At 63.7% G+C, this 44,838-nt stretch carries 44 protein-coding genes; 19 read left to right on the top strand and 25 right to left on the bottom strand.

All coding sequences use genetic code 11. From position 1 onward, the window contains the following. Positions 1 to 26: 26 nt before the first annotated feature. Together C2U70_RS02160 and C2U70_RS02165 are read right to left on the bottom strand one after the other, a co-directional pair. On the bottom strand, positions 27 to 848 hold the full coding sequence (locus C2U70_RS02160; RefSeq protein WP_140976255.1) for a quinoprotein dehydrogenase-associated SoxYZ-like carrier: 822 nt from the start codon (positions 846 to 848) through the stop codon (positions 27 to 29). 47 nt (positions 849 to 895) lie between these two features. Continuing rightward, entirely contained in the window at positions 896 to 1,681 is a 786-nt protein-coding gene (locus C2U70_RS02165) for a quinoprotein relay system zinc metallohydrolase 2 (protein ID WP_433960658.1), read from the bottom strand. A gap of 268 nt (positions 1,682 to 1,949) precedes the next feature. Here C2U70_RS02165 and C2U70_RS02170 point away from each other — a divergent pair, with 268 nt between their 5' ends. Together C2U70_RS02170 and C2U70_RS02175 are read left to right on the top strand one after the other, a co-directional pair. Further along, entirely contained in the window at positions 1,950 to 2,834 is an 885-nt protein-coding gene (locus C2U70_RS02170; RefSeq protein ID WP_140976219.1) for a substrate-binding domain-containing protein, read from the top strand. Between the two features lie 10 nt (positions 2,835 to 2,844). Continuing rightward, positions 2,845 to 3,399 (top strand): PQQ-dependent catabolism-associated CXXCW motif protein, encoded by a 555-nt coding sequence (locus C2U70_RS02175; RefSeq protein ID WP_140976220.1) that lies wholly within the window; start codon positions 2,845 to 2,847, stop codon positions 3,397 to 3,399. A gap of 2 nt (positions 3,400 to 3,401) precedes the next feature. On the opposite strand, the gene C2U70_RS02180 is transcribed toward C2U70_RS02175, so the two are convergent. From C2U70_RS02180 to C2U70_RS02205, 6 genes are all read right to left on the bottom strand, one after another. After that, the gene (locus C2U70_RS02180) at positions 3,402 to 3,707 is read right to left on the bottom strand and encodes a copper-binding protein (RefSeq protein WP_140976221.1); all 306 of its coding nucleotides are present in this window, start codon (positions 3,705 to 3,707) and stop codon (positions 3,402 to 3,404) included. A 134-nt stretch (positions 3,708 to 3,841) separates the two neighbouring features. Then, positions 3,842 to 4,456, bottom strand: a complete 615-nt coding sequence (locus tag C2U70_RS02185; protein ID WP_140976222.1) for a hypothetical protein — start codon at positions 4,454 to 4,456, stop codon at positions 3,842 to 3,844. Then, positions 4,453 to 5,316, bottom strand: coding sequence for an ABC transporter permease (locus C2U70_RS02190; RefSeq protein ID WP_140976223.1), 864 nt, complete (start codon positions 5,314 to 5,316; stop codon positions 4,453 to 4,455). The genes C2U70_RS02185 and C2U70_RS02190 overlap by 4 nt, the downstream gene beginning before the upstream one ends. After that, positions 5,313 to 6,122 (bottom strand): ABC transporter ATP-binding protein, encoded by an 810-nt coding sequence (locus tag C2U70_RS02195; protein ID WP_140976224.1) that lies wholly within the window; start codon positions 6,120 to 6,122, stop codon positions 5,313 to 5,315. Before C2U70_RS02195 ends, C2U70_RS02190 begins: the two co-directional genes overlap by 4 nt. Beyond that, positions 6,119 to 7,087, bottom strand: coding sequence for a YVTN family beta-propeller repeat protein (locus C2U70_RS02200; RefSeq protein ID WP_186294016.1), 969 nt, complete (start codon positions 7,085 to 7,087; stop codon positions 6,119 to 6,121). The genes C2U70_RS02195 and C2U70_RS02200 overlap by 4 nt, the downstream gene beginning before the upstream one ends. Positions 7,088 to 7,095: 8 nt before the next feature. Next, positions 7,096 to 8,277, bottom strand: a complete 1,182-nt coding sequence (locus C2U70_RS02205) for an ABC transporter substrate-binding protein (protein ID WP_140976226.1) — start codon at positions 8,275 to 8,277, stop codon at positions 7,096 to 7,098. A gap of 127 nt (positions 8,278 to 8,404) precedes the next feature. On the opposite strand from C2U70_RS02205, the gene C2U70_RS02210 reads away from it, so the two are divergent. After that, positions 8,405 to 8,908 carry a DUF3280 domain-containing protein gene (locus tag C2U70_RS02210; RefSeq protein ID WP_140976227.1) on the top strand — a complete coding sequence of 168 codons (504 nt, stop codon included), beginning with the start codon at positions 8,405 to 8,407 and terminating at the stop codon, positions 8,906 to 8,908. A 156-nt stretch (positions 8,909 to 9,064) separates the two neighbouring features. On the opposite strand, the gene fghA is transcribed toward C2U70_RS02210, so the two are convergent. Both fghA and C2U70_RS02220 read right to left on the bottom strand, forming a co-directional pair. Beyond that, positions 9,065 to 9,910 carry an S-formylglutathione hydrolase gene (gene fghA, locus C2U70_RS02215; RefSeq protein WP_140976228.1) on the bottom strand — a complete coding sequence of 282 codons (846 nt, stop codon included), beginning with the start codon at positions 9,908 to 9,910 and terminating at the stop codon, positions 9,065 to 9,067. A 72-nt stretch (positions 9,911 to 9,982) separates the two neighbouring features. Then, positions 9,983 to 10,603 (bottom strand): response regulator transcription factor, encoded by a 621-nt coding sequence (locus C2U70_RS02220; RefSeq protein ID WP_140976229.1) that lies wholly within the window; start codon positions 10,601 to 10,603, stop codon positions 9,983 to 9,985. A gap of 206 nt (positions 10,604 to 10,809) precedes the next feature. Between C2U70_RS02220 and C2U70_RS02225 the strand changes: the two genes are divergently transcribed. Then, the gene (locus tag C2U70_RS02225) at positions 10,810 to 12,165 is read left to right on the top strand and encodes a histidine kinase (protein ID WP_140976230.1); all 1,356 of its coding nucleotides are present in this window, start codon (positions 10,810 to 10,812) and stop codon (positions 12,163 to 12,165) included. Positions 12,166 to 12,438: 273 nt separating this feature from the next. Next, positions 12,439 to 14,868 carry a TonB-dependent receptor gene (locus tag C2U70_RS02230; protein WP_246666643.1) on the top strand — a complete coding sequence of 810 codons (2,430 nt, stop codon included), beginning with the start codon at positions 12,439 to 12,441 and terminating at the stop codon, positions 14,866 to 14,868. A 15-nt stretch (positions 14,869 to 14,883) separates the two neighbouring features. Here C2U70_RS02230 and C2U70_RS02235 read toward each other — a convergent pair whose 3' ends face one another. The 7 genes from C2U70_RS02235 to C2U70_RS02265 form a co-directional block, all read right to left on the bottom strand. Then, positions 14,884 to 15,378 carry an RlpA-like double-psi beta-barrel domain-containing protein gene (locus C2U70_RS02235; protein WP_186294017.1) on the bottom strand — a complete coding sequence of 165 codons (495 nt, stop codon included), beginning with the start codon at positions 15,376 to 15,378 and terminating at the stop codon, positions 14,884 to 14,886. Between the two features lie 248 nt (positions 15,379 to 15,626). After that, positions 15,627 to 16,700 (bottom strand): C45 family autoproteolytic acyltransferase/hydolase, encoded by a 1,074-nt coding sequence (locus C2U70_RS02240; RefSeq protein ID WP_140976233.1) that lies wholly within the window; start codon positions 16,698 to 16,700, stop codon positions 15,627 to 15,629. Between the two features lie 8 nt (positions 16,701 to 16,708). Then, positions 16,709 to 18,049 (bottom strand): amidohydrolase, encoded by a 1,341-nt coding sequence (locus C2U70_RS02245; RefSeq protein ID WP_140976234.1) that lies wholly within the window; start codon positions 18,047 to 18,049, stop codon positions 16,709 to 16,711. Between the two features lie 75 nt (positions 18,050 to 18,124). Then, entirely contained in the window at positions 18,125 to 19,363 is a 1,239-nt protein-coding gene (locus C2U70_RS02250; protein ID WP_140976235.1) for an acyltransferase family protein, read from the bottom strand. Between the two features lie 79 nt (positions 19,364 to 19,442). Then, positions 19,443 to 20,567, bottom strand: coding sequence for an AraC family transcriptional regulator (locus tag C2U70_RS02255; RefSeq protein WP_140976256.1), 1,125 nt, complete (start codon positions 20,565 to 20,567; stop codon positions 19,443 to 19,445). Between the two features lie 111 nt (positions 20,568 to 20,678). Further along, positions 20,679 to 22,229 carry a winged helix-turn-helix domain-containing tetratricopeptide repeat protein gene (locus C2U70_RS02260; protein WP_186294018.1) on the bottom strand — a complete coding sequence of 517 codons (1,551 nt, stop codon included), beginning with the start codon at positions 22,227 to 22,229 and terminating at the stop codon, positions 20,679 to 20,681. 78 nt (positions 22,230 to 22,307) lie between these two features. After that, a complete protein-coding gene (locus C2U70_RS02265) occupies positions 22,308 to 22,832 on the bottom strand; it encodes an AAA family ATPase (protein ID WP_140976236.1) in 525 nt (174 codons plus the stop codon). A gap of 173 nt (positions 22,833 to 23,005) precedes the next feature. On the opposite strand from C2U70_RS02265, the gene C2U70_RS02270 reads away from it, so the two are divergent. Beyond that, positions 23,006 to 23,842, top strand: a complete 837-nt coding sequence (locus C2U70_RS02270) for a Crp/Fnr family transcriptional regulator (protein WP_140976237.1) — start codon at positions 23,006 to 23,008, stop codon at positions 23,840 to 23,842. A gap of 12 nt (positions 23,843 to 23,854) precedes the next feature. Here C2U70_RS02270 and C2U70_RS02275 read toward each other — a convergent pair whose 3' ends face one another. Then, a complete protein-coding gene (locus C2U70_RS02275) occupies positions 23,855 to 24,415 on the bottom strand; it encodes an STM3941 family protein (protein WP_140976238.1) in 561 nt (186 codons plus the stop codon). Positions 24,416 to 24,857: 442 nt separating this feature from the next. On the opposite strand from C2U70_RS02275, the gene C2U70_RS32780 reads away from it, so the two are divergent. From C2U70_RS32780 to C2U70_RS02290, 4 genes are all read left to right on the top strand, one after another. Continuing rightward, positions 24,858 to 25,028, top strand: coding sequence for a hypothetical protein (locus C2U70_RS32780; protein WP_186294019.1), 171 nt, complete (start codon positions 24,858 to 24,860; stop codon positions 25,026 to 25,028). 470 nt (positions 25,029 to 25,498) lie between these two features. Further along, positions 25,499 to 27,745: a hypothetical protein gene (locus tag C2U70_RS02280; protein WP_140976239.1), complete on the top strand. Its 2,247-nt coding sequence runs from the start codon at positions 25,499 to 25,501 to the stop codon at positions 27,743 to 27,745. Between the two features lie 244 nt (positions 27,746 to 27,989). Beyond that, entirely contained in the window at positions 27,990 to 29,450 is a 1,461-nt protein-coding gene (locus C2U70_RS02285) for a GH1 family beta-glucosidase (RefSeq protein ID WP_140976240.1), read from the top strand. A 122-nt stretch (positions 29,451 to 29,572) separates the two neighbouring features. Beyond that, positions 29,573 to 31,144, top strand: a complete 1,572-nt coding sequence (locus C2U70_RS02290; protein ID WP_140976241.1) for a winged helix-turn-helix domain-containing tetratricopeptide repeat protein — start codon at positions 29,573 to 29,575, stop codon at positions 31,142 to 31,144. Positions 31,145 to 31,156: 12 nt separating this feature from the next. Here the strand turns inward: C2U70_RS02290 and C2U70_RS02295 are convergent, their stop codons facing one another. Next, complete coding sequence (locus C2U70_RS02295) at positions 31,157 to 32,476, bottom strand: adenylate/guanylate cyclase domain-containing protein (RefSeq protein ID WP_140976242.1); 1,320 nt, start codon at positions 32,474 to 32,476, stop codon at positions 31,157 to 31,159. Positions 32,477 to 32,626: 150 nt separating this feature from the next. Beyond that, on the bottom strand, positions 32,627 to 33,004 hold the full coding sequence (locus tag C2U70_RS32785) for a dienelactone hydrolase family protein (protein WP_186294020.1): 378 nt from the start codon (positions 33,002 to 33,004) through the stop codon (positions 32,627 to 32,629). Between the two features lie 180 nt (positions 33,005 to 33,184). Between C2U70_RS32785 and C2U70_RS02305 the strand changes: the two genes are divergently transcribed. After that, the gene (locus tag C2U70_RS02305) at positions 33,185 to 34,417 is read left to right on the top strand and encodes an acetyl-CoA C-acetyltransferase (RefSeq protein ID WP_140976244.1); all 1,233 of its coding nucleotides are present in this window, start codon (positions 33,185 to 33,187) and stop codon (positions 34,415 to 34,417) included. Between the two features lie 283 nt (positions 34,418 to 34,700). Beyond that, positions 34,701 to 35,003, top strand: coding sequence for an HU family DNA-binding protein (locus tag C2U70_RS02310; protein ID WP_140976245.1), 303 nt, complete (start codon positions 34,701 to 34,703; stop codon positions 35,001 to 35,003). Between the two features lie 74 nt (positions 35,004 to 35,077). On the opposite strand, the gene C2U70_RS02315 is transcribed toward C2U70_RS02310, so the two are convergent. The 4 genes from C2U70_RS02315 to C2U70_RS02330 form a co-directional block, all read right to left on the bottom strand. Beyond that, a complete protein-coding gene (locus tag C2U70_RS02315; protein WP_140976246.1) occupies positions 35,078 to 35,266 on the bottom strand; it encodes a hypothetical protein in 189 nt (62 codons plus the stop codon). 110 nt (positions 35,267 to 35,376) lie between these two features. Continuing rightward, complete coding sequence (gene lon, locus C2U70_RS02320; RefSeq protein WP_140976247.1) at positions 35,377 to 37,761, bottom strand: endopeptidase La; 2,385 nt, start codon at positions 37,759 to 37,761, stop codon at positions 35,377 to 35,379. An 8-nt stretch (positions 37,762 to 37,769) separates the two neighbouring features. Beyond that, positions 37,770 to 38,156, bottom strand: coding sequence for an Hsp20/alpha crystallin family protein (locus C2U70_RS02325; protein WP_140976248.1), 387 nt, complete (start codon positions 38,154 to 38,156; stop codon positions 37,770 to 37,772). Positions 38,157 to 38,327: 171 nt separating this feature from the next. Next, positions 38,328 to 38,897 (bottom strand): ferritin-like domain-containing protein, encoded by a 570-nt coding sequence (locus tag C2U70_RS02330; RefSeq protein ID WP_140976249.1) that lies wholly within the window; start codon positions 38,895 to 38,897, stop codon positions 38,328 to 38,330. A gap of 144 nt (positions 38,898 to 39,041) precedes the next feature. Here C2U70_RS02330 and C2U70_RS02335 point away from each other — a divergent pair, with 144 nt between their 5' ends. The 3 genes from C2U70_RS02335 to C2U70_RS02345 all read left to right on the top strand — a co-directional run bounded on the left by C2U70_RS02335 (position 39,042) and on the right by C2U70_RS02345 (position 42,271). Further along, entirely contained in the window at positions 39,042 to 39,668 is a 627-nt protein-coding gene (locus C2U70_RS02335; RefSeq protein ID WP_140976250.1) for a MarC family protein, read from the top strand. A gap of 240 nt (positions 39,669 to 39,908) precedes the next feature. Further along, positions 39,909 to 41,720 carry a chloride channel protein gene (locus tag C2U70_RS02340; protein ID WP_433960659.1) on the top strand — a complete coding sequence of 604 codons (1,812 nt, stop codon included), beginning with the start codon at positions 39,909 to 39,911 and terminating at the stop codon, positions 41,718 to 41,720. 143 nt (positions 41,721 to 41,863) lie between these two features. After that, entirely contained in the window at positions 41,864 to 42,271 is a 408-nt protein-coding gene (locus tag C2U70_RS02345; RefSeq protein ID WP_140976259.1) for a hypothetical protein, read from the top strand. A gap of 124 nt (positions 42,272 to 42,395) precedes the next feature. Here the strand turns inward: C2U70_RS02345 and C2U70_RS02350 are convergent, their stop codons facing one another. Then, entirely contained in the window at positions 42,396 to 42,638 is a 243-nt protein-coding gene (locus C2U70_RS02350) for a DUF2798 domain-containing protein (protein ID WP_140976251.1), read from the bottom strand. A gap of 307 nt (positions 42,639 to 42,945) precedes the next feature. Between C2U70_RS02350 and C2U70_RS02355 the strand changes: the two genes are divergently transcribed. The 4 genes from C2U70_RS02355 to C2U70_RS33375 all read left to right on the top strand — a co-directional run. Beyond that, positions 42,946 to 43,221, top strand: a complete 276-nt coding sequence (locus C2U70_RS02355) for a hypothetical protein (protein WP_140976252.1) — start codon at positions 42,946 to 42,948, stop codon at positions 43,219 to 43,221. A 102-nt stretch (positions 43,222 to 43,323) separates the two neighbouring features. After that, positions 43,324 to 43,737: a DUF3830 family protein gene (locus C2U70_RS02360; RefSeq protein WP_140976253.1), complete on the top strand. Its 414-nt coding sequence runs from the start codon at positions 43,324 to 43,326 to the stop codon at positions 43,735 to 43,737. 1 nt (position 43,738) lies between these two features. Then, on the top strand, positions 43,739 to 44,671 hold the full coding sequence (gene puuE / locus C2U70_RS02365) for an allantoinase PuuE (RefSeq protein ID WP_140976254.1): 933 nt from the start codon (positions 43,739 to 43,741) through the stop codon (positions 44,669 to 44,671). Positions 44,672 to 44,675: 4 nt separating this feature from the next. Then, positions 44,676 to 44,838, top strand: a 163-nt coding sequence (locus tag C2U70_RS33375; protein ID WP_283810328.1) for a 2-oxo-4-hydroxy-4-carboxy-5-ureidoimidazoline decarboxylase, incomplete at its 3' end; no start/stop codon positions are given.

Raw genomic sequence — 44,838 nt, forward strand, 5'->3', positions numbered from 1 at the left:
AAGCCCGGCCATGACGGAGAAGGTAATCACGTCCCCGGCTTCTCCACCGCCCATTCGTTCCGGAACACATGCCCATCCGTATCCTTCGCCTCGGCGCGGAAATATTTTGCGCCGTTGGAGACGTAGGTGAAGCGGAGGTTGGGATCCTCCGAGATCGAGATGCCGCCGTCCATCGAAAGGATCAGGCTGTCGTCCTGGGTCAGACGCAACTGGTTGACGAAGAAGGCCGGGATATAGAGCTGCGTGACCTGGTCCATCTGCAGCCCAGAATTGTTGGGATGGCCGACCATGATCTGGGCTTCGCGGATCCGGCTTGCGGGCGCCTCGTCCGCGCGCGAGAATTGCCGGTAGCGCATCTTGCCGAGCCTGCTTTGGGCCTCTTCCGCGTTCTTGCCGGCCGGAGCCGAGCAGCCGCCGGAGGCCTTCACATAGGTCTTGCTGACATAGAGCTGGCCGTCGCTGAGCTCGGCCACCGCATGCACGTCGGTGTAATTGTTGACGCGCACGCGGGTGGAAATCTCAGTCACATTGGCATCCGGCCCGAGCTCGAACTTCGCCGCCATCGGCGCGGGGTTGCGATCGATCACTAGCGTGATCGAACGCACGCGCCGCGAGTCACCTGGTGATAGCTTCATGCGCAGCGTGACCGGCACGATGGCCGCGTCCTCGGCACGATAAGGCATCTCGATGCCGATGACGTCGCTGCCGTCGTGCATCGGCCGGTTGGCAAAAATGTCCTGGACGAGTCCGGGCCAGGGATCGTAGGCCTCCTCGGCGCGCGCGGGCATGACAAGCGCAAGGCCGAGCAGGGTGGCCAGCAATGGAAGGCGCAGCGAAATTCCATTCATGATCGCGGTCTCGCGCGGACGAAGCAGCCGGCAGCGTAGCGCGGCCGCTACTCCCATTCAATTTCCGAAAATGCTGCGGTTGCGTTCCGGGCGTTGTAATCGTCGAAGAGTTGCCAGCGCGACCGCTCGGATTCACCGGCCGTTTGAGCCGCGGCCTTGATCGGTTCGCCCTTCTGGTTGAGCGCGCGCACGTCGCCAAGCAATGTCTGGAGATAACGGCGTTCATCGGCAAGCGCCGCTGGAAAGTCGCTCACGGGACCGTGACCGGGAACCACGCGGCGTGCGGGCAGGGCCTCCAGTTCGCCGAGCACCTTCAGCCAGCCGCGGATGCTGCCGTCCATGACGGGGATATGCCTGAGGAAAACCAGGTCGCCGCCGAACAGCGTTCCCGTCGTTTCGTCCAGCACCGTCAAATCGTTGTCGCTATGTGCGGCCGGCCAAGCCCGCAGCGTCAGGCTGCGCGATCCCAGATCGAGCTTCATGCTGTCGCTGACCAGCAGCGTCGGCGGCACCATCTTGACTGCATCGATCAGCTCTTTCCCCATGATCCGGCGGAAATTATCGAGATAATACGGTCCGCGCGCGGCCAGCGCGGCCGGCAGCTTCGCGTGCCCGACGAACGTCGTGCCGGCAAATGCGGCGTTGCCAAAGACGTGATCAGGATGGCCATGGGTGTTGATGACGTAGCGGATCGGCTTGCCGGTCCGTGCCCTGATAGCGGCGAGCAGGGCCTCGCCTTCGCGAACACTGCCGCCCGTGTCGATGATTGCGACGGCGCTGTCGCCGATGATGAAGCCGACATTGGCGATGGCCCCTTCGTTCTCGCGGGTCATCAGTTGAGTTGTCCCGGAGTGCACGAAAATCCCCGGGGCTACTTCGCTCACAGGCAATTCGGCCGCCGAGACGCGTGCTAACGTCGTCAACCCCAGCAGGGCGATGCATGCGATTTTTGAAGCGAGATGGGGCACTTTTCCGCCTCAGTTCCCTTAATCCGCTGCATTGCAGTGCAGCACAATGCGAAGCCAACACCAAGCTTGGCAAACCACGGATGCGGGCTCACATCCCGTGGATAGCATTCAATGGAATTGAGGAGGAAGCGCGATGACGGAGGCCGGACGACATCGTCGCTGGTTGTTCTTGCTGTTGGTGACGGTGACGGCGTTCGTTGCCGGCGATGTCGCGCGCGCTCAGACCAGCGACACCGGCGACCTCTCTTTCGAGCTCGTCGATCCCAAGGTGCTGCGCGTCTGTGCCGATCCGCGCAACCTGCCGTTCTCGAACGAGAAGGGCGAAGGTTTTGAGAACAAGCTTGCGGAGTTTCTCGCCGAAAAGCTGCAGAAGAAGCTCGACTATGTGTTCTTCCCGCAGGCGACCGGCTTCGTGCGCATGACGCTCGGGGCGCATCGCTGCGATGTCATCATGGGCTTTCCGCAAGGCGACGACCTCGTGCAGGGCACCAATCCCTACTACCGCACGTCCTACGCGCTGGTCGCCAAGCCCGGCAGTGGTCTCGAGGACGTCGATACGTTGGAAGATCCACGGCTCAAGGGCAAGCATATCGGCATCGTCGCCGGCACGCCGCCGGCAACCAACATGGCGCTCGCGGGCCTGATGGGCGACGCGAAGCCTTATCCGCTGATGATCGACACCCGCTTCGACAATTCGGCTGACGCGATGATCAAGGACCTCGTTGCCGGCACGATCGATGCCGGCGTGCTGTGGGGCCCGATGGCGGGCTATTACGCGAAGAAGCAGGAGCAGCCGTTGCACGTCACGCCGCTGCTGAAGGAAACGAGTGGACCGAAGCTGATCTACCGCATCGGTATGGGCGTGCGTCCCGCGGACCAGAACTGGAAGCGGCAGCTCAACCGCCTGATCCAGGAGAACCAGGGCGCGATCAACAAGATCATGCTCGAATACGGCGTGCCGCTGCTCGACGAGAAGGACAAGCCGATCGGCGGAGAGGCCGCCGGGAAGGCGCCGTGAGGCGATTGATATGAGGCGACATCTCGCCGCTGCGTTCATGGCCGCCGCACTCGCGATGCCGGCGATGGCGCAGCAGCAGGAGCCGTTCGAGCCGGAAGGTTATCGCAGCGACAATTACCGTGCGCCGGTGCCGGCGACGCTTGCGGGCGCACGCGTGCTGACGACATCGGAAGCGGAAGGCATCTGGCGCGACAGGAGCGGCGCCTTCATCGACGTGATGCCGCGTCCGCCGAAGCCGAAGAACCTGCCCGCAGGCACGGTCTGGCGCGATGCGCCGCGCTTCGACATTCCCGGCAGCATCTGGCTGCCCGATACCGGCTACGGCACGCTGCCGCCGGCGATGGACGATTATTTCCGCCGCGGCCTGGAGCGCGCCTCGCACGGCAGCAAATCGGCGCTACTGGTGATCTATTGCCTCGCCGATTGCTGGATGTCGTGGAACGCCGCCAAGCGCGCGCTCGCCTACGGCTACTCCAACGTCGCCTGGTACCCCGACGGCACCGACGGCTGGGAGCGCGCCAGATTGATGACCGCAGAGGCGCAGCCCGAGCCGCGGCCGGATTAGGCCTACTTCGCCTTCTGCAGCTTGGTGATGGTCTTCGCGCCGCCGGCCTCGGTCGTTGTAAAGCTCACGCGGTCGCCGACGTGGACGGCCTCCAGCATCCCGGCGTCCTTCGCCTTGAACTCCTGCACCGGACCGCTAGCGCCGCCGCTGGCGCCGACCGTGCCGCTCTGCATCTGCTGGATCGAGATGGTGCTGTTAAGGCGGTTGATGCCGGTGATCATGCCGGTCATGTCGTCAGCGGCGTACGCGCTGGACGCGAGCATGCCGATGGCGGCTGCGCCTGCGAAGATGAATTGTCTGGTTCCCATCGAGGCCTCCCGATGACGTGGATTCCATTCGACAAGACATCCTAGATCGATTTGGTTCCGGCAGATAGCGGACGAAGGGTTAACGATTGCGGTGCCTGGCGGGAACCATTCCGGAGCCGTCAGCAGGGCTGACGCTATTCCATTTCCTGCTGGATCACCCGGCCGAGCGCGAACAGGCGCTGGTCGATCGTGGTCGGGACCTCGCAGACGAAGCGCACCACCTTGTTGCGGTCCTCGAAAATGCGGGTCTTCCAGATCAGCTCGTTGCTGAGCGCTTCGACCCTGGCCTCGTCGCGTGGCGTCGCGCTTTGCAGGGCCTGCAGCTCCAGCGTCTGATCGCGGATCTTTTCGGCGGCCTCGCGCTGCTTGCGGGTGGTGCGCTCGAGCCCGTTCATGACCTGTGAGCGCTGCGCGTTCAGCGTCTCGAACAGGCCGGCGAACAGCAGCTTTGCGTTGGTGGCCTTGTCAGCCGCGGAGCCGGCCAAAAACTCCTTCACGGACTTTTCCGCCTCGTCCATCGGCGTCTTGCGCGCCGCCAGCTTCGAGACGAGGCTGCTGACCTTGGCGTCGCTCTTCCAGGCGTCCTTGATGTCGTCGAGCGGCGGGCCGGCCCAGACGGCGGCGAGCGAGACTTCGGGAACTTTTGCTTGCGTGCAGGGCCAGTCGGGATAGCGCGGATCGGCCGCATGGCTGGCCCCGCTCGTCGCCGCGAGCGCCAATGCCGCCAGGATTGCGATCCGAAACGTCATCCTTCGCCTCCCGCGGGACCACGCCGCACCAGCCCGCGCGAGGGATCATAGGCATAGATCGCCCCGATCATGAAGACGATTGTGCAGGTCGCGACCACCGCCAGCGAGATCCAGTTGACCTGCCCGTAGAACGCAAAACGAATGAGCTCGACCGCAAGCGTGAACGGATTGGCCTCGCAGAGGTAATAGAGGTAGGGGCTGCCCTCCTGCACCCGCCAGAGCGGGTAGAGGGCGGAGGAAGCAAAGAACATCGGAAAGATCACGAAGTTCATGACACCGGCAAAATTCTCGAGCTGCTTGATGCCTGATGAAATCAGCATGCCGAGCGAACCCAGCATCAGGCCGGACAGGATCAACGCCGGCAGCACGGTGAGGTATCCGAACGACGGCGGCGAAATGTCCCAGAACCAGGCGATCACGAGGAACGCATAGACCTGGAGCAGCGACACCGCGGTGCCCGCGAGCAGCTTGCAGAACAACAGAAACCAACGCGGCAGCGGGCTGACCAGGAGCGTGCGCATGTTGCCCATCTCGCGGTCATAGACCATCGAGAGTGAGGACTGCATGCCGTTGAAAAGCTGGATCATCGCCATCAGGCCCGGCGCGATATAGACCTCGTAGAGGATATAGGTCTCGTAGGGCGGGATGATGGAAATGCCGAGCACCTGGCGGAAGCCGGCAGCGAAAATGAACAGCCACACCAGCGGCCGCACCAGCGCGGAGACAAAACGTTCGCGCTGATGCAGGAAACGCAGGCCCTCGCGCCAGACGATGCCGGCAAGGCAGGTCATGTATTCCGCCAGCGAGAAGCCGCGCGGCGCGCGATGGGTGTTGGAGTCTTGGGTGGTGATGCTGCTCACGCGCCGCCTCCCGGCATCGTCTGCGCGCCGGTCAGCCGCATGAAGGCGGTGTTGACGTCAGGCGCGCCGGCCTCGGCCAGCACGCGGGCGACCGGCCCCTTTGCTAGCACCTTGCCCTGATGCAGCACCACGAGATCGTCGTTCGCGGTGATCTCGTCGAACAGATGCGTTGCCCAGAGCACGCCGATACCTTGCTCGGTCACGAGTTGGCGGACATGGCTGATGATGTCGGCGCGCGCCTTGACGTCGAGCCCGACGGTCGGCTCGTCCAGCAGCAGCAGCCGCGGCCGGTGCAGCAGCGCGCGTGCGATCTCGAGCCGCCGCATCTGTCCGCCGGAGAGATCGCGCACCTTGCTGGCCGCGCGGTCGGAAAGCCCGATGCGGCCGAGCAGCTCGGCGGCGCGGGCAGCCGCCTCGCGGCGGCCGATGCCGTGCAGGGCGGCGTGATAGAGCAGGTTCTGCGTCAGCGACAGATCGAGATCGAGCGTGCGCTGCTGGAATACGACCCCGAGCAGTCTAAGCGCTTCGCCTGGCGTGCGGCTGATGTCATGACCGAAGATGCCGACGCGGCCGGTCTGGATGCCGAACAGGCGCGTAACGAGCGAGAACAGCGTACTCTTGCCGGCGCCATTGAGGCCGAGCAGCGCGGTGAAGCTCGCCGGCGCGACATTGAAGCTGACATCCATAAGCGCCCGCCGCGCGCCATAAGAGTGGCTGACGCCATCGATCGACAGCGCTGCCACCATGGCCGGATCTGACACCGGTGCGGTCGGGCGGGGCTCGGTAATGGGTGCAGATGTCGTCATGGCGCAATCGCAATGCCCCAGGGCAGTTCGCCGACCTGGATGGTCTTGATCACCTTTTGCGCGGCGACATCGATGACCGACACGTCGTTGGAGACGCCGTTGGTCGTGAGCAAGTATTTCTCATCCGGCGTGAACGCCATGTGCCAGACCCGCTGTCCGACCAGCAGATACTTTGTCACCTTGCGCGTCGCCGTGTCGACCACGGCAATGCGGTTGGCCGGGCCGAGCGCGACGAAGGCGGTCTTGTCGTCCTTGGTCATGCCGATGCCGACCGGCTGGATCGCCTCTTTCCGCAGGCCCGGAATCTCGAACGTGACCTTGCCGATCACCTCATGCTTCTTGGGGTCGATGATCGAGATGGTGCCGCCGATCTCGGACGAGATCCACAGCTCCGAAGCATCGTGCCTGAACTCGGCAAAGCGCGGCCGCGCGTCGACCAGCACGTTGGCGACGATCTGGCGCGTGGCGGTGTCGATGAAATGCGCCATGTTGGTCGTTTCCGACGTGTTGATCAGCGTCTTGCCGTCCGGGCTGATGGTCATGCCTTCCGGTTCGACGCCGACCTGGATATCGCCGAGTCGCGCACGCTTCTCCAGATCGATCACGGTCACCGTGTTGTCGTTCTCGTTCGCGACATAGAGAATCTTGCCGGCGGCGTCCTGCGCAAACAGCTCGGGGTCGGGTCCGGAGGGCAGGCTGTCGACGATGACTTGCGTCTTGGCGTCGATCACCTGAATGGTGTCGTCGTCGCCGACCGCGACCATCACGAATTTGCCGTCGCGCGTGAAATCGATGCCGCGCGGCCGCTGGCCGACCTTGATGGTCTTGACCACGGTCCAGCTATCCGTGTCGATGACCGACACCGTGTTGCTCTTCTCATTCGAGACATAGGCGATGAAGGCGTGCGCGGGTGCTGCCGCAAGCAGCGCTGTGGAGAGCAGGCCGACACGCCAGATTTGCGACATACGCGTCCTCACTTCAATTTGCATTTGCTCTCCGGGCGGTCATAGCCGAGCGTATCGAGCTCCGAGACCTGGTGCAAAAACCCTTCCTGCGGCGACACCGAAACCACCATGCGGCCATCGACCAGCAGGATCGGCTGGCGAAGCTGCAGGTTCCAGTCGCGCAGGGTCAGCCTTGTTCCCTTGAAGGCGGCGACCGAAAAATCCGGCCCCTTGATGAAATCGGTGACCTTCCTGGTGTCGCCCGAGTTGGTGCGCGAGGTGGCCTCTCCGATGATGCGCACGGCCGTCCAGGCCTGCATGTCCAGCGCCGTCATGCGGCGCTGGTTGAGCTTGATGAAGCGGTTTTGCATCTGCACCGCGCCCCATTGGTCCTGTGCAGCATCCCAGCTCCGCGGTACCAGGCCCGCCGAGCCCGCGACGGGGCGCGGATCCCAGGTGCGGTAGGGCAGGTAGTTGGCGAACACCTCGCTCTCGTCGGCTGCGACCAACACGTCATAGGCGGGCGCCTGCTGCGTGAAGACCGGCATCTGCCGCTGGATCAGCGTCACGCCGCTATCGGTCCGCCGTGCCCCGCCGGCATCTTCGAAGACTCGCTCCTGCACGATCTTGGCGCCGAACCGCGTCGCCGTGCGGCGCAATGCGTGGGCAAACAGCTTGTCCTCGTCATGCGAGCCGACTACGAGCAGCCAGCGCTTCCATTGTTTCCACACCAGGTATTGCCCGAGCGCATCCGCCAGCATCGCACGCGTGGGTGCCGTGTGGATGATGTTGGCGCGGCAGTCGGCCTCGCGCAGCCGCTCGTCGATCGCGCCCACGTTGAACAGCAGCGTGCCGCGCTCGCGCAGCGCATCGGCGGCTTTCAGCAGCGCATCCGCCGGCAGGTCGGCGACGATGAACGTGTTGCGCTCGGCGAGCTCTGTGGCGGCCTTGGCTACGTCGTCGCCGTCCCTCAGCCGGCGCTCTTCGAGCTTGAAGCGCTGGTTGAGGAATTTGCCGGTCGTGTTGTTGTCGTCGATCGCGAGACGGGCACCTGCGAGGCCGTCATTGTCGGCGGGCTGGTCGACCAGGGAGAGCGTCTGCTTGACGCCGGCGCGGCCGAGATAGCCGATGCCGATCTCGGTTGGGTCGGCGCCAAGTGCCTGCGTCGCCGCAAGACTCAAAGCCAGCACGCCTCCCAACCATCGCAACATGTTTCCTCCTCGAATCCTCCCCGCCTTGTAACGGTGGAGGCATTTCCTGCCTTGAAACATGACCGATTTGGCTTAGCTTGCAACCCCGCATTTCGTCGTCGCGACGCAAGAGGCAGGAATCACAATCATGCGAGCGCTGCTGCTTATTGCCTCATTGCTGCTGATGAACTCGGCCGCTCTTGCCGATCCGCCCAAGCTTGTGGTGTTCGATTTCGAGCTGATCGACACCAGCCTGCCGGGCGAGTTCTACGGCTCCAAGCCGGAATTGGTGCGGCTCGACCGCATCAGCGAGCAGCTGCGCGAGGAACTGACAAAATCCGGCAAATACCAGATGCTGGACATCGCGCCCATCAGGGATGCCGCCCGTCACGCCAATCTGCAGGCCTGCGGGGGCTGTGACCTCAAGCTAGCCGGGCAGTTGGGCGCCGATCTCGAAATCACCGGCGTGGTGCAGAAGGTCTCGAACCTGATCATCAACCTCAACATCTATCTGCGCGACGTGAAGACCGGAGCCATGATCACCGCTGCCAGCGCCGACATGCGCGGCAACACGGATGAATCCTGGACCCGTACCATGAGCTACCTCATCCGCAACCGCATTCTCGCGCCGAATTACGGGCGGCCGGAGTAGGGGCACTTCGTCCCGCGTGCACGGTGCACCCTCTCCCCTTGTGGGAGAGGGTGGCTTCGCGAAAGCGAAGCCGGGTGAGGGGTTTTCTCCGCGGATGCAGACCCCTCATCCGGCGCTTCGCGCCACCTTCTCCCACAAGGGGAGAAGGAAGAAAGGTCACGCCGTCAGTCTCGCCGCGTGCCAGTGCAGATGGTCCGCCATGAACGTCGAGATGAAGTAATAGCTGTGATCGTAGCCCGGTTGCCGGCGCAGCGTCAGCGGGATGTTGGCCTTGCTGCAGGCGGCCTGCAGCAGCTCGGGGCGGAGCTGCTCGGTCAGAAAATTGTCGGCATCGCCGTAGTCGACCAGGAAGCCGGAATATTTCGCGCCGTCCTCGATCAGCGCCACCGTGTCATGCGCGCGCCAGGTGTCGTTGTTGGGGCCGAGATAGCCGCCGAGCGCCTTGGTGCCCCAGGGGACCTGCGACGGCGCCACGATCGGCGCAAAGGCGCTCGCGGCGCGGTAGCGGTGCGGATTGCGCAGCGCGACCGTCAGTGCGCCGTGGCCGCCCATCGAATGTCCCATCACCGATTGCCGCTTGGCATCGACCGGAAAGTTGGCGGCGACGAGTTTTGGCAACTCGTCGGTGACGTAGCTCCACATGCGATAGTTTTTCGCAAACGGCGTCTCGGTGGCATCGACGTAGAAGCCGGCCCCTAAGCCGAAGTCGTAGGCGTTGTTGGCATCGCCAGGCACGTCGGCCCCGCGCGGGCTGGTGTCGGGCGCAACGAAAATCAGCCCGAGCTCGGCGCAGGCGCGGCGGAATTCGCCCTTTTCGGTGACGTTGGCGTGGGTGCAGGTCAGCCCCGAGAGATACCAGACCACCGGCAGCTTTGCGCCGTCGGCATGCGCTGGCACGAAGACCGAGAACGTCATGTCGGTCTTGGTCTCGGCGCTGGCGTGGCGATAGACGCCCTGCACGCCGCCATAGGATTTGTTGGTCGAGACAGTCTGGATCGTCATGTCAGGAAACTCCGTGGCGCCAAACCACCACCTGATGATTGCAACGCTTGTATGACCGAATGTGTGGCGATGTCAGGCCACGCCGCTGTCGATCGCCAGCCGCACCAGCTCGACGGAGGTCTTGACCCCGAGCTTCTGGCGCATGATGGAGGAGGTGTTGGCCACCGTCTTGTAGGAGGACTGCACCAGCCACGCAATTTCGGAAAGACTCTTGCCGGCGCTGAGCAGTCGCAGAATTTCCATCTCTCGCGCGTTTAGCTTCGACAGCGGGTTTTGCGCCAGCGCCGGTCCCGCAAAGGCGATGCTGCGCGCCATTGCGCTCGGCAAATACGTCCCGCCATTGCCGACGGCGCGGATCGCTTCGACGAGATCGTTGGGGTCGCCGGTCTTGGAGACGTAACCCTTGGCGCCGCACTCGATCGCGCGCGCCGCGAAGGCGGGATCGTCGTTCATGCTGAACATGATGATGCGGGCCTCGGGCACGCGCTCGAGGAGCCGGCGCGCGAGCTCGAAGCCGGAGACGGTCGGCAGGTTGATGTCGATGATGCAGAGGTCGGGACGCTCGACGATGAAGACGCACTCGCCGTCTTCGGCATCGGCGGCCTCCAGAATCTCGATCTCGCCTTCGTCGGCCAGCACGGCACGGCAGCCGGAGGCGACGATGGGATGATCGTCCACGATCAGAATGCGCATCGGCGTTTCCTCGTGCAGCCCCATGGGCCCGTTTTTGCGTCGCATCGGGCCGGGTTTGCTGTACGCTTTCGATTAGATATCGGGCGTTTCGGGTCTGTCAACGTTCCCTGCGTCGTTTACGATCGCATGGGGTCGTTCACGATCCCATGGGATCGTGAACGATCCCGGACAGCTCCTACGAACGTCGCAGGTAACGGGCGAAAGCAATGTGGCAAAATCTATCTTTGCGCGGGCGCATCAACCTGCTGCTGGCGCTGCTCTTGGCGCTGGGGCTCGCGGTGAACATCGCGCGGCAGGTCGCGGAAGCCGGGCCCCGCGTCCAGGCCGAGGATCAGAGCGTCATCCGCCTGGCGCGCGAATTCATCGAGATGATCGTGGCCGACCTGAAGGAGGCGCCGGATCCCGACGCCAGGCTGAACCAGATCGCCCGCGACCTGTCGCGGCTGCGCCACGTCTCGATCACGCTGCAGGATGGCGCCGGCAAGGCGTTCGCCCCGCCGCGCACGGGCGAAAGCGATGATGCGCGCGCGCCACCGGCCTGGTTCGTCAGCCTGGTCCATCCCGAGCAGACCGCGGTCAGCGTTCCCGTGTCGATCCATGGCAGGCCGGCCTCGCTGCTGATCACCTCGCACCCGAACGACGAGATTGCCGAGATCTGGGACGGTATTCTGACCCAGCTCGAGGTCGGTTCGGTGATCGCGCTGGCGCTGTTCCTGGTGATGATGACGGTGGTGGGACGGGCACTTGCGCCGCTGCAATCGCTGTCGCAGGCCATGACCGAGCTGGAGGCCGGCCGCTACGATGCGCGCGCCGAGCCGGGCGGGGCGCCCGAGCTCGCCGCCATCTGCACCAAGCTCAATCATCTGGCCGCGACCCTGGGGGAGGCGGTGGAGGACAAGCGCCGGCTCGCCGAGCGCGCGGTCTCGCTGCAGGACATCGAGCGCAAGGAGATCGCGCGCGAGCTGCACGACGAATTCGGGCCATATTTGTTCTCGCTGCGGGCGCATGCCACCGCGCTCGCAAAGCTCTCCGAGGCGCGCGAACCGAGCGGTGAATCGCTGCGCAAGCACGGTGCGGCTATGCTCGAGCAACTCAATGCGCTGCAGCAGTTCAATCGCCGCGTGCTGGAGCGCCTGCGACCCGTCGGCCTCGCCGAATTCGGCCTGCGCCAGGCGCTGGAATCGCTGTCCCGGCTGTGGGGGGAATCGCATCCCGACGTTGCGATCGAAACCTCGATCTCGCCCGCGCTCGGGACCACCGGCGAGACCGCCGACCTCACCATCTACCGCATCGTGCAGGAGGCGCTGACCAACGTGTTCCGCCATGCCGGTGCGACCTCGGTCAACGTCGTCATCGAACCGGCCGGCCAAGCCGGTCATGACGGCCGCGTCTGTGCCCGGGTGCGGGTCAGCGACAACGGCCGCGGCATGGAGCCCGGCCAAAAGCTCGGCTTCGGCCTCGTCGGCATGCGCGAGCGGATCCTGGCGCTCGGCGGCACGCTCAACGTCGCCTCCAGCGGAGGCGGCGTGACCGTGGAGGCGCTGGTTCCGACCGCGGGCTGAGCTGCCGCACCCACCGTCATTGCGAGCGAAGCGAAGCAAAGCAATCCAGACTGCCGCCGCGGTAAGACTCTGGATTGCTTCGTCGCAAGAGCTCCTCGCAATGACGTTGTTTCAAAATCGGGAAAAATTCCCGATTTGGTCGGGAAGATGGGTGTGGATTCCCTCCGACCTTTTGGGGCTGGTGCGATCGCGCGTGCCGACTACACTTTCCGTCAAGTGAAACGGCGAAAACGACAACAAGCCGTAAGCGACGGGATGGATGGGACGACTGGGATGGGCGCGCGACGTCTGTTGATTGCTTCTGTTGCGACCGGGCTTGTGCTCGGCACCGGTGCGGCGCGCGCCGCGCAGGACGAGGAAACCAACGTCCAGAATTTGCCCGCCGTCGAAGTCTCGGCGCCGCCGCCATCGACGCGGCGCGCCACGCCACGAACCCCGGCGCGCGTGACGGCTCCGCGAGCGCGGATGTACGTCTATCCGACCTCGCCTGGGACCGGCCGGGGCCTCGATGTCGACAAGGTCCCGTCCAGCATCAACGCCGTCGATGCCAACCAGATCAGGCGGACTGGCTCGCTGAACATCACCGATGCGCTGCGCGACAACATCGCTGGCGTCAACATCAGCGAGGTCACCGGCAATCCGTTTACGCCCGACGTCGAATTCCGCGGCTTTGTCGCCTCGCCCGTGACGGGCACGCCGCAAGGCCTCGCCGTGTACCAGAACGGCGTCCGCATCAACGAAGCGTTTTCGGACGCGATGAACTGGGACCTGATCCCGACTGCGGCGATCAGGTCGGTCACCCTCGTGACCAACAATCCCGCCTTCGGCCTCAATGCACTCGGCGGCGCACTCAACCTGCAAATGAAGGACGGCTTCACCTACCAGGGCGCGGAGATCGACGTCATGGGCGGCTCGTTCGGCCGCCTCCAGGGCTCCGCGCAATGGGGCAAGCAGGTCGACCAGAACTACGCCGTTTACGCCGCGCTCGAAGGCATTCGCGACAATGGCTTCCGCAATTTCTCGGAGTCCAAGGTGCGGCGCTTCTATAGCGACGTCGGCTACAGGGGCGGGGACAGCGAATTCCACGTCAACATCGGCGCCGCCAAGAACAATTTTGGCGCCAGCGCCACCGTTCCGGCCGAGTTGTTGAACAATTATTGGGGAGCCACCTACACAACGCCCCAGACCACCAGCAACAAGGTCGGCTACGTCAACCTGACAGGTAAGGTCGAGGCGACGCCGACCTGGACCTTCGAAGGCACCGCGCATGTGCGACGGTTCGAACAGAAGGTCGTCGACGGCAATCCGACCGACACGCAGGAATGCGCCATCGATCCGGCGCTGCTGTGCTTCGGCGACGACGTCACGCCGGCAAACGGCGTGAACGGCGTGCAGCTCGCCAATCCCTTTGCACCCGGCACGATCCTCGGCGAGATCGACCGCGGCTCGATCCGTTCGACCACTTTCGGCGTCTCGGGCCAGGCCACCAACACAGACCAGTTGCTTGGGCATGAGAACCGTTTCGTTGTGGGGGCAAGCTATGACGCCAGCGTCACGCGCTACAACGCCACGGCCGAGATCGGCTCGATCGGCGAAAATTATGTCGTCACCGGCAGCGGCGTGTTCCTCGGACCGACCGGCGTGCCTGACCCCGTTGCCGGCCCCGTCTCGCTGCGGACCGTCAATCAGTATAACGGCATCTACGCGATGGACACGTTCAGCGTCACCGATGCCTTCGCCGTCACCGGCGGCGGCCGCTTTAACGCGGCGCGCATCTCGCTGGAGGATCAGCTCGGCACTGCGCTCAACGGCGACCACACCTTCACCCGCTTCAATCCGGTGATCGGCGGCACCTACAAGATCACGCCCGAGCTGACCGCCTATGCCGGCTACTCCGAAGCCAACCGGGTGCCGACGCCGCTCGAGCTCGGCTGCGCCGATCCCGTCAGGCCCTGCCTTCTCGCCGCGTTTCTGGTCTCGGACCCGCCGCTGAAGCAGGTCGTGTCCAAGACCGTCGAGGCGGGCTTGCGCGGCACCAGGGAGCTGAACATCGGCACGCTCGGCTGGAAGGTCGGCGCCTTCCGCGCCACCAATTATGACGACATCGTTGCCGTGCCTGCGGTCGGCCGCACCGGCTTCGGCTATTTCACCAATGTCGGCCGTACCAGGCGTCAGGGTCTCGAGGCCGAGGTCAACATCAAGTCATCGACGTTGCAGTTCCAGGTAAGCTATTCGTTCCTCGACGCGCGCTATCTCGATGCCTTCGCGATCGGCTCCGAAAGCCCGTTCAGGGATCCCGTCACCGAGACCATCCAGGTCCTGCCCGGCAACCAGCTTCCCGCGATCCCGCGTCACCGCGTCAAGGTCGGGGTCGACTACAATGTGACCGACGTCTGGAAGGTCGGCGGCAACGCGTTGTTCGTCTCGAACCAGTATTTCGTCGGCGACGAGTCCAATCAATATTCGAAGCTGCCGTCCTACACGGTCTTCAACGTCCACAGCTCTTATCAGGTTACCAAGAACGTTACGCTCTATGGCAAGGTCGACAACATCTTCGACAAGCGCTACGCGACCTACGGTCAGTTCTTCGACCGCGAGGCCTTGCCCAACTTCACCAATGGCGGCGCCGACTTCACCGACCCGCGCTCGCTGAGCCCGGCAAGGCCGCGCGCATTCTATGCGGGTATGCGGGTGACGTTCTGAGCGGCGCGCGCGATATCAGCTCACCGGTCCGGGGATCCAGTAATCGCCGGCGAGCGGGCTGACCTTGACGTCGGAGATCACCCCGCGCTCGAGGCTGGGATCGAAATGCCGCATCGTGCGTTCATTGAGATCGATGATGCGGCCGGGGACCAACGGGCCCACGTCATTGATCTTGACGATGACCTTCTTGCCGACGGCTTCGACGAGGGCAAATTTCGGCCGCGCGCCGAATAGAACGCCGCCGAATTTCTCGCGCAGGCCGATCTTGATGGCGGCAGCCCAGCCATCGGGATCATAGCGCTCACCGGAGGCCGTCTCTGGACCGCCCTCCAGCTTTCCGGGCTTGAACGGATTGTACATGGATGCCGCGCCGACGATCGTATCTCCGGAAGCGGCATCGACGACGGCACTTGAATGAACTCCACCTGCTTCGCTTCGAGCAAAGGTAACAGAGACGACAAACACAACCACGGCGCCGCAGACTGCGGCGCGCGAGCGAAACAGCATCATAGATCCTCGGTTGATTTTCTGTGGGTCGTAGTTCCCGAAGCCGCAGAAATTGCGTCAAGCGAACGCCGAAGCGTTGCGAACTCGCGCCCTTTGGTTGCGGATTCTTGCCAGTTCTGGCGACGGAACCGTTGTGAGAACCCGGGAGGTTCCACACACTGTTTTTGTTACCGCTAACTAATACAGAGAATGAGTCAGTAACGTGACCGTGTGGTACGCGCCCGTTATTCTACGGGTCGCATGAATCACAGTTATCGCCGCACTCTCGTCCGTCGCAGTCGCCGCAATCCCAGGCCGAGTTGTCCCTTGAGCTGCGTGACAGGAATATCTTCACCATCGACCCATCGCTTGAAATCCACATCGAGCATGTCTTCTTCGAGCGCGGCGGCGTCGCCGCCGATGCCGATCAGAAGTCGTCGCTTGCTGGGTTCACTGACGATGGTGTGCAGGGTCTGCGCATTGCCGTAATTGTGGAAGGCCGGTGAGGCCGGGAAGTTCAGCGCCTTGAAGGTCTGTTCGGCGCTCAGCGCGCGTGCGGCCCAGCCTTCCAGCGGCGGCAGCCGGTCGATCGAATGCGCCACGCGCCGGTTCAACGCGCGCAGTTGCGGGGTTTGAAAATGATTGGTGCAGGCGAGCCAGTCGCCGGCGCGCACGGCGACTGCGCCGGCGCCTGCTTCGACCACGACAGCAACGCCGCCGGCATCGAGCAGCGAGTAGTTGTACTGCATGGCGTGGCGCAGGCGACGCAGCAGGTCGACAGCCTCCGCGGTGGTCGCGCAACTGTCGAGCACGCGCCTGATCAGTAGCGTGCTGGTGAGACCCGGCGACCGCGGTCGCGCCTTCACCAGATGCAGGCCGATCGTGAGCCCGTGCTCGTTCATGCCGTCGAGCCGCCCGGTCAATTGGTGCGTGCCGCCGATGCTGGCGTAGCTGCCGTTCACCTGCACCAGCGCGAAGCGCGCTTCGTAGCCTCGCGGCCAGAAATCATAGTTGCGGCCATAGACGCCGCCACTCATGACGGCCGAGCAGCCGCCGGTCGGCATCCGCAAGCCGTCATTGCCGAAGAAGGCGACCGCGTGCTCCATCGGGATGTTCAATCCCTCGGCGATGCCACCGATCTCCTCCCAGAGCGCCGGCGCATAAGCCCTGAAGGCGCGTTCCTCGGTTTTGACGTTGAACCACCATGGCAGCTTCACCTTGCGGCGAAGAAACGCCTTGCCCTTGCGCGTTAGCGCAAAGGCGTCAGCCTGCGCGCGGCCGACCTCGTAAGGGGTCCCGCGACATTGCACAATGCTGACGCGGAGCGTCTTGGCCGCCGGCGCCATCCTGGTGCCTACTGCCCCTTGTATTGCGCCCGCTGGTCGAAGGCGCTCAGAACGGCGAGCGTCATCGCGGTGACGCCGGTCTGGATGGTCGGCTTCGGCACCGGCGCGTAGAGCGGAGAATGATTGCCGGGAAGCGGCGTGCCGGCTTTCTCCGCGGCGGCGACAGCTTCCGGATCGTAGACGCCAATATTGAAGAACAGCGAGGGCACGCCGGAGCGGATGTACTCGGAATAGTCCTCGCTCGCTGTGACCGGCGGCGCGATTCTGAGCTTGTCGCCAAAAGCTGCCCTCAGCACCTTCTCGGCGGTTGCGACCACGGCGTCGTCGTTGACGACGGCCTTGATACCTTCGGTGATCATGATGTCAGGCGCGGGCGCATTCGCCATCTCGGCGACCGCCTGTGCCGTGCGCTTGACCCCTTCGATCATCTTCGTGCGCACATCGGCGTCAAAACTCCTGATGGTGCCTTGTAGGATCGCCTCGTCGGGAATGATATTGGCTGAGGTGCCGGCCTGGAACGAGCCGATTGAGACCACGCCAAATTTGGTCGGGTCCTTTTCGCGGCTGATGACGCTCTGCACGTCGACCACGAAACGCGACGCCATCATCACGGGATCGATGGTCGCCTGCGGCGACGCGCCATGGCCGCCACGGCCCTTGAAGCGGATGGTGAGGCCGTCGGCGCTCGAGGAGCGGGCCCCGATCGTGTAGGCGACCGTGCCGTAGGCAAACACCCCGCCGCCGCTGTGCAGGGCGAAGCCGACATCGGGTTTCGGAAAGCGCGTGAACAGGCCGTCCATCAGCATGGCCATCGCACCCGCGCCGACCTCTTCGCCGGGCTGGGCAATGAACATCAGCGTGCCGTTCCAGCGGTCCTTCAGGGTGACCAGCGTCTTCGCCGCGCCGACCCAGCTCGCCATGTGAATGTCGTGGCCGCAGCTATGGGCGACAAAGGTTTCGCGGCCCTGCCAATTGGCCTTGTCGCGGCTCGCATAGGGCAGGCCGGTTTTTTCCTCCATCGGCAATGCGTCGAGCTCGGTGCGCACCATGATGGTCGGGCCATCGCCATTTTTGTAGAGCGCGACCAGCCCGGTCCTGCCGACTTTCTCGGTTACCTCAAAACCGATCGCGCGCATCTCGGCGGCGAGTTTGGCAGCGGTCTTCTGCTCCTGAAAGGCGAGCTCGGGATGGGCGTGGATATCCCTGTACAGCGCATCGAGCTTTGGATAGTCGCTCTCGAAAGCGGCCTCGATCGATTGCTTCAGGCTCGCGGCGTCGATCTCCGCATGCGCAGGTAGGGCGGCCATGCCGACGGCAAAGGCTGCGAGGAGGGGTCTTGCAAACCGCATGGTCTGTCGTCCCTTGGCACGTTTCCTTGCCAAGACTATCGCGGTGCAGGGAGTTTGACCATCGTCCGCTAGGCGTTAGACAGGCGCGGCTGGCACCGCAATGGCAGGTGCTTCGCGTGGCGCGCGGCGGCCATTGAGCACGCCCCCGATGATGGTAAAGCGCACCAGCAAGTGATAGCTCGCCAGCATCGGCGGAAGCGCAAGCGCGAGGATGATTGCGAGCTTGACCACCCCGGGCCAGTCGAGTTGCGACACCAAGACCTGCAGCGCCATCACGATCGGCAGATGGATCAGATAGAGCCAGTAGGAGGCGTCGGCGAGGTAGCGCCATGTCGGGCTGAAGCCGGACATGAAACGGAGCGCGAGGCCGATGAAGGCAAAGGTCGAGATCCATATCGCCGATGCATAGAGAATGACGGAGACCAATCTGAGGGTGGCGAAGCTGACCGGCAGTTTTGGCGCGCCCGGCGCTGACATCATCACGCCTGACAGCACGAAGCTGACCAGGATCAGGGCGAGTGCCGGCACGAGAGTCCACAGCCAGCGTCTCTCCAGACACCGCAGCAGATCGACCTGCCGGTGCAGCAGCCAGCCGGTGCCGAATGCGGTGCCGAAGCAGATCCAGGCCTGCGCGTTGGTGACGAGCGATCGATCCGGCGTTCGTACGCCGTCGCTGGTGGTCCATGTCGGGTCGAGGCAGAAGGCGATGCCGATCGGGATCGCCAGAAGCAGCGGAGCCAGCGGATTGCGCATGATGCGTGCGAACAGGCGATCGACAAATGCTCGCAACGCGCCTGACGCATCGAGCCAGACGATGGCACTCCGCAGCACGAGCATCGCGACATAGAGCTCCAGCAACACATAGAGAAACCAGAGATGGGTGAGAGGGAAGCTGGGCAGCGCCGGCAGCCAGCCGGGCGCGCGAGGCATCGGAACGCCATTCGGAAGGTTTGATGCCCAGATCACGATCAGGACGATCAGTGTGAACAGCGGTGGCCAGCCGATCACCAGCGGCAGCCCGATCCGCTGAAGCCTGTCCCTGACGAAGCCCCGAAGACCCCGGCGATGAAAGCTCATGCGGGCGAAGAAACCCGCGATCAGGAAAAAGGTCGTCATCCGGAAGACATGAATGGCGAAGGACAGCAGCCCCAGGCCCACGCTCGGGCTGACGTCATGAATGGGCCAGAGACCCGCGACCGGCACAAATGACATGATGGCATGCAGCACGATTCCGAGCAGCAGGGCTAACGCCCGGACCGCGTCGAGGGCATGCAGGCGTTCCGAAACGGGGATCGTGGTAGTGATGCGGGACATGAACGGGCTCGTGTTCGCTGCAGATGCCTGACATTCTGCCCGATCGGATCAGGCCGCTCTTGCCCGATGCAAAAATCGGCTAGCCGATTTCTCGCCGCGGCTGGCCGATTTCCGGCGACGCTTGCTGCGGGGTCAGGGCCTCGCGCCGGAATTCGCTCGGCGTCATGCCCGTTTCGGCCTTGAAGGCACGATTGAAGGGGCCGATCGACTGGAAGCCCGCATCCATGGCGATGGTCAGCACCGGGACCTCCCGCTGCGCCATGTCCGCCAGCGCGACCTTGGCGTCATCGATGCGGTAGCGGTTGAGGAAGGCGTTGAAATTGCGATAGCCGAGCCCTTCGTTGATCGCCTGGCGGAGCCGGTACTCGGGAACGTCGAGCCGCGCCGCGAGCATTCCGATCGTGAGGCCTTCCTGACGGTAGATTCGCTCCACCTTCATCAGATGGTCGAGGCGCCGCAGCAGGAGGGGATCGACCAAAATCCCGTCCGTGATGGCACGGTCGGTCACCCTTGTTTGCCGACCCGTGTCACCGGATGGGATCGCGGCGGTGGCATCGTTGACGGCCGCGGCCGCCGGGGCGCCGAAAACACCGATGCCGGCGAGCATTGCCGCCACGAACAGGCCGATCGCGGCCGGAAGGCTGTCGGACCCGCCGGGAACCGCGACGGGGTGTGCGGCCAGGCTCGCGCCCGCGACGAATGCGATGAACATGATGTTGATCGCGAAGATGGCGAGCCGCAGCCGGCGCCGCCGCTCGACCAGGTCGACCCGCCAGGTCTTGATCGTCTGCAACGCGGCCGCGAGCGCCAGCACCACGGCCACCGACGACAGAACCTTGCCTCCGGCCTTGGAGAAGGCGGGCCAGCGCGTCCAGGCCAGCGAGATCGTGAAGCCGAAGGCCACGATGCCGAGCCACAGCGCGCTGTGCCAACGCCTGAGCACGAAATCGTCGTCGAACGCCACGCGCGCCCACAGCCAGAAGATGGCGGGCAGCGAGGACATCAGCGGCATGGTCCACCACCAGGACGACTTTGGAAAAACCGGCGCGCTCGTGATCGCATAGAAGATGCCGCCGGCAGACATGGCCATGCCCAGCAAGGCATACTGATTGGTCGCGCGCCGCTGCAGCGTCACGAGGATGATCAGGAGGAAGACGCCGCTGGTTGCGCCGCGCAGCCCGAGATCGATGGCCGTGAGCCCCATCCCGTTCACAAATGGATTCCCTCAATTCGCGATTCAATTTTCGCATTGTGGCCGCGCCGGCACAATCCAAACTTGTGGTCGTGGCGGCGGGGTGGGTGCCTTGTGCCGTCCTTATTCCGGCAGCCCGGCCTTGCGAAAGCCTTCGATCAGCAGCTTCGAATTCGACCAGCGCCCCCGCGCGACCCACGCAGATATCGTGAAGCCGGGATCGACCTCGAGCAGGCGCGCCGCCGCCTCACGGGCCTCGGCGTCGCGTCCCACATGCGCCAAGGCGGCCGCGAGACAGCGGTAAGCGGGCGGAAAGGACGCGTTTTGGCGCTGGGCTCGCTTGCCTGCGGCGATGGCCTCATCAAAGCGGCCGAGTTCAACGAGGACCACCCCCATCCCGGCGGAGAGCATGTGAAGCAACGGGTCGAGCGGGCTGATGCGGATGGCGCGTTCATAACTCCGGAGCGCTTCCTCCGGCAACCCCGCGGCGCCATAGACGATGCCTCTGCCATGCCATGCGGGTTTGGAGTTTGGCCCGAGCGTGACCGCGCGGTCAGCCATGTCGATCGCGGCGTCGTAATCGCCGTCCATGATCGCCGAGATGACGGCAGCCCCTGACAGCGTGGCGGGATCGCCATCGTCGAGGCTCATCGCCAGACGAAACAGCCGAGCCGTCTCGCTCCGGTCGAACTCGGGATCGACAGCGTAGCCGAAATGGACGTTCTGCAGGTGGCACTCTCCCGCAAGTGCCGCGACGGATCCGAGCTGGGGGTTCAGCTCCAGGGCGCAATGACACAGTCTGATTGCCTCGGCGAGGCCTTCGCGCGTCGACAGGTAATATTGCTGGATCGCCCGCAGGGAAAAATCATAGGCCGTGAGGTCCTCCGGCCGTCGCCGCGTCGACATTGCCAGTCCGGCCTTGAACAGTTTTGGCTCGATGGCGGAGACAACGGCGGCCGTCACCTCGTCCTGCAAAGCGAAGACGTCGGTCAGGTCGCGCTCGAACCTGTCGGCCCAGACATGGGCGCCGGTGACCGCGTCGATCAATTGCCCTGCGATGCGGACCTTGTCGGACGCCTTGCGCACGGATCCCTCGAGCACATAGCGAACGCCAAGCTTGCGCCCGACATCCTTGATGTCGACGGCGTTGCCCTTGAAGGTGAAGCTGGAATTTCGCGCGATCACGAACAGCCATTTGAACTGCGACAGTGCGGTGATGATCTCCTCGACCATTCCATCGGCAAAATAGTCCTGTTCGGGATCGCCGCTCATGTTTGCGAACGGCAGCACGGCGATGGAAGGCTTGTCGGGAATGGTGAGCGCGCTTTCGAAAATCTCTGCGGAATTTGCGCTTGCCGCTTCGCGCGCCTCCTGCACCTCTGCGACGAAACGGAATCCCTTGCGCGGCAACGTCTTGATCAGGCGCTGGTGCTCGCCGGAATCGCCGATCGCGCTTCGCACGGCATTGAGCCGGGTCGTCAGCGCCGCATCCGAAACGCTGCGCCCATTCCAGATATCGTTGATCAGGTCGTCCTTGCTGACGACGCGAGTCCTGTTGCGGATCAGGCAATCAAGGAGATCGAAGACCTGCGGCGCCATCGGCACAAGATCGACCCCCCGGTGCAGCTCGCGCCGGTCGGTGTCGAACACGTAATCCTCGAAGAGATAGCGCAAGGTGTGATCCCTTGGGCAGGTCCCGGTCTCACAACAATAGCTTCCCGGTTGCGGGAATGTAAGCTGGCGATCCCCGATCTAGTCGATAGCGCCGCGCACATGGGCCTCGGCTTGCGCGACCAGATCATCGAGCGTGCCCGTGGCCGTATCGAGGACGAGATGCGCCCGATCCCAGGGTTCATAGTGCCGGCTCACGATGTCGTCCCAGGCGGGCAGCGCGTGGTCGTCGATATCGGGCACGCGGTTCTCCGCGCGCTGCCGGTGCAGGACAGGGTCGCTGCAGACCAGCTCGATCTCGACGAGGCGCGCGGCGGTTTGCGATGCCGTCTGGCGCCATCCGGTCCGGCTCGCGTGCACCGGATTGACGCAGTCGGCGACCACGATGCGCCCGAGCTTCAAATTCTCGGCCGCCAGCGCATTGGCAACGGCATAGCCGGTCGGGCCGACCGCGAGGCCGGCCTGCTGCAAGGCCTGCTCGATCGCGTCGATTCGCAGATATGTGGCCCCGAGCCGGGTGGTCAGTTTGCGGGCAATACTCGTCTTGCCGGTCCCCGGCAGCCCTGCGAATACGACCAATATCGGCGGTTGCTGCTCATATTTCATGACAGATCAGCGCCCTCTGGACGCTGGAGGGGAAGGACTCGACCTTGGGAGGGCAGATAATTGCCACGACAGAGGGTAAGATCGATTGCATCGGCCGATCCGTAAATTTATTCAAACGGTTGTATCTGGTTCCACTATAACGGCGAACGATCCGGCGTAGGCGCGGGGATGATATGTTAGCTGGCAGCACTGCAGATATTTCGTCGATCCTGAACCGTATCCTCGATGCGGCCTCGGACAATTTGCGGATCGCAAAAATCCTGGTCCAGATCGGCCTCGACCCCAATAACATCACCTATGACGCGCTGTTCAACCGCCTGCTGGAGATCATCCTGGCCAATATCACGTTGGCCAATCTGTTCGGCGTGATCGGCGCGGTCTTCTTCGTCGCGACGCTGTTGATGCAGACCATGGTCCCCCTGCGTATCGCCAACATGTGCGGCGCCACCTTCTTTGCGGCCTTCGGCGCGCTGTCCGGCAATGTCGCGACGCTGGCGCTGTATCTGTTGTCGCTGCCGATCAACGCCGTCCGGCTGCGCCAGCAGCTCAAGCTGATCAGGAAGGCGCGCACCGCGACCCAAGGCGATCTGTCGATGGAATGGCTGAAGCCGTTCATGACCGAGCGCAAATATCGCAAGGGCGACGTTCTCTTCAAGAAAGGCGATGCGGCGAACGAAATGCTGCTGACCGTCACCGGCAAGTTCCTGGTCAAGGAAATCAACGTCGAGCTGCCGCCCGGACGCCTCATGGGCGAGCTCGGCTTCCTGACGCCGAACAACCGCCGCACCGGCACGATCGAGTGCCTGGAGGATGCGCAGGTGCTGACCATCACCTATGAGCGCCTGCTCGAGCTCTACTTCCAGAATCCGCAGTTCGGCTATTACTTCCTCGTGCTCACCAGCCAGCGCCTGCTGGAAAACATCGCGCGGCTGGAAGGCACCGTCGCGCAGCAGCAGAAGGCCGCGCTGCAGACGCCCACTCAGCAGGCGGCGAAGGGCGACCTCGCGTAGAATTCGAGGGTGTCATGGCCGCGGGACACGAGGCACCGAAGATTGGGCGCGCTGCGCCAGCGCCCGCTCCCGCCACTCCGTCAAGAGGCGCGTCAATTCCTCGAGTGAAAGCCCGTAGCTATCGGGCAGCGCGGCACTACGCCCGATCTTGTCGCGGCTGAAGTCGGCGCCAAGACCTTTCAGCTTGTCGTCGTCATAGCCGACCATGCGATTGCTGCCGCCATTTGGAAGCTGAAGGGTGACGACGGCGAAGCGGCTGGCCTGCGGCCACGCGACGTGGTTCCGGCGAAACAGGCTGCGGACCTCGAAACCCTTGGCCTCGAGCGTCAGGCTGCCGGCGCCGGGCAGCAGCATGACCGCGCCGATCACCGCGCAGGCACCGAAAAACACAACGCTGGCCAGGCCGGCGATCCGCGCCTCCGGATCGTCCTTGACAAAGACGATGAGGAGAACGCCGATGAGCACGAAGCCGAGCGAACCAAGAAACAGGGCGAGCATCTTGAGCAGGCTGACGCGCAGCGTGACCGGGCCGGGAAAGCGCGCAAGGATGTCATTGACCTTGTCAACCGCCATGGCGCTTCAACGATTTGGGCTGATGACCGCATCCCTGCTTGGCAGAATACGATCTTAGCATCTCTCGTATGGGTTAGGCGAGCGCTGATGCTTTCCGGTGAGCACTGAATGGATATGGACGCGACCCGCAGCGGAAGGGCGTTCTGATATCTTTGTGGGACCATCGGAAGGATTGTCAGGCTCTTGTCGCTTGGGCGCCCGATCAGCACTGATTCACCTCCGACGCGATGGTCCAGCCCTCGCACAAAGGCTCCATGGTGGCAAAATGTAGTATCTAGCATTAGAGGTTGCAATCAGATAGAATGGCTGACGTGTTGCTCGTCCGGCGCGAATTGAGAATGGAGATGCCGGGCGAGAGCCTGCTGCCAGCTTGGTTTTGATCGTCGCTATCGGTGACGAGCCTGCGGGCCGAATGCGCAAGCCAATACGAAGGGAGTGGACCATGGATTGGATAGAGCAGTTGCTGGGCTTTAGCCCCGATGGAGGCGACGGGACTGCCGAGGCGATGATTGTTTTTGCCGCCTGCGTGGTCGTTGCAGTTGCTATTTTTGCTCGTGTGCCCAGGGCAAGGGACTACGTCCGAAATCTGTTGGGGCTGAGCAAGCGCGCGTGATTGCGGCCCAAGGGTGTGACTCGGCAGCAGCAGATCCGAATTCTTGAAATGACCGAAGACTTCACCCGGTCCACGATCCTGACTTTTGACTGAGCAAGGGCAGGCTGCTCAGTGCTTCTGCTGTGGCATTTCCCTCCTGCGTGTCGTGAATGGACAAAGTCGCCGGTTGGCGCGGGGTCGTTCAGATGGCCAAGTCGACAAAACGGAAGCGAAGCTCCTCCCTAACATCCGTCAAGAGGTATGCGCGCAAGACCAGACGGGCTGCTGAACCTGCTGCTCCCTCATTCAGGCCGCTCAGGCTCAGCAAGCAAAAGGTCGCTGCAAGGAAGAAGAAAAAGAAGACAGATGGAAGTGGCCCGCTTGAATGGCTGCTTCCGATGCTGGAGTCGAGCTACACTCCGCTGGAGGCAAGGGGCGTATCGTCTCCCTCAGCCGTCACGACAACTGCGAGCGGTCTCGATTCGCGTGGCATGACCGCGATTGCTTCGGCCCAACCCGCAATCTGGCGCGACGTCCTCCTCGAATACAAGCAACGCAAGGCCGTTGCAGTCGCAGCGCCGCCATCGGCGGCGGGCGCTCCGCCGGCCCCATTCATTCCCGGTGCGCGCAATTGGCTTCCGCTGGGGCCGAGCGTCGTAATGGATGGCCAGACCGTCGGCAATCAGCCGGTTGCGGGACGTGTCTCGCGTCTTGCCGTCGCGCCGGGCGGTGCGGTCGTTTATGCTGCGTCGGCCAACGGTGGCGTGTTTCGCTCCGCCGACGGCGGTACAACGTGGCGGTCCATGATGGATCGTTTCGATCTGGACCCCACGAACTTTGCCACTGCAAGCCTGGTCTGCGGAGCGATCGCGCTCGACCTGGCAGATTCAAATCGCGTCTATGTTGGAACCGGCGAAGGGGACACGCTGCAACTCTTCCGTTCGCGCGTGACCAGCGCCCTTCCGGCCTACCGCGGGCTCGGCGTGATCCGTACCGATGATGGAGGTGCAAATTGGATCGTGGAACCGAGTACGCCTGACCTTGCGGGCGAAGCCTTCTTTGCGCTTGCTGTCGATCCCGTCAACCGCGAAAACGTTGTTGGCGCCACGACCGTCGGGCTTTATCGCCGCGTGCCACAGACGGGTGGTCAATTCCAATGGGTGCAGGTACGCCCCGGAGTACACGCGAGCGTGGTTGCCGCGTCGAGCGGCGGCACGACCAGGTTCTTTGGTGCTGAGTGGGGACAGGGTGCTTCGCCATCAACGGTGGTGCATTCGGACGATGGAGGAGCAACTTGGGCCGTCGCCGGCACCAATTTCCCAACGACGGATATCGGGCGCATTGCACTCGCGGTGCAACCGGATAAGCCAGATCGCGTCTATGCGTTTGTTACAACGTCGAGCGGATCGCTCAAGGCCGTCTATCGTCTTGACAGCGTGACTGGGGCTTGGAAGCGCGTTGACGCTGTGCCGGACGTGCTGCCCGGAGGTCAGGGGGCCTACGACCTGACGATCGCTGTTGATCCTGCTGATGCAAACCTGATCTATCTCGGAGGCGATCGCATGGACGCGCCGCCGTGGGGTGGATCGATCTGGCGTTGCAACATTCGCGCGAGCGGTTCGGCTTACAAGGTCAGCAACTCGGCATCGATAGGCACCCACGCCCATGCCGATGTTCACGTCATTTGCCACACTCCTGGCGAGCCGAACGAGCTTTGGTGCGGATGCGATGGTGGGGTATTTCTCAACCGTGACCCCAGGGGCACCGGCGAGTTCGTAAGTCAAAATAACGGGCTCGCGTGCCTGTGCAGCAATTTTATCGCGCAGCATCCAACGGATCCCAACATCCTGTTCAGCGGTTTGCAGGATAATGGCACGGCGCGGACGGCGTCGGGACCGATCTGGACGCACGTCAGCGGTGGAGATGGTGGTTACTGCCTGATCAACTGGAATAATCCCGACCAGGTGCTCGTGTACATGAACGGGGTCGTGTATCGCTCCACGTCAGGCGGCACATCGCACGCGGGGTGGGCTCCGGTGTGGAACTTCGGTTGGGCAACGATGACGCAACCGATTGTCGGTGTGCCGTACAATCCGTCAAATCCGTCCAGTGCAGATCTGGTCGCGGTCGGGGCCGGTCAGCTTGTGTATCTATCGAACAACTTCGCTAGCAATTGGCTCTCGCCGATCACTCTACCTGGTGGGCCTTCGACGGGTGACGCGTTCGCGCTCGCATTTGCCTCTGCAAAGCGCCTGTTCATCGGGACGACGCGAGGCCAGGTCTTCCGAGCTGATCGTTCCGGCAGCGCATGGCAGATCACGCGGCTCGACAACGCGCCCGCCGCGCCGCTCGGAGTGTCTGGCCTTATCGCCGATATTGCGGTGGACTGGGCTGACGCGAGCGGCGCATCGGTCTATGTCGCTTTTGGGGGACTGGGAGACCGTCGCCGAGTGTGGCATTTCGATGGGACGCGCTGGGACGTTCGCAGTGGCACGGGCGGGAGCAGTCTCCTCGACGTCGAGCACAACGCCCTGGCCGTTGATCGCATAGCGCCCAACAACCTCTATGTGGGCGCTGATGTCGGCGTCTGGCATTCGCCCGACGGTGGGATCAATTGGAATCCGCTGGAGAACGGGTTGCCCGATGCACCGGTCTTCGATCTGCAAATTCATCCGACGCAGCGCCTGTTGCGCGCAGCGACGCACGGGAGAGGCGTCTACGAGATTTCGCTCCAATAGCGAAAATGCCTGGCTATTTCAGCGAGGCCTTCGCTGACAATCTATCCTTGTCGATCCGGACTTGAAGCTCGTTCTCGTGCAGACGCGCGCTCCGCGGTGGCCCGCCCGAGATAGCTGAGCTGTTTGCTCTGCGGACCGCGCTGCGAGCGCAGGTTCGGTAGGAACGAACGGCACTTCTCAAATCGCCCGGGACTGGTCATTGTGCCCTTCGGAACAGGAACAGCCGGTTGTCGGGGGCGCATTCATGTCGGACGAGGTCTCGCGTCGCGAGTTTGCGAAGATCGCGGGATTGTCCGCAGCCGCCCTCGCAGCGCCGCAAGCCGCGGAGGCCAAGCCGGCGGCCGCGCCGCGCGCTGCGGGCGGCTTTCCACAAAACTTTCTTTGGGGCACCGCGACCTCCTCCTATCAGGTCGAGGGCGCCGTCAACGAGGATGGGCGAGGGCCCTCGATCTGGGACAGTTTCGTGCGCGTGCCCGGCAAGATCGAGGACGGCAGCACCGGCGACCGCGCCAACGAGCACTATCATCGCTACAAGGACGACATCCGCTTGATCGCCGATCTCGGCTGCAAGGCGTATCGCTTCTCCGTGGCCTGGCCACGTGTTTTCCCCGACGGCGACGGCAAGCCGAACCCGAAAGGGCTCGACTTCTACAACCGCCTGATCGACGAACTTCTGAAGGCCGGCATCGAGCCGTGGCTGACACTCTATCATTGGGACTTGCCGCAATCCCTGCAGGACCGTTTCGGCGGCTGGCGGTCGGCCGAGACTTGCAAGGCCTTTGGCGACTATTCGGCCTATGTCGCGCGGCACCTGACCGACCGCGTGAAAAACGTGTTCACGCTGAACGAGAGCGGCCGCTTCGTCTATTTCGGCTATGGCAGCGGCATCGACGCGCCCGGCCAGACGCTGTCGCAAGCCGAAGTGAACCAGGTCCGGCACAACACCGCGCTCGCGCATGGCCTTGCCGTCCAGGCGGTGCGCGCCAGCGGCCGCAAGGGCACCAGGGTTGGTCCTGCCGAAAATATCGATGCCTGCATTCCCGCGATCGACACGCCGGAGAACGTCCGCGCCACCGAAATCGCGCTGCGCGAGCTGAACGCCAGCTATCTCACCGTCATCCTGGAAGGCAAATACACCGACGCGTTTATCAAGTTCGCCGGCGCCAACGTGCCGAAGTATACGCCGGAGGAGTTGAAGATCATCTCCTCGCCGGTCGATTTCCTCGGCCTCAACATCTACGCGCCGCAGCACTACATCATCGCATCGGACAAGGCGCCCGGCTTCTCGCTGTTGCCGATCCCAAAATCCTTCCCGCACATGAACTCGAACTGGCTGCGCGTCGGCCCCGAGACGATCTACTGGGTGCCAAAACTCGCGGCAAGGATCTGGAAGAATTTGCCGATCTATATCAGCGAGAACGGCACCTCCGGCGAGGACGAGGTGACCGCCTACGGCAAGATCTACGACACCGACCGCATCATGTATTTGCGCAACTATCTCGCCCAGCTCCAGCGCGCCACCGCCGAGGGCGTGCCGGTGCGCGGCTATTTCCTCTGGAGCCTGATGGACAACTTCGAGTGGGTGTTCGGGCTCAACAAGCGCTTCGGCCTCTATCACGTCAACTTCGACACACAGGTGCGCACGCCGAAACTCAGCGCGAGTTTCTACCGCAACGTCATCGCGAGGAACGCGGCGGGAGTCTGATTTCGCCTTTCGCACGCTGGTTCGCCGAGGAAGCTCTGCTTGGCCCCCGACTTACATTTTCCAACCGGTGATCTATTATGTGACCCGAGATTGTGAGAGGGGTGACCTTAGGGGATTGAGCTTTGCGCTATTTCTTCGAGGATTACTCATTTGATACCGAAAAGCGCGAATTGCGACGACGGTCCGAAATTGTTCCGACGACTCCCCAGGTCTTCGATTTGCTCGAATACTTGATCCGCAACAGGGATCGAGTCGTCAGCAAGGACGACCTTGTCACTTCGATCTGGAATGGCCGCGCAATCTCTGATGCGGCTCTGACGACCCGCCTCAATGCCGCTCGAACAGCGATCGGCGACTCCGGCGGCGAACAACGTCTGATCAAGACGCTGCCACGCAAGGGACTGCGATTCGTTGGATCGGTGTCGGAAGTGCCGGAGCCAATATACGGCGCAGTTACTGACGGCAGTGTGGAGTCTCCGGAAGCCAGCCTCGCGCTCCCGGATAAGCCATCCCTCGCGGTTCTCCCCTTCGCCAATCTAAGCCTCGATCCCGATCAGGACTACTTTGCCGATGGCATGGTCGAAGACATCATTACGGGATTGTCTCGATCCAAATCACTTTTCGTCATCGCGAGACAGTCCACCTTTACGTACAAGGGCAAGGCCACCGACGTCCAGAAGGTCGGTCGAGAGCTTGGTGTTCGCTATGTCCTCGAAGGGAGCGTGCGAAAGGAGGGCAATCGTGTCCGGATCAGCGGGCAGTTGATCGATGCGACAACTGGTTTGCATCTTTGGGCCGACAGGTTCGACAGCCAACTCGAGGATGTTTTCGATCTCCAGGATCGGGTCGCCTGCAGCGTTATTGGCGCAATTTCTCCGCGGGTCGAGCGCGCCGAGATCGAGCGAGCCAAGCGCAAACCGACCGAAAGCCTTACGGCCTACGACTATTACCTTCGGGCGTTGTCTTGCAATTATCGAAACACCCGCGCGGGCAACGACGAGGGGCTCAAGTTAATCAAGGTTGCCAGCAGCATCGATCCCGAGTTCGCCGCCACATACGCGCTGGGCGCCAACCTCCATGCGCAAAGAAAGGCCTGCGGCTGGAGTATCGATCCTGCCCTTGAACGTGCCGAAGCCAGTCAGCTCGCGAACCGGGCGATCGAACTCGACAGGGACGATCCGCTGGTGCTGGCGATGGTTGGAGACGCGCTTGCCTATGTCCTGGGTAAGGTTGAGGAGGGGACCGACCTGATCTTGCGCGCGATCGAGTTGGACCCCAATCACGCCAACGCGCGTCTTTGGGGCGGTTGGGCGCACCTTTGGCTCGGCGATGGAGATGCTGCGGTTCAGCAATTCCAGGACATGCTTCGGTTGAGCCCATTGGATCCTCGCGCATACAGTGCCCATTCCGGACTGGGCTTTGCCCATTTCTTTGCCGGCCGCCATGACGACGCCTTGGCTTCGGCGACGATCGCTATCCGGTTACAACCCAGTTTCCTGGGGGCGCACTACATTCGAACGGCAAGCCATGCCATGTCGGGACGGCTTGAAGACGCGCAAGCGGCCTGTGCAGCGCTCATGCAATTGAGTCCTGCTCTGTGCGTTTCTCTCATCGAGCGGCGCCCAAGGCCATTTCGCAAGGCAGACGTCGAAAAGTTGACACAGGCGTTTCGAATCGCCGGCATGCCGGACTAGTCGTGGGGCATTTTAGGCGCTTGCCGCGAACAGGTCCCATCGACCCGGCAGGCCCTTGAGTTCGTGGGATCCGCGCTCTGAAAAATGCAGGCCGGCGCCGGCGGTCAGGTCGGTCACCACCCTGGAGACGAGAACCTCGTCGGGCGGAGACTGCGCCATGACTCTCGAGGCCGCATGAACGGCGATACCTCCGATATCGCGGCCCCTGATTTCGATTTCCCCGGTGTGAAGACCGGCGCGAACCCGCAGCCCCAGTTGGTTTGAGGCTGCGCTCATCGCGAGGGCGCAGCGCACAGCGCGGCCCGGTCCATCGAAAATGGCCAGAAAGCCGTCGCCCGTGGACTTGATCAACTTCCCACGGTGCTTCTCGACGAGCTCGAGCGAGAGCTGATCGTGGCTGTCGAGCACTCTCCGCCATGCCGCATCACCCTTGTCGGCGACGCTTTTCGTTGAATCGACGATGTCGGAAAACAGGACCGTGGCGAGAATGCGCTCGGACTCATCCGCTGACACGGTGCGATGACCGGTAACGAACTCCTCGATATCGCCGAGCAGGGCCTCGACGTCACCGGCGGCCACGGCGTGATCCTGGCCGGGATATTCGATGAACTTCGCTTCCGGCATCAACGAGGCCAGCTCGCGGCCGAGCGCAATGGGCACCTGCATGTCGCCGGTGCGATGTAGAACGAGTGTCGGCACTCTGACGGTCGGGAGTATGGACCTGATGTCGATCTGGCTATTCAGCCTCATGAAGGATTTGACCGTGCCGGGACTCGCCGAAAGGCGCTCGAATTTCGCGAATTGCGCAACTGCATCCGGCGACTTTGCCGCGCTCGGGGCGACGATCCGCATCATGGCACCCGTGCCCCAGAGTTTCGCACGTTGTTGCAGCCTGTCCTCCAGATTTGCCGACAGGTCCTTTCGGTTGGCATAGCCGCCGAATAGCAGAAGCCTGGAGACGCGATCCGGATAGGTGGCGGCAAACAAGACGCTCATGGCACTGCCTTCGGAGTTGCCGAAGAGCGAGGCGCGTGTCGAGCCGACCGCATCCATGACGGCGCGGACGTCATCCATCCGTTGTTCCAGGGAAGGCGCGTCCGAGACCCGGTCCGACAACCCCTGTCCGCGCTTGTCGAAGGTGATGACACGCACGAACTTCGAGAGGCGACGCAGGAATGACGTGTATCCGGGCAATTCGTGCATGAACTCGATATGCGACATGAAGCCGGGCACGAACACGAGATCGATGGGGCCGTCGCCCATCGTCTGGTAGGCGATATTGACCTCTCCGCTGAGCGCGTAATGCGTCTCCGGTAGTTCGAGGTCTTGCATCGGTTGCTCCGACTGGGTTTGGGCAGATTTTGCTGAAAGGGCCTGAATGATCAAGCCTATTTCTCGGCTTTGGGTAAGGGGCCGCCTCCGCGAGGCCGTCTCGTTCCGTCTTCGGGAGCACCCCCTCCTGTCGCCGCGACCGCCATGTCTTCACTTCAGATGCTGATCGAGAAACCGGCGCAGGCGGCGATTGGCATCCTCCACGGCCGCGCCGTTGTATTCCAGCCAGTGACCGAACAGCTTCGCTCCGGGCTGAAGGTGCGAATAGTAGAAGCCATGATACGCGCCGGGATAGACGATGAGCTCGACCGATGGCCCGTCATTCCCCCATCTTGCGACCTTGTTGTTGCACTCTGCCGCCGGCGTCCAATCGTCGATGGCCCCAATGAAGATGCCGTCGCCCGGATTGAGTATGCCGCCAGGAATGCGCCGTTGCGAGGCACTTTCAAACGCGACGCGCTCCAGAGCTGCTGCTCGTGCATCGGTCGTCACCGCACCCGCGACGCACCACAGCATCAGTACGAACACGACTTGAAAGATGGCTCTTCCAGGCAATGGCATCTCCCTGGCGTGGGAAGAATAGGCGGCGCGCGGGCAAAATGTAAGCCGCGCCGTCCGCCTCGCGGAAATAGTGCGTTGCCGCGGATTGACTCCGCCCGACCCCTGATTGAAAACGCCCTTCAACCATTCAAAAGAAGAGGAAAAGCCATGGCAGAAGCACTCATCATCGACGCATGCAGGACGCCGCGGGGCGTGGGCAAGGCCGGCAAGGGTGCGCTGTCGGGCATTCATCCGCAGCAGCTCGGCGCGACCGTGCTGCGCGCGCTCGCCGATCGCACCGGCATTAACACCGCCGAGGTCGACGACATCGTCTGGGGCTGCAGCGCGCAGGTTGCGACCCAAAGCGGCGATCTCGGCCGCATGTCGGCGCTCGATGCCGGCTACGACGTGCGCGCCAGCGCCGTGACGTTGGATCGCTTCTGTGGCTCCGGCATCACCAGCGTCAACATGGCCGCAGCCTCGATCATGGCGGGTGCGGAAGATCTCGTCATCGCCGGCGGCTGCGAGATGATGTCGATGGAGGGACGCCGCGGCGGCGGCCCAATGATGATGGATGGCGGCAATCTGCGCCTGCGCGCCAGGCATCCGCAGTCGCATCAAGGCGTCTGTGCGGACGCGATCGCGACCATGGAGGGCATCACGCGACAGGACGTTGATGCGCTCGGCCTCGAAAGCCAGAAGCGTGCGGCGCATGCGATGGCGAACGGGCACTTCAAGAAGAGCCTGGTGCCGGTCCATCGCGAGGACGGCAGCCTCGCGCTCGACCATGAAGAATATCCGCGGCCGCAGACCACGATGGAGGGGCTCGCGGCGCTCAAGCCCGCATTCCCCGCGATCGCCGACTATGCGCTCGACGACAAGGGCACAACCTATCGCGGCCTGATCCTGCAGAAGTATCCGGACCTCAAGATCGACTTCATGCATCACGCCGGCAACTCGTCGGGTGTTGTCGATGGTGCTGCCGCGCTCCTGCTGGCCTCGCCCGCTTACGCCAAGGCGCATGGGTTGAAGCCGCGCGCACGCGTCGTCGCGATGGCCAATATGGGGGACTCGCCGACGCTGATGTTGAACGCGCCGGTGCCGGCTACGCGAAAAGTGCTGGCGAAGGCCGGGCTCACCATCGACGACATCGACCTGTTCGAGATCAACGAAGCCTTTGCGGTGGTCGCGGAAAAATACATCCGCGATCTCAAGCTCGACCGCGCCAAGGTCAACGTCAATGGCGGCTCGATCGCGCTCGGTCACCCGATCGGCGCCACCGGCTCGATCCTGATCGGCACGGTGCTGGACGAGCTCGAACGGCGTGATCTGAAGCGGGGTCTCGTGACCATGTGCGCCGCCGGCGGCATGGCGCCGGCGATCATCATCGAGCGCGTCTGAGCCCTATTTTTAAGGTGTGAAAACGACCGGCCTCCCACAAAGAGGCCGGTCGTCGCTTGTCGAAAGCATGGAATCAGCTTTAGCAAGAGCGTGTTGCGGGCCTTCGAAACGCGGCAAAAAACGCTGCTTTGGATGCGGCTGCTTGGAAAAGTGGCTGAAAAGCAGGGTTTTTTGTCACAGAGGGGCAAAAAAGCCCGTAAAATCGCGAGAAAACTGTGCAGAAGGCTCTAGGCCTTCAACGGTTGGTCTAATATGCAACCGGCAACGAATCAGAGGAGACACGATGCCAGCCCAAATGTCCAAGTCGCAACTCATCGAGAAGATTGCGACCGCCACCGAGCTTTCCAAGCGCGACGTCAAGAACGTCATGGAGACGCTCACCGACGTCGGCCACAAGGAACTGAAGAAGAACGGCCTGTTCCTGGTGCCGGGCTTCGCCAAGTTCGTCGTCATCAAGAAGCCCGCGACCAAGGCGCGCAAGGGCACCAACCCGTTCACGGGTGAAGAGATGATGTTCAAGGCCAAGCCGGCCCGCAAGATCGTCCGTGCGCGGCCCGTCAAGGCCGCCAAGGACGCCGTGGCCTAAGGGCTAAAAGCAAAGGCCCCCTTCGACAAGAAGGGGGCCTTTTGTTTTGGGTGCCGCGAGGGCGAGCGGAGGGACTAGCCCTTGCGGCGCTTAGGCCGCGCCGCGACCGGCACGGGCTGCAGCCCATGCGACGGTACGACGTACCGACGCCAGAACTGGACGGCCTTGCGGCGCAGCCGCTGAATGGCCTCCAGGTTCATCACTGCCTCGAACAATCCGAACATTGCGATCATCAGTAGGGCCTTTATCGTCTCGCTGGTCATCTCGCCACCTTGCGCAAGCCCCCGCGGCTTGCGCCCCTGGTTCCCTTACATTCAGAAAACGCCCGGATGGCGCGGACGTCTTTGCTGTGGATCAAGGCCGGCGGAATTATCTATTCCGCCGCCTCGATCTGAGCCTCGGGCTTGGCCGGCTCGAGCACGGCCGCGACCGCGTCGTCGACGCGCTCCAGCCAGATGAACTCGAGCCTGTCCCGCGCGCTCTTCGGGATGTCGTCGAAGTCCCGTTTGTTGCGCGCCGGCAGCATCACCCGCGTCAGCCCGGCGGCAGCCGCGGCCACCACCTTCTCCTTGATGCCGCCCACCGGCAGCACGAGGCCGCGCAGCGAGATCTCGCCGGTCATGGCGGTATCACTGCGAACCGTGCGGTTGGTCAAAAGCGACGTCAACGCCGTGAACATCGCCACACCCGCGCTCGGTCCGTCCTTCGGGGTCGCGCCCGCCGGGACATGGACGTGGATGTCGCTCTTCTCGAACATCGCAGGATCGATGCCGAGCTGTGTGGCTCTGCTCTTCACGAGCGTCAGTGCTGCCTGCACGCTCTCGCGCATGACCTCGCCGAGCTGGCCGGTCAGGATCATGTTGCCCCTGCCGGGCACGCGCGTCGCCTCGATGAACAGGATGTCGCCGCCGACCGGCGTCCAGGCAAGTCCGGTGGCGACACCGGGTACGCTGGTGCGCAGCGCAATCTCGCCCTCGAACCGGGGCTGGCCGAGCACGGCCGCCAGGTCCTTTGGCGCGATCGTCACCTTCGCGGCGGTGCCCTCGGCGATCTGCACCGCGGCGTAGCGGAGCACCTTGCCGATCTCGCGCTCGAGGTTGCGGACGCCGGCTTCCCGCGTATAGCCCTTGACGACCAGGCGCAGCGCCTCCGGCTCGATCTCGGCCTGCTCGGCGGTCAAGCCGTTGGCCTCGAGCTGCCGCCGCACCAGGTAGCGCTTGGCGATCTCCAGCTTCTCCTCCTCGGTGTAACCTGCGAGGCTGATCAGCTCCATGCGGTCCAGGAGCGGGCCGGGGATCTGGTCGAGCATGTTGGCGGTCGCAATGAACACCACGCGCGAGAGGTCGAAGGGCACGCCGAGATAATTGTCCCGGAACGTCCCGTTCTGCTCGGGGTCGAGCACCTCCAGCATGGCCGCCGAGGGATCGCCCTGCACGCCACGGCCCATCTTGTCGATCTCGTCCAGCATCATCACGCAGTTGCGGGCACCCGCCTTCTTGATGCCCTGGATGATGTTGCCGGGCAGCGAACCGATATAGGTGCGCCGGTGACCGCGGATCTCGGCCTCGTCATGCACGCCGCCCAGGCTGACGCGCACGAAGGGGCGATCCATCGCGCGTGCGATGGATTGTCCGAGCGAGGTCTTGCCGACGCCGGGCGGACCGACAAAGCACAGGATCGGCGCCTTGCCCTGCGGTGCGAGCTTGCGCACCGCCAGATATTCGATGATCCGGGTCTTGATCTTCTCCAGGCCAAAGTGATCGGCATCGAGAATGCGGCGGGCTTCCTTGATGTCGATCGGCTTCTCCTCGGGCAGCGCCCAGGGCAGTTCGATCAGCCAGTCCAGATAGGTGCGGACCATGCCGGATTCGCCGGCCGCCTCGGGCATGCGCTCATAGCGCCGCAATTCCTTGCGCGCGTGGGCTTCCGCCTCGGGCGGCATCTTGGCCTTGACGATAGCTTCCGTCAGTTCGGCGACCTCGGCCGCCTTGCCGTCACCTTCGCCGAGCTGGCGCTGAATGGTGGCCATCTGCTCGCGCAGGATCGCCTCGCGCTGGCGCTCGTCGAACGCCGCCTTGGTCTTCTGCCCGATCTCGTTGGAGATGCGCAGCACCTCCAGCCGCTCGGCGAGCTGCTTCGACACCTTCTCGACGCGCAGAGCGAGGTCGATCGTCTCCAGGATCTCCTGCTTCTCTTGCGGCTTGATGTCCATGTAGGAGGTCGCAAGATCGGCCAGCGCGCCGGGCGCGGTGGTGTTCTGGAACATCGCGACCAGCTCGGGCGGCGCCTGCGGCAACAGCTCGATCGCCTCGATCGCCTGGCGCTGCAAATTGAGGACGCGCGCCTCGATCTCGGGCGAGGTCGTGGTCGGTTCCGGGATCTGCTGTATCCGCGCGACAGGGAACGGCGTCCCCGGCAGGAAATCGAGGATGCGTGCGCGCTGCACGCCCTGGCAGACGATGTGATGCGTGCCGTCGGGCGCGGTGATGTAGCGCACGATGTTGGCGATGGTCGCGACACGGTACAGATCGTCCGGACCGGGATCGTCGACCTCGGCGTTGCGCTGCAGGACGATGCCGATCGGCCGCTGCTCGCGCAGTGCCTGTTGGGCCGCCGCGATCGACTTCGGCCGCGCGATCGCGATCGGCCCGATTGCGCCGGGAAACAGCACCATGTCGCGGACGGCGACCATGATCAGCGCATCCTCGGGAATCTTGGTTTCGGGGGTCTGGGTATTGTTCATCTGTTCGTTGGCCATGATCGACCTCAGGCGGATTTGGCGAGGCGCAGCGCGACGCAACCGTCCATCACGAAGCGGCTGATGGCGTAGCGCCCGACGGGCAGGGCGATGCGGCGCTCAAAGCGCCCCTGCGGAAGCTCGAGTCGGTGGATCCGGGCATTGCGCAGCTCCGGCGGCAGGGTGCGATGGCCGCTGATAATCAGCACGCCGTCCTGAATCACCGTCTCGACATTCTCGGGGCCGACGCCGGGTAGGGCGACGAGGATCAAGAGCTCCCGCTCGGTCTCGAGCACGTCGATCGGCGGCTCCCAGCAGGTGTCCTGGCGGCCAAACTGCTGGCGCATCCGTTCGGCGCGGTGGAGTTGATCCAGCGCTTCGGACAGCATCCAGTTCAGGGGATTTTTCGTCGACATGGGGCAGGCTCTGGGTGGGAAAGCCTGCATATGGTACGCCTTGCCGGAAAATCCAGCATTGACGGTTCCGGCCGGCATAGCTGACCTGCAGGGGCCGCCACTGGCGCAACAGGCATCTGGCGCCGCGCGGGCCAGGCGCGGCGCCAACCATTCCCGTCAGGGTGGAAGCAGCTACTCAGCCGCCTCGCGATATTCCGCTTCCGCCTCCAGATTGATGACGGAGGTCGCAAGCTGGGTCAGCGTGTGGTCGGTCGCCTCTTCCTCGTCGAGCGTATCCTGCAGCAGCCGTGCCGCCTCGGGCATGCCGAGCTCCTCGGCCCAGGTGCGCAAGGTGCCGTAACGGGAGATCTCGTAGTGTTCGACGGCCTGGGCCGCCGCCAGCAGGCCGGCGTCGAGGGCAGGGGCGTTCTTGAAGTCCTTCATGATCTCGGCGCCCTCGTCGGTAATGCCGTTGATGGCCTCGCAGGGCTTGCCGCGGGCCGGCTTGTCCAGCATCCCGAAGATCTGGTCCAGGCGCTTGACCTGGCCTTGCGTCTCGCGGAGATGCTTGTTGAAGGCCGCCGCGAGCTCCTTCGAATGCGCGGCCTTGGCCATCTTGGGCAGCGTCTTGATGATCTTGTTCTCGGCGAAATAAATGTCCTTGAGTGTTTCCAGGAACAGGTCCTTCAACATCTTCGGCGCCTGACGCGGCCGCCGCGCCGCGGTCTTCCTGGTTGCTCGTTTCTTTGCTCGCTTAGCCATGAATCCTCCTCTTGAGGTGCGCGGGAAGGCACCCCCTTCCTCAATCCTCACGCGATCAAGATTTTGCGGCGGCAAATGTTCCTCGCGGTCGCCCCGGCGAGCGGCTAAGGAAGGCGGACGTGCCATTCCAGGACGGCTTCGCGCATGCTCGATTTTGCCCTGTCGGCCTTCGTCACCCTGCTGCTCGTGGTCGACCCCGTCGGCCTCGCGCCGGCCTTCCTGGCCGCGACCGGCGGCATGGGCGACAAGGACAAGCGTGCGGTTGCACTCCGCGCGCCGCTGATCGCCTCGTCGATCCTGGTCGTCATTGCGCTGATCGGAAACTGGCTGTTGCGTCAGCTCGGCATCGGCATTCCCGCCTTCGAGATCGCCGGCGGACTGTTGCTGTTCGGCGTGTCCTATCAGATGATTTTTGGCGACCGGCCGCGCCGCGAGGCGCGCGAGGCCGACAAGGCGCTGTCGGAGCACGCCTCCGACGTCGCCGTGTTTCCACTCGCCATTCCCATGATGGCCGGCCCCGGCGCGATCGCGACCACGCTCTTGTTGTCGGGCAACGCGGCCGATGCCAGCCGGCTCGCCGTCATCATCGCGATCATCCTCCTCGTCTGCCTGATCTGCGGCCTTTGTTTCGTCTCCGCGAACCTGATCGCGCGGACATTGGGCCGCACCGGCAATGCCGTGCTCTCGCGCCTGCTCGGCATCCTGCTCGCGGCCTATTCGGTGCAGTTCGTGATCAACGGCATAGCGGCCGTGCGGGCCAGCCTGTCGTGACACGGCCTTGTCCGTAGTAAGCTGATTTCGCAGGATAATTGTCGGCGTCGTCGTGCGGTGGAGTTGGGTGCCCCAACCGCGCATGCTTTCGCTTGCACTGTCGGGAGGCTTTGCGTACTCCGGGTTACAACAGCGCAAAAAGCGCCCATCGCGAGGATGTCGGTCTCGATGACAACAGACGAGCTTGTCCGCCAGCCCATCGCCGTCCGCGGCATGGCCGAAGCCTGATCGGGCGTCCCGGTGTTTGCGCGGATCAGACGGCTCGTCGATCGCAAAGGATCGGGCAAGGGATCGGGCAAGGCTTCGAACCGGCTCCTGGTCCGCATTCGCGCGCTCCTGCGCAGCAACGAATTCTACCTGATCCCGCTTTCGCTCGTGATCGGCACTCTGGCCGGCGCCGTCGTGACGCTGATGGCCGAGATGGCGCAGATCGCCCACGTCCTGATCTTCGGCATTCCGGTCGATGTCCGGCTATCGGCCAACGCCGTCGTCAGCCCCTGGGCGGCGCTCGCCGCACCCGCGCTGGGCGGGCTGGCGCTCGGCATCATGGAATGGTCGCGGCGGCGGCTGAAGATCTCCGTCGCCGTCGACCCGATCGAGGCCAATGCGCTGCGCGGCGGCAGCCTGTCGATGCGCGACAGCGTCGTGGTGTCGAGCCAGACGCTGATCTCCAACGGTTGCGGGGCCTCCGTGGGCCTCGAGGCCGGCTACACCCAGATCGGCTCGGGCATCGCGTCGCTGCTCGGCCAGTTCCTCAACCTGCGGCGCACCGACCTTCGCCTCATCGTCGGCTGCGGCGCCGCGGCGGCCATCGCCGCAGCGTTCGGCGCCCCGATCACCGGCGCGTTCTACGCTTGCGAGCTGATCGTCGGCGTCTACTCCGTCGGCAGCGCCGCGCCGATCCTGGCCGCCTCGCTCGCCGGCGCGCTGACCGCGCAATATCTCGGCGGCGCACCTTATTCGCTGGAAGTGCCGAAGGTGGACGCCGTCGGGCTCGAGCAGTATCTGGTGCTGGTCGGGCTTGCGCTGATCACCAGCGCCGTCGGCATCGCCGTGATGCGCTCCTCGACGGTGTTCGAGCGGGCGTTCGCCTGGCTGCCGGTCTGGATCAGGCCCGTGTTCGGCGGCTTGATCGTCGGCGGCTTCGCGATCCTGACGCCGCAGGTGCTCGCCGCCGGTCACGGCGCGATGGTGCTGGACCTCCACCACAACATGACGATCGCACTGATCGCCATGATCATCGCCTTGAAGCTGACGGCGTGCCTGGTCTCGCTGGCCTCCGGCTTCCGCGGCGGTCTCTTCTTTGCCTCGCTGTTCGTCGGCAGCCTGATCGGAAAATTCTTTGCGGCCGTGCTGGCGCTGGCGGCTCCGGGTTTTGCGATCGACCCGCTGGTCGCGATGCTGACCGGCATGGCGACGCTCGGGGTTGCCATCGTCGGCGGCCCCTTGACGATGTCGTTCCTGGTGCTGGAGATGACCCGCAATGTCGACGTCACCGCGGTGGTGCTGGCGGGCTGCATCGTCACCTCGATCTGCGTCCGCTTCATGTTCGGCCATTCGTTCTCGACCTGGCGCCTGCATCTGCGCGGCGAGACCATCCGCAGCGCCAACGACGTCGGCTGGCTGCGCAACCTGACCGTGGAGCGGTTGATGCGTGGCGATGTCGGCAAGGTGCCGTCGACCACGACGATCGCGGCGACGCGGCGCGAGTTCGTGCTGGGCTCGCGACCCGGCATCGTCGTCGTCAACAATGCGGACGAATATGTCGGCCTCGTCATGCTGCCGGATCTGTTCTCCAGCGATCTCGACACCATCGCCGACGACATCCAGGTGATCGAGCTCGCGCGCTACACCGACATTGTCCTGCTGCCGGAAATGAACGTGAAGAGCGCGATGGCCGTTTTCGACGAGGCGGAGGCGGAAATGCTGGCGGTAGTCGAGTCCGCCGACAGCCGCAAGGTGGTCGGCTTCCTCAACGAATCCTTTGCCCGGCGCCGCTATGTCGAGGAGATCGACAAGGCCACCCGCGGCGTGCTCGGTGCGCTGTCCTAGAGCCCATGTTTCGGCGGTCGCCGTTCGCCAGATCGCGAAAAGTTCCGCCCCTGCGCAAATGTCGCAGGTGGTTGACGTTCATCAACCAGACAGGTGTCATGCGCTATCAGGTTCGGACGTCCATGGAGATGCAGCAGATGTCGATGCGCAGGAGATTGCCCCTTCCGGCCGGCCGGATTGCCGCCCTGGCCGCGTTCGCCGGCCTCGTCCTCGTCACCGCCGGCTCGCCGTCGATCGCGGCTTCCGGCCCGTCGGCGCCGAAGGTTACCTCCGCGGCTACCGCCTCCTCTGATGCCACCGACTTCAGCGCCGCCCGCCGTCGCTACTACCGACGCGGCCCGAGCGCGGCCGGCCTTGCGATCTTTGGCGCGGGAATGGGCCTGATCGCCGGCGCGATCGCCGAGAGCCGCCGGCAGGAGTACTACGAGAACCGCTATTATTATGGTGGCGGTCCCGGCTACTACGGCGGCCCCGGCTATTATGGCGGTGGACCGTATTATGGTGGCGGACCCTACTACGGCCGGCCGCGATATTACTATCAGCCGTACTAGCCAATGCGCCTCGTGCGCCGTAGCCCGGATGGAGCGAAAGCGTAATCCGGGGCGGTCGATCCGCGGGGTATGATTCCCGGATTTCGCTTGCGCTCCATCCGGGCTACCCACGCGCGAGAGGCCGTTACGGCGCCGCGACCACCATCGCCACGATCCGCCGGACCAGCGGCAGGACCATCAGCAGGGTGGGGAACGCGACGAGCCAGGACAGGCCCCAGGCGACCGGCCAGGTCGACAGGAATTCCGGCGTGGCGCCCAGGCTCTTCAGTGTCGAGATGACGGACACGACCGCCGTCATCAGCACGGACAGCACCAAGGGCATGACGACCGATGCATATCGCGCCGGCAACTTTCGGAAGAGAGGCATTGAGTCTTCTCGGGGGATGAACAGGTCGATCACGTGAACTTCGACAACGAGCAACGCTCCCGACCATGTCGGTTGAATGCGTTGCTTCACGTGAGACGCTTACGGCGCTGTTGCCAGCGGCGCGTGTTCCATAGCGGCGCGCTATCGGCGGTGCAAGCCGAAACCAGCCGCAACGGTTAGGATCGTTCAAGAACGACATTTTGCGAAAGGAGCTGCCATTCCGGCGGCAATTTTCGGCTAAAACTTCAGCACTTTGGCGCGCGCCCGCGAATAGACTTCGACCGGTCGATCCGATTGAATGACGCCGATGTGGAAAGTCTTACCAGCCCTGCTGTTGCTGGCCGCGCCCGCCTTGGCGCAGCCCGCGCCGAAAAATGCGGCCGCGCGCGCCGATCCCTGCGCGCCGATCGGGCGTACCGCCGACGGCAAGCTGGTCTACTCCATGAAGTGCGAGACCATTCCGGTGCCATTAGCGCCTCCGCCATCACCGCAGGCCGAGGTGAAGGAGGCCCTGCCGGCCGCCGAGCCCGAACCGGAGGTGCGGCGCAGCGGCATTTTTGGCTGGTCCTACGACCGCAGGTGAGCCGGGTCAGCCACTTGCGCGGGGCCCGCCGGAGTGCTTTTGCTAAAGCGATCCCCTTGGAGGACAAGCGTTTCCCCTGGCCCTCCGACCCAGAGAGATGAGATGAGCAAACTCGTTATCCGCGCCGGCGATTTCACCTTCGATGCCCGCTTCGAGGAGCAGTCGGCGCCCAAGACCGTGGCTGCATTCCGGAAAGCGCTGCCGTTCGAAAGCCACATCATCCATGTGCGCTGGAGCGGCGAGGGCGTGTGGATGCCGCTCGGCGACCTCGATTTCGGCGTCGGCTACGAGAACCACACCAGCTATCCCGCGCCCGGCCAGATCATCCTCTATCCCGGCGGCATCAGCGAGACCGAGATTTTGATGGCCTATGGCGGCGTGCACTTTGCGAGCAAGATGGGCCAGCTCGCCGGCAACCATTTCATCACGGTGACCTCGGGCCTGGAAAACCTGGCGACGCTCGGCAAGGCGGTGCTGTGGAAGGGGGCCCTCCCGATCCGCTTCGAGGAAGTCTGACTTGTCGGACATACGCTATCCGCGCGATCTCCGCGGCTACGGCCGCAACCCGCCGCATCCGCAATGGCCCGGTAACGCGCGCGTGGCGGTGCAGTTCGTCGTCAATTTCGAGGAGGGCGGCGAGAACAACATCCTGCACGGCGACCGTGCGTCCGAGGCGTTTCTGTCCGACGTGCTGGGCGCGCAGCCCTGGCCCGGCCAGCGCCACGCCAATATCGAATCGATGTTCGAATATGGCTCGCGCGCCGGCTTCTGGCGGCTGTGGCGGATGTTCTCGATGCGCAAATGGCCGACCACCGTGTTCGGTGTCGCCACTGCGCTCAAGCGCAACCCCGAGATCGTCGCGGCCATGAAGGAGGCGGGCTGGGATATCGCCAGCCACAGCCTGAAATGGATCGAGCACAAGGACATGAGCGAGGAGGTGGAGCGCGCCGAGATCGCCGAGTCGATCCGCGTGCACACCGAGGCCACCGGTTCGCGGCCGCTCGGCTGGTACACCGGCCGTTCCTCGATCAACACCAACCGGCTGCTGATGGAGGAGGGCGGCTTCCTCTATCTCTGCGACTCCTATGCCGACGATCTGCCCTATTGGGTGAAGGGTCCGCGCGGCAAGCAGCTCATGATCCCCTATACGCTGGACGCCAACGACATGCGTTTCATCAATCCGCAGGGCTTTGCGGAGGGCGAACAGTTCTTCACCTACCTCAAGGATGCCTTCGACGTGCTCTATGCCGAGGGCGAGACCGCGCCGAAGATGATGTCGGTGGGGCTGCATTGCCGCCTGGCCGGCCGGCCCGGCCGCGCCGCGGGCCTCATTCGCTTCCTCGACTATGTCGGCAAGCACGAGCGGGTCTGGGTGCCGACGCGGCTGGAGATCGCGCAGCACTGGCACGACAAGCTCAACCATCTCGCCAATGATGCGTTCGAGGTCTAGCGCGATGTCGCAGATATCACTGTCTGATCTCAACGCAGCCAGCAAAGCCGATTTCGTCGCGGCGCTCGCCAATGTCGTCGAATATTCGCCCTGGATCGCGGAAGGGATTTTCGAGCAGCGGCCGTTCGCCGGGATCAACCAGTTGCACGCCGCCATCAAGGGCGCGA

The sequence above is a fragment of the Bradyrhizobium guangdongense genome, from assembly GCF_006483445.1.
Classification (GTDB): Bacteria; Pseudomonadota; Alphaproteobacteria; order Rhizobiales; family Xanthobacteraceae; genus Bradyrhizobium; species Bradyrhizobium guangdongense_A.

Bases quoted from the DNA above. Each gene is read 5' to 3' on its own strand.
- C2U70_RS02160 (WP_140976255.1), bottom strand. From the start codon at position 848: ATGAATGGAATTTCGCTGCGCCTTCCATTGCTGGCCACCCTGCTCGGC.
- C2U70_RS02165 (WP_433960658.1), bottom strand. From the start codon at position 1,681: ATGACCCGCGAGAACGAAGGGGCCATCGCCAATGTCGGCTTCATCATC.
- C2U70_RS02170 (WP_140976219.1), top strand. From the start codon at position 1,950: ATGACGGAGGCCGGACGACATCGTCGCTGGTTGTTCTTGCTGTTGGTG.
- C2U70_RS02175 (WP_140976220.1), top strand. From the start codon at position 2,845: ATGAGGCGACATCTCGCCGCTGCGTTCATGGCCGCCGCACTCGCGATG.
- C2U70_RS02180 (WP_140976221.1), bottom strand. From the start codon at position 3,707: ATGGGAACCAGACAATTCATCTTCGCAGGCGCAGCCGCCATCGGCATG.
- C2U70_RS02185 (WP_140976222.1), bottom strand. From the start codon at position 4,456: ATGACGTTTCGGATCGCAATCCTGGCGGCATTGGCGCTCGCGGCGACG.
- C2U70_RS02195 (WP_140976224.1), bottom strand. From the start codon at position 6,122: ATGACGACATCTGCACCCATTACCGAGCCCCGCCCGACCGCACCGGTG.
- C2U70_RS02200 (WP_186294016.1), bottom strand. From the start codon at position 7,087: ATGTCGCAAATCTGGCGTGTCGGCCTGCTCTCCACAGCGCTGCTTGCG.
- C2U70_RS02205 (WP_140976226.1), bottom strand. From the start codon at position 8,277: ATGTTGCGATGGTTGGGAGGCGTGCTGGCTTTGAGTCTTGCGGCGACG.
- C2U70_RS02210 (WP_140976227.1), top strand. From the start codon at position 8,405: ATGCGAGCGCTGCTGCTTATTGCCTCATTGCTGCTGATGAACTCGGCC.
- fghA (WP_140976228.1), bottom strand. From the start codon at position 9,910: ATGACGATCCAGACTGTCTCGACCAACAAATCCTATGGCGGCGTGCAG.
- C2U70_RS02220 (WP_140976229.1), bottom strand. From the start codon at position 10,603: ATGCGCATTCTGATCGTGGACGATCATCCCATCGTCGCCTCCGGCTGC.
- C2U70_RS02225 (WP_140976230.1), top strand. From the start codon at position 10,810: ATGTGGCAAAATCTATCTTTGCGCGGGCGCATCAACCTGCTGCTGGCG.
- C2U70_RS02230 (WP_246666643.1), top strand. From the start codon at position 12,439: ATGGGCGCGCGACGTCTGTTGATTGCTTCTGTTGCGACCGGGCTTGTG.
- C2U70_RS02235 (WP_186294017.1), bottom strand. From the start codon at position 15,378: ATGATGCTGTTTCGCTCGCGCGCCGCAGTCTGCGGCGCCGTGGTTGTG.
- C2U70_RS02240 (WP_140976233.1), bottom strand. From the start codon at position 16,700: ATGGCGCCGGCGGCCAAGACGCTCCGCGTCAGCATTGTGCAATGTCGC.
- C2U70_RS02245 (WP_140976234.1), bottom strand. From the start codon at position 18,049: ATGCGGTTTGCAAGACCCCTCCTCGCAGCCTTTGCCGTCGGCATGGCC.
- C2U70_RS02250 (WP_140976235.1), bottom strand. From the start codon at position 19,363: ATGTCCCGCATCACTACCACGATCCCCGTTTCGGAACGCCTGCATGCC.
- C2U70_RS02255 (WP_140976256.1), bottom strand. From the start codon at position 20,567: ATGGGGCTCACGGCCATCGATCTCGGGCTGCGCGGCGCAACCAGCGGC.
- C2U70_RS02265 (WP_140976236.1), bottom strand. From the start codon at position 22,832: ATGAAATATGAGCAGCAACCGCCGATATTGGTCGTATTCGCAGGGCTG.
- C2U70_RS02270 (WP_140976237.1), top strand. From the start codon at position 23,006: ATGTTAGCTGGCAGCACTGCAGATATTTCGTCGATCCTGAACCGTATC.
- C2U70_RS02275 (WP_140976238.1), bottom strand. From the start codon at position 24,415: ATGGCGGTTGACAAGGTCAATGACATCCTTGCGCGCTTTCCCGGCCCG.
- C2U70_RS32780 (WP_186294019.1), top strand. From the start codon at position 24,858: ATGGATTGGATAGAGCAGTTGCTGGGCTTTAGCCCCGATGGAGGCGAC.
- C2U70_RS02280 (WP_140976239.1), top strand. From the start codon at position 25,499: ATGACCGCGATTGCTTCGGCCCAACCCGCAATCTGGCGCGACGTCCTC.
- C2U70_RS02285 (WP_140976240.1), top strand. From the start codon at position 27,990: ATGTCGGACGAGGTCTCGCGTCGCGAGTTTGCGAAGATCGCGGGATTG.
- C2U70_RS02295 (WP_140976242.1), bottom strand. From the start codon at position 32,476: ATGCAAGACCTCGAACTACCGGAGACGCATTACGCGCTCAGCGGAGAG.
- C2U70_RS02305 (WP_140976244.1), top strand. From the start codon at position 33,185: ATGGCAGAAGCACTCATCATCGACGCATGCAGGACGCCGCGGGGCGTG.
- C2U70_RS02310 (WP_140976245.1), top strand. From the start codon at position 34,701: ATGCCAGCCCAAATGTCCAAGTCGCAACTCATCGAGAAGATTGCGACC.
- C2U70_RS02315 (WP_140976246.1), bottom strand. From the start codon at position 35,266: ATGACCAGCGAGACGATAAAGGCCCTACTGATGATCGCAATGTTCGGA.
- lon (WP_140976247.1), bottom strand. From the start codon at position 37,761: ATGGCCAACGAACAGATGAACAATACCCAGACCCCCGAAACCAAGATT.
- C2U70_RS02325 (WP_140976248.1), bottom strand. From the start codon at position 38,156: ATGTCGACGAAAAATCCCCTGAACTGGATGCTGTCCGAAGCGCTGGAT.
- C2U70_RS02330 (WP_140976249.1), bottom strand. From the start codon at position 38,897: ATGGCTAAGCGAGCAAAGAAACGAGCAACCAGGAAGACCGCGGCGCGG.
- C2U70_RS02335 (WP_140976250.1), top strand. From the start codon at position 39,042: ATGCTCGATTTTGCCCTGTCGGCCTTCGTCACCCTGCTGCTCGTGGTC.
- C2U70_RS02345 (WP_140976259.1), top strand. From the start codon at position 41,864: ATGCGCAGGAGATTGCCCCTTCCGGCCGGCCGGATTGCCGCCCTGGCC.
- C2U70_RS02350 (WP_140976251.1), bottom strand. From the start codon at position 42,638: ATGCCTCTCTTCCGAAAGTTGCCGGCGCGATATGCATCGGTCGTCATG.
- C2U70_RS02355 (WP_140976252.1), top strand. From the start codon at position 42,946: ATGTGGAAAGTCTTACCAGCCCTGCTGTTGCTGGCCGCGCCCGCCTTG.
- C2U70_RS02360 (WP_140976253.1), top strand. From the start codon at position 43,324: ATGAGCAAACTCGTTATCCGCGCCGGCGATTTCACCTTCGATGCCCGC.